Source organism: Microcoleus sp. Pol1C5 (genome assembly GCF_036701115.1).
Taxonomy (GTDB): Bacteria; Cyanobacteriota; Cyanobacteriia; order Cyanobacteriales; family Microcoleaceae; genus Microcoleus.
In genome coordinates, this window is the sequence record NZ_JAUBQE010000004.1 from 149,785 (window position 1) to 207,455 (window position 57,671).

Sequence of the window (57,671 nt, forward strand, 5' to 3'; positions counted from 1 at the left end):
ATTAACGTTACTCGCACCGGTGGCACGGCGGCTGCATCGATTAACTACCAGACTCTTGACGGTTCGGCAAGTTCAGCAGGCACTGCTGCAGATTACACTTCGGTGACGGGGGTGTTGAATTTTGCTGCGGGGCAAACTACCGCTAGTTTCACCGTGCCGGCTTTGACTGATGCGATTTCGGAATCGGCGGAAACGGTGAATTTGGTGCTCTTCGGTGGCAATGTCAGTAGTCCGTCAATTTTGACGATTAATGATGTGGCGACAACTCCGGGGACAACTCCGACGCCGGCTCCAACTCCAGCAACATCAACAGCAACCCAGTTTGTTTTTAGTGCGGCTACTTTCACCACTCCGGAATCATCTGGCTTTGCTACGGTGACAGTCAATCGCATCGGCCCCAGTACGGCTGCCGGAACCATTAGCTACAGTACTCTTGACGGCAGCGCCCTATCAACTGGAGGAACTGCGGCTGATTATGCGTCTACTGCTGGTGTACTCACCTTTGGCCCTGGGGTAACTTCCACGACGTTCAACATCTTTGTCAATGCTGATACTGTGCCTGAAATGACTGAGAGTGTTAACCTATATCTCAATAACGGCCCCGTCGGCACTCCGTCAACAGCAAGACTAGACATTATTGACGGTAGCAGCAGTGCATCTGGCAATATCTTCCAGTATAGTGCGTCTAATTACGGCTCGATCGGCGCTCAGGGGGGCGGCACAACGGTTACAGTTACCCGCTCAAGCGGCTTAGGTGCAGCATCAATTGATTATATTCTTCTGGCGGGTACTCCAGGCGCCGGCCCTGCACCTGTATATGGTACCGACTACCTGCTTAACCCGGGCGGCCCCACTGGCGGCACGTTGTCCTTCGCCGACGGCCAACTCAGCCAAACCTTTACTATTCAAGACAACCCATTTAGTACCAATAATGGCATTGTGCGCTTAGGTCTTGCTAACCCCACTGCGGGCTACAGTTTCGGCAGTACAGCGGCAACAAGTATCACTCTCATCTAAGGCTGTTAGTAGGGCGAGGAATCCTTGCTCTACTAATATGTCCCGCAAGTAGTTAAATGCTTTTTATCAGTCTGATTCCTCACTACAGCTTTTTTCAAGAAAGTGAGGTAGGCGGGTAAAATCTTCGCTAGCTTAACAGCAGCGAGCATTGTCACCGATCCAATTACTGACTTTCGTTCCGCTAGTGCGCGAGACAGCAACAAAGTTAGCAATGTCAGGCAAGATGCGATTCCTTGCAAGGTGGCCCTACCGATATTGAGAATAACAATATCACCAACGCTAATATCGTATTGCTGGGGTAGGTGCTAGTTTCGTCGTTTTCAACCCATTTGCTTTTTAGGTCTTATACAACCCTTTCAAGGTGGTACTCTTAGATGCTACGCGCGTTATTCGAGTACAACCTTGAACCCTTGTATAGGGAAAGAATTAGATTGCGATTTGCCATTGGGTGGGGGTTTTTGAGATTGTTGGTTTGTGGTAATTATTGTTTGTAAAACCGTCGCTAAATTTATCGATTGGATATTATGGTTTTTTTGCGTTTACCTACTTAATCCTTAATTTGTTTATAAGCTTGCTGACACTGTTGAAAGGTTGAGACGGAAGCTTCCCTATTCCAGAAATATAGTTGCTTATGTATTTTTATCAAAGTTTCGTAAGGCGCTGGCTGGGGTAATTGCTCGATTAATTCAAATATTCGCCATCAGTGGGGCTGGGTTGGTGAATCGCGGTTCCCGCATCATTTAACGGCTGCAACGCCGCCAGGTAAAGACAGCGACAAGCTTGGCGGTATTTCCCTTGCTGCTGCAACTTTTGCGATCGCAACAACCACTTTGCTACTGACAAATCTTTAATTGTGTTTTTCGCGCTTCCATCAGTTGTTTGATTGTTCTTTTTGAAATTATGAATATAAAAACGTAACAGTTGCTAAATCTGCCAACTCGCCCAGACTGCGAGCAATGCTAAGATTAACCAAAAGGTGGCTTTAGCGATCGCACCCAATATCGGGGAATCAAACCAAGATGGCAATTTGACATTCGGTATATTTTGGGCAGTTTTTAGTTCCCACCACTCCTGCAATCGCTGTTGCGACTGTCCTAATTTCCAACCCAAATTAGTTTTATCAAAGGAACTTTCAGACATAGATTTACATCTATGAGTAGATTTTTGATTGCGGATTAGAAATTTTTTTCTTCTATCATTATCCCCAAATCCCCGACTTCTTAAAGAAATCTGGGATAAGAGAGCGCGATCGCATTTGACGTTTGATAAGGTTGACTTAAATGCCAAGTTATTGTCCCTCATCCAAATTGCCGTGCGATCGAGAATCGCATTTGACTGATAGTCTTCTAAGGAGGCGATCGCCCAACCACTTGAACTCAGTTTTATTACCACAGAGATAAGTTTATTGTCAACTGTTTATAGACCCAAAATTGATTTTATTGAATTTTCCTTCTTCCTCAAATCCGTTACATCCCGTACAGTGCTTTGTTGCCGAACTGCCTTACGCCATAAATTTTGGGATACTTAACAGCCTCATAAGAAATTTTATAAAGATTTACAAAAGAAACGTGTCAGAATGAAAAGAATAAGGTAATGGGTAAAAGACAAGGAGGCACTGATGGTAGCGCTGACTGAACGAGTCCAACGCAGATTGACGGTGGAAAAAGTCGAAATTGCCCCTGACACAACGGCAATTCGATGCCTGGACTGGGATAGAGACCGCTTTGACATCGAATTCGGACTCAAAAACGGTACAACTTACAACTCATTCATCATTCGCGGTGAAAAAACCGCCCTCGTCGATACCTCGCACGAGAAGTTTCGCCAGCAATACATGGAAACTCTGACGGGCGAAATTGACCCCAAAGAGATTGACTATCTAATTATCAGCCACACCGAACCAGACCACAGCGGTTTAGTCAAAGATGTGCTTGCCTTGGCACCCCAAGCGATTGTCGTGGGGGCGAAAGTAGCAATTCAATTTTTAGAAAACCTTGTACACCAACCATTTGAGCGATTGGTAGTAAAAAACGGGGACAAACTAGATTTAGGAAACGGCCACATTATCGAATTTGTATCGGCGCCGAACTTGCACTGGCCCGATACTATTTTCAGCTACGACAGCAAAACTCAAGTGCTGTTCACCTGCGACGCTTTCGGGATGCACTACTGTTCCGACAGCACCTTCGATGACGATTTAGCAGCAGTTGAGGAAGATTACCACTTTTATTATGAGTGTTTGATGGCTCCCAATGCTCGATCGGTACTCGCTGCGATGAAGCGGATGGCAGAGTTGGGAGAAATTGGTACAATTGCCACCGGTCACGGGCCGCTGCTGCGGCACAATGTGGTGGAACTTACCGGACGCTACAAAAAGTGGAGCCAAGCGCAAGCTAAGGCAGAAACCACTGTAGCGGTATTTTACACCTCCGACTACGGATTTAGCGATCGACTCAGCCAAGCGATCGCCCACGGTATCACCAAAACCGGTGTCGCTGTGGAAATGATGGATTTGAGAATCGCCGACTTACAAGAAGTTGCGGAACTTGTCGGTAATGCTGCCGGTATCGTAATTTGTTCGCCGCCGAGTAGTGGTACTGCTGCTGCGAATGCCGAAGCTGCTATCAACACAATTTTAGTTGCAGCTAACAACAAACAATCTTTCGGTTTGTGCGAATCTGGTGGCGGCGATGACGTATCTATTTACCCGCTGAGAAACAAGTTCAAAGAGTTGGGTTTAAAAGAAGCATTTCCCAACATTTTAATTAAAGAATCACCGACTGAAGCGAGTTATCAACTTTGCGACGAAGCCGGCACCGACTTGGGACAGTGGCTGACGCGGGACAAGGCTGTCAAACAGATGAAATCCCTCGACAGCGACCTCGATAAAGCTTTGGGACGAATCAGCGGCGGACTCTACATCATCACCGCTCAAAAAGGTGATGTTAGCGGTGCGATGCTAGCTTCTTGGGTAACCCAAGCAAGCTTTAAACCCCTGGGTTTAACAATAGCAGTAGCGAAGGATAGGGCGATCGAATCGATGATGCACGCGGGAGATAAATTTGTTCTCAACGTGCTGGAAGAAGGCAATTATCAAACCTTGATGAGGCACTTTTTAAAGCGTTTTGCTCCTGGTGCCGATCGATTTGCCGGAGTTAAAACTCAACCTGCAACCAACGGTTCTCCGATTTTGACAGATGCTTTGGCATACATGGAGTGCGAAGTAGTCAGCCGGATGGAACTTTCGGATCATCATATCGTATATGCGATCGTCGATAGCGGCCGCGTATCCAATCCCGATGCACTGCCTGCCGTTCACCACCGCAAAGTCGGAAATCACTATTAGTAAGCAAGTTCGGCAACGCGCAGTGTACAGGGGGTTGAACGGATTTAACGGACTCTTTGTCAGGGGAGAAACGTGATTTCTTTTACGCAGCGACTCTCAAAGTAAGGTGCAACCTAAGCACCTTACCAGGCTCTCAAAGTAGGGTGCAATCTAAGCACCTTACCGGGCAAACCGTTGTCATTTTGACTCCATTTTAACTAGGGGAATTGCCAATGCCTGCCAATCTTTTAGAAGACCGAGATTACACAATTATTATTGCCAGAAGCGATGCCAGCCGAGACGCCCAACATCCTTGGTACGAGGAATGGGTAGAAGCACAGGCATCTCTGATCGACTTAGCAAAAAAATGTCAGGAATTTGACACCGACGGCATCACTCTTTACGAAGCTTCTACTCCTATGTGGAAGTATAAAAATTCCAATGTGGCGCGGTTAGCTGAAATTTTGCAGCGACAAAATACGGAACCGGATTCAGCAAACCCCACTGCAATTAATTTGGAAGAAGCTCTTAAAGCAAGTTTTAGCGATTATTTCGCCAACAAAACAGATGGCAAAGGGAAGAAAGGAGCAATAATTGTTGCAGTCCTAGATCAAAAACCAGAAAATACCGCTGCTGTCGCTGAAATTATTGTAAGTGCGGCAAATAAAATAGAGAAAGATGAAGAAATTGGAGTTAGCTTTATCCAAATTGGAGATGATTTGACAACCAGGGAATTTCTGACTGACCTGGATACCAATTTACAGGGTAGAGGTGCAAGGTTTGACATTGTAGATACCAAGTTTTGGCACGAAATCAAAAGAAGTTCTGTAGTTCAGTTTCTCATAGGTGCAATTAATGACTAACACTTTGACTCCAAGACTGGCTTCTGATACCAAACCCCGCGACGTGCAGTTTATCCCGATCGCACTCGATACTTTTATTGTGCGATCGCGCACTTGGGACAGACTCAAATTTGAAGTCGAGTATTCGCTGCAAAAGGGTACGACAGCAAATAGCTATATTATTCAAGCTGACAAAACTGCTTTGTTCGACCCGCCGGGGGAATCTTTTACTCAAAATTACCTGGAATTTTTGCAGCAACGGGTGGACTTGACAAAGCTGGATTACATAATTTTGGGGCATTTCAATGCTAACAGAGCAACCACGATTAAAGCTCTGTTAGAATTAGCTCCTGAAGTAGCTTTGGTTTGCACGAATCCAGCGGCAATTAGTTTGCGAGCCGCTTTCCCCGACCAAGAATTAAACATTATGATCGTTCGGGGAGAAGAAACTCTCAACTTAGGAAAAGGTCACGCCTTAAAATTCATTGCGACTCCGACTCCCCGCTGGCCAGATCAACTTTGCACCTACGATCCGCAAACTCGAATCGTGTTCACGGACAAACTATTTGGAGCACACGTTTGCGGCGATCAAGTATTTGATGAAGGGTGGAGCGTTTACAGCGAAGATCGGCGCTATTATTACGATTCCCTGCACGCATCTCAGGCAAAACAAGTGCTGGCGGCAATGGATAAATTTGCCGATTTACCCACAGCATTTTATGCTCCCGGTCACGGTCCGATCGTCCGTTACGGCCTTAATGAACTGAGCAATTTGTATCGGGAATGGAGCCAGCAACAAAATTCAAAAGACTTGACAGTTGCTTTGATTTATGCTTCGGCTTACGGAAATACGGCGACTTTAGCGCAGGCGATCGCCAAAGGAATTACGAAAGCCGGCGTTGCTGTAGAAAGTATCAACTGCGAATTTGCTGAACCGGGAGAAATTAAAGAGGCGATCGAAAAATGCGCGGGATTTATCATCGGAACTCCCACGCTAGCAGGACACGCTCCGACGCAAATTCAAACTGCTTTGGGAATTGTTTTATCCACCGCAACTAAGAGCAAATTAGCGGGAGTTTTCGGTTCTTTTGGCTGGAGTGGAGAGGCGATCGACTTAGTGGAAAGCAAGCTGAAAGATGCCGGCTATCGAATTGGATTTGAGCCGATTCGAGCCAAATTTAAGCCGACGGCAGCGACGATTCACGAGTGCACAGATGTGGGAACGGATTTTGCTCAAGCTTTGATTCGATCGCAAAAATTGCGGGCACCGAAACCGCAGTTAGCAGCAGGGAGCGATCGCACTGAACAAGCAGTAGGTAGACTCGTTGGTTCGCTGTGCGTAGTCTCGGCGAAGCGGGAGGATGTCACCAGTGCAATGCTGGCTTCCTGGGTGTCGCAAGCAACGTTTAATCCGCCCGGTGTGACAATTGCGGTGGCGAAAGATCGATCGATCGAATCTTTGATGTACGCCGGAGATAAATTTGTGCTCAACATTTTAGCAGAAGGGGGACAGTTGCGGAAGTATTTCATGAAAAACTTTGCTCCGGGAGAAGACAGATTTGCCGGAGTCGAAACAATGGAAGCTAGCAACGGCTGTCTCGTTTTGACTGATGCTCTAGCTTATCTGGAATGCGAAGTGATAACTCGGATGGAATGCGGCGATCACTGGGTAGTTTATGCGGCGGTTGAAAACGGTCATTTGCTGAAAAATGACGGGGTGACAGCGGTACACTACCGGAAATCTGGGAGTCATTATTAAATCGAAACAATTTCGCAGAAACCTGTTGTTGTAGGGCGGTACCCTCGTACCCCCTCTTATTGTTGTAGGTTTCTTTTTACCCTGCCCTTCGACTTCGCTCAGGAACCGAGACTTGACCGCTCGCGTAGCCGAAGGGCATTATTCCTGATGCTAAGATAGCTTTTTAAGTTCTTCTGCGGTTTCGTTGAGGAGTTGCGTACTGAGTTTAACTTGAGCAAGACTACTCCCAGTTTCTGTTGCTCCTAAGTTAACATTGTTCATGGCCTCAAGCACTTGTTGAATTGCGACCGCCTGTTGGTTAGCATTCAGAGAAATCTGTTTGTTGTTCAAAAATACTTTGTCGATCGCATCTGCTACACCCGCAAAAATTTCTGTTGTCCCTTGAGCTTGTTTAATACCTTGCTCCGCTGTTTTTGCTCCTTCATTCGTTACTATCACCGTATGGTCGATCGCCACTTGAATTTCTGTCACCAGAGTATTAATTTTCTCGGCTGATTTTTTGCTTTCCTCAGCTAGTCGGCGAATTTCTGTCGCAACTACAGCAAAACCCTTACCATTTTCGCCAGCACGGACTGCTTCGACTGTGGCATTGAGAGCCAGCATATTGGTTTGGTTAGCGATATCGGCTACTAGGTCAGAAATTCCACCAATTTTAACAGCATTGTCGCTCAAATAGGTAATCTGTTTAGTAATCGCTCCTACTTTTTCTTGAATAGTTACTATCCCCTTCATGGTATTTTCTACGGATTTATTACCGGAATCAGCTAGTGTTAGCGCTTGATGAGCCGATACTGCTGATGCTTCTGCTTGCTTGGCTGAAAGTCCCGAAGCAACACCTAACTCATTCATCGTCGCAGTCGTTTGATTCACAGCATTAGCTTGTTGAGACACAGTGTGTTCCTGCTGAGCCACGGCGGCTGTGATTTGCGTTGAAGAAGAGGCAATCTTCCTCACAGATTGTACTATTGGGTTAACAATCTCACGGCTGACGATCGCAGTCAGGGATGCTGCAGACAACAAAGCGAACATGAGAGTAAGCAGTAGCAGGACGGTCAAATGCCCAATCTTCGCTTCAATTTGATCGTGTTTTGTTGCGCCGACTTCTCGCTGAAGGTCGATTAGTGCTGAAAAGTCATTAACTGTTTCGGCACCAAAGGGAGTTGTCGTAGCTGCGCGATACTCTGCTGCTTCCTTAACTTTGCCTGCTTGCTGCAACTCAAACCACTTAGGTCTGGCTGCAACATACCTTTGATAAATATCTTGCACTTTTTTGAAAGCTGCTTGCTCTTCCGCTGTGAGTTCACCTTTAGCATATTCTCGCAGGCTATCGTCAATTATTTTGTATAACTGTGGCTCTTGCGCCAAAATTTCCGCTCGCTTTTCAGGTTGAACTATAAACTGGGGGAAGCCGTAACGCAGCTTCCACAAAGCCGACTCGGCGTTGGCTAGAGCAACTGTCCCCTTAACTTGATATGTGTACAATTTCTCCGCATCTTCGGCTAGTTCAACTGTGTTTCGCCAACCAACAAACCCCACACCTGCGAGTAAGGCTATCAAAGCTCCAAAGCTAGCCAATAATTTAGCCCGAATCCCTAAGTTCATTGGATTTTAGATTTTATATTAAACAGAATAAGGAATAACTAGGCTTTGTCAAGCTCAGCATTCTTTTCCGGCCACAGATAAATAGCGCCAGAAATCAAAGTTAAAGCCACAGAAACCCAAAAAGCAATTACTGCGGGAAAATTCCACGCTTCAGACAGAGGAGCAATTAAAAGTGCGATCGCCACAATCTGACTCACCGTCTTCAACTTCCCCCAAATATTAGCTCCAGAAATCGTAGTTTTATTAACACGCCACCCCGCAATTGTCAACTCCCTTCCCAAAATCAAAAACACTCCCCAAGCCGGGACTCTACCCAACTCAATCAACACTAAAAGCGGCGCGAGAACCAACAATTTATCCACCAAAGGATCGAGAAACTTACCCAAATCGGTAATTTGATTCAGCTTCCTAGCCAAATAGCCGTCCAGCCAATCTGTAGCCGCAGCTACCACAAAAATCGCGGTGCAAATCCAGCGGCTTTGAGCGCTTGGGTCGTACAAACCGTAGAGCAGGAAAGGTACTCCCAGCAAGCGAGAAAAAGTAATCAAATTAGGCAAATTCATAATAGATAGGACTAAGGTCAACTGGAAAATTAAACAAAGGTATGTAGTTGGGCTTTAGCGCTCTTAGCTTAGGAAAGAGCCCTCAAGCGCAACTACCTACATAAAATTTAACCCTATTTGTGACAGTTGGTCTTAATCTTCATATAAAGAAGTTAGCGAACGAAACAGTGTAAGGTATTTAACGAATGTAACCTATCTCAGGAAGAAGTCAGAAGTCGATCGCGCAATTCATTAACTGTCGATCCAGTTCTATGATATAATCTCTGCCGTAAGATTGATTTTCTAATCCTTGTACCAAATTTTTTGGCAGGTCTTGGGCAATTTCACTGCTACAGGAACCAGCAGCTAAAGCAATAGTTGCTACTGTATCGACATCTCCCGAAAAAGCAATGCAATCTTGGAGCAGTTTGCTCATACTATCATTTCGCATAACCGCAGTAATAGCTGCTCTAACACAGTCCAAAGCTTTAACGCTGACTTCTCCTTGCCAAGGTATCGACCATTCACCAGCTACGTGCTTTTCTAGAAAATTTCCCAAATTCTTCTTTAAACCTAGCTGATAAATAAAGTAATGGGACATCAAAGCGGCCGCTATAGCTGCTTTAATGCCATCAGGAGTGTTGTGAGTAATGGCAGCTTGAACGGTAGCATTTTCCATGACTTTTTCAATAGTAGGAAAAAGGCCAATGGGCCCGGCTCGCATCGCCGATCCGCTTTTATCGCTAGCGGAGTGAATTTTTTCTAAGAATTCTTTTCCGTCTTGAACTTGTAGCAAAAAATTGTAAAATTTGCCAGCATAACCAAATCGCCGATCGCGGTGAAAAGCTGCAACAAATTTGCTGGCTAAAAGTTCCGGTGTCCAAGGTTCTCGGCTGACGATAGCTTCTGCGACGGCTAAACTCATCTGCGTATCGTCCGTGTAACATCCAGGCTGGATATCGTGACGGGGATGCTTGATGTAGCCGTTGAGATTGTTGTACATTTCGATCGTCTGCGGTTCAACAAATTCAAAACCGGCACCGTAAGCATCACCAATCGCTAATTCTATTAACATATATTTAATCCGTTTCCTACTATTTCATCGCCTTTTTTTTCCTAAAATTTAAAATCCAAAAACACCCCAAAACAGTAAGTCTATTAACACGCACCGTTTTTACTGAAGACAACCCAAATTGTTTGGCAAATCAGAGTGATGTCGTAGACAACAGACCACTTGCGCTGATAGTCGAGATCCATGAGTACAATCTCGTCAAAGTCTTTAACTCCAGACCGTCCGTTGACTTGCCACTCCCCAGTCATACCGGGTTTGACATTTAAACGTTGCCAGTGAAAATCGTCATAGGCAGCAACTTCATCAGGAATTGGTGGCCTAGTTCCCACCAAACTCATGTCGCCGACTAACACGTTCCAAAATTGAGGCAACTCGTCCAAACTCGTGCACCGCAAGAAGCGGCCGACGCGGGTAATTCGCGGGTCATTTTCATTCTTAAAAATGTGACCATTGGCTTGGTTCCTAACTAAATGTTTGAGGTTTTCTGCACCGACAACCATCGATCGAAATTTCCACATTCTGAAAAGCCGCCCTTTGAAGCCGCAGCGGACTTGACTGTAAAGCAGCGGACCCGGATTGTCAAATAGCATCGCCACTGCCACCGGCACCGCCACCGCAGCAGCAATTGCCAGTCCCAGCAGCGAGCCCAAAATATCGATTAACCGTTTTACCTTGCTAGTTACGGATCGGTGATGCTGTTTTTTTGATACGCCGACTCTGTAAGTAAATTCTTGAAAAAATAAGGACAGCATTTCTGATAATGATGATTTCCACGAGGCACCCATCGGAAATTTCATATGATTGCTCTCAACTTTAACGATACTCTTACGTCCATCTTATTAGCCATCCCAAATCTGCAGAGCCTGAAATGCTGAGCTTTGCACAATCTTTAAAAATGTATAAACTTTCTATGTGTTTTTTATAAGAACGTATAAAGTTTATGTAAAGTTACGTAAATTTACAGAAAAAAGTTACTCCTGGACCCAAAAAAACCTGGTTTCGACTAGGACTCTTCCCAAAAGACAGGGAGGATTCTACTGAGAAACCGGGTTTGTTGCCATTTAGCGATAAATATCGGTGCGAACATCCCAAGCAAGTGTTAGCGGCTCTAACAATTTTTGCTGGCTGCTAGAGGCGAGTTTGCCTAAATATTCGCGGACAACAGAGGCGTGTTCGAGATTCAAACGATAACCCCGTGAGACATCTTCAAAGAACAGCGGCTCAGCCAAAATTGCTTCCCAATCAGGATTTTGTCTCGACTCCTCGGCCAACAGCATGAAATCTTCCTCCGCAGGCACAAGTCCCGCCGGCAAATTTCCTTCCAAAATCCGCAAAATCCGGGGTTCGCAGGTGCGGGTATTCACGCCCTGACGTTCCAACAACTGCAAAATTTCCTGAAAGCTCAAAGTTTCCTCACCCAAAACCTGCATTAATTCCCACAGCAGAAAAAAGTCGCTGTACTGCTGCTGCGACACATCCAAAATGTGAGGATAGAGACCCAAACTCGCCAACCCGCAGGCAACTCGACCAAATTTTTGGGAAAAATTGGTACTTTGAGATACAGAATTTAATGCAGAATTGTGAATCTCAAAAATATCTCGATCGACCTGCAATTCGTGGTCTTGAACTACGATCGCATTCGGCAACTTCTGCCGCAACCAGCGGGCGATCGCAGGCCAAGCACCCATACCACCTGCACAAATCGCCTGATTAATCCCCGCAGGCGACATTCCCGCGCGGCTGAGCAAAGCATTCAATTCGCGGTTTAACTGCTGCACAAAAGGCACTAAAACCAGACTTTCCAAATCTTTGCGCTTCACATCCCAATGCTGCTGGTCAATATCCAAACCAAAACTTTTTTGATGTTGCAAAATAACTTTTATTTGCCTTGCTGCTTCTAACAATTGCAGGCCAAAAGCAGAACCTTGTAACCGCTGCTGCAATTGATAGCGACTCGGCAAATCTGGGTGGCCAGGACGTGGCAAATCGATCGACATTCCCCAAGTTTCATTTTTAGCCAACAACTGACAGATAATATCCTGATCGAAAGCATCGCCAGCAAAACTAAAACTCTGGCAAGTAAAATCAGCACGAGTTAAATCTTGAAGATTGGACGGCAACTCAACTAAAGCTAATTCCACCGTCGCCGCCCCCGCATTCAAAATCAAAGTTCCCCCGCTAAAAGATGAAGCATTCACACTCAGGGGTGCAGCTTCTTCAGGGTCCTTAGCAGAATCCACGGCTGACGACTCGACTTCCATGCCATTTCTCACAGGAGTTACAGCAGCCAGCAAAGTGGCGATCGCATCTTCCACCACAAAAATTTGCGAATCAGAAGCCACCAGAGACGCGCCCAAAACCGCCTCCCGCAGATTAAACATATAAACATCCGACCAGCCGGCTGGAGTCCCCAAAATGACACCCTGCAAGTCTAAAAGCGCCGCATCGAGAGTTTCTGGCGTCAGTCCCGAAGCCCTACAGATTAAATTGGAAACTGGCAATCCTGCAAAAATATCCCTTGGTGCAGAATCCAAAACTTCCCGCGATCCGTCAAATTTTTGTCCCCGCAAACTCGGATTCAAAGTAGCCAGCAGCGCCCGCACACCTTGCAGCGGCAAGGCGATTGAAAAAGCCTGCAAGGGCGACCACTGCAACAGCGGTTCGTACATCCCAGCAGCCTCCGGCTGATAAGGAATGCCCACCTTTAAAGGCAATTTAAAATTTTCCAGTAAAAATTCTCCTGCAGCCAAAGGCTGAGGTCGGAATCCCACCGACTTGACTGTCACCTCTGACCCTGGGCTTCCTGGGGCTGTTTCCGCCAGCACTGCAGCCGAGGGAATCCGAAAGCTGGCGTCTGCTGGGGAACCCTCAGCCTGCGATGCTTCCCAGTAAATCGGGTGCAACTGGCCGCTGGTGCGATCGAGCAAAGCCGCAGACAGGCCGCTGGAACCGAAATCAATGCCCAAATACCAGCTAGAATTCCGGCGTTCTGGGGATGGGGCGATCGCACCTGCTGCAGAATGCCCAGCCGATTCTTGCTGCTGTGTTCCGGCAAACTCGCTAAAATCGGTTTCCCCCTCAACAACTCCTGCTTTACTCTCTATCGAAATTAGTTTTTTTTTTGACTTTCTGGAGGACTCGATCGCAGTTCGTTAGTTTCGGCAGTTTCTGGAGGGGAAGAATCAGTCAAAGGGCGATCGGTCTCGGTCAAACTAGCCAAAATCTCGTCTAGCGTCAAATTCGAGCCGTCTTCCTCCGCAAACAAATCATCCTCAAGTTCGTTTTCCAAAACAAAGGGTTCATCATCAGAGGAGAGTTCCAACACATCGGAGAACAAATCCTCCAGCGTGCCGAGTTCTTCCTCTGCCGCCTCCGCAAAGGGATTGTTTGCAATACCTTCGGGGGAACTCTCCGATAAATCCAAGCTGTTAGCGGCTGAGAAATTCGATCGCCCGAAGCTAGTATTTTCTAATCCCTCCAGATTGTAGAGGTCTGCCTCCAAAAGTTCCAGAGTATTGTTGTCCAAATTTAGAGCTCGATCGAGGTCATCTTCTAATGCCTCGACCGGCAGCAAATCCTCGTCCGGCGAAGCTTGGATGTACCCATCATCGAGCCGCTGCGAGGATGAGTCGAACTCGCCAGTTTGCAAGTCACCGACACTGGGTACAGCGGGCGTGGCACTGGGGCGGTTCGCGCTAATTTCGGCAGGCGTTCTCAACGGCAAAGCTGCTGATGGAGGCTCAGTAGCACTGAACTGCTCGCTGAGGTTTTGAGGCGTTTCTAGATTTTCTCGATCGTCCGCGTCAATTTGCACCTCAGCAGTTGAGGGTGATGCTTCTGAAATTTGAGGTACTGTTGCCACTTGCGGTTGAAATAAATCTGCACTATCTAAAGTTAGACTCTCTACAGAATTCCGCATTACAAATTCTGAATTTTCCTCTACTAAAATCTCTTCCAGAGATTCGCCTTCATCCAGTAGATTTGCAAACAAATCTTCAGTCAATTTTAGCGATTCTGCATTTTCATTATCCGTCGCTGCTTGATATTCTACACCTTCTCTTTTTGTCTCAATTACAGTATTTTCTACCGGAAAATTTTCTATTTGTAATTCTACTTCAGGAACCGCTTCTCCCGCGAACAAGCTTGCATACAAGTCATCAATTTCTTCGTCTGTTTCTGTTACCCTGTTCTCCAATTCACCGCCAGTCAACCGAGTTGCATTTCGAGATATTTCGGGTGTATCACCCAACACATTATCTTCCCCATCCGGGAGCAAACTTGGGGCTTGAATGCGGTCGCGGTCGCGCCTCAACTTTCTGAATTGCGGAGAAATTTCTGTACCGGCATAGGGAAATCTGTCTGGGTCTCCGAATTCGCCGGTGCGAATTTCCTGTACCGAGTCTCCCGTCAGAGTCTCTGGAGTATTTGAAAGGGCGGGAGCGATAGGAGATTGATCGGCTGCTGTTGGGGTGACGGTTTCGAGATTATTTGCTAAATCGATCGGCTGTTGAACGTAGGAAGAGGCTTCTCGCCCCAACTGTGAAGCCAAGTGGTTGACCAAAGCCGCGAACATCGCCTCGCTCTGCTGGCTCAAACCGTACATATTTTCGAGTTCTTGTCTCAAGGAAGCTTGATAGCTTTGCAGATTTGCTTGCAAAGCCTCGAACACGATAGCCATCCTAGAATCGAGACTCATCAGCAGACTGTCAGCACGAGATTGGAACAGTTGCATTTGCTCCAACCTCTGAGCCGGCGTCAGCAGCGGGTGTTCTTCTGAGGTTTGTCGGTTCAGTGTGACATCAATAGCCGACTGTTCATCAGGCGCACGGCCCAAAGAGTATGGTGCTGCGCTGCTTTGCAATAACTGATTTTCTAGCGAACTTAGAATTTGGGAGAAATCGCTCGTCAAGGTTTCTTCCAAGCGGGCAGTCAGTACCTGCAAGAATTCAGCAATGATTTGCTGTTGGTTGGCTTGTTGTTGAGCTAGGGATTGTTGCTGCTGCCGTTTTGCTTCTAGCTGTTTGATTTCTTGAATTAGAGCTTGCTGCTCTTGTCGCAAAGCTTCTATGTCTTCTTGGAGCGGCCCTGTCAGGCTTGAACGCAGATGGCTGATTTCTCCGGTTACGGCAAGCATGATTTGCTCTGCGGCTGAGGGGCGAGGGGCGGGCAGAGGCACTTTGGGCACTGGAACTGGTTGCGGGGGCACATTTGGGCGGGCGGGGGCCTTTGGGACTGTTAGCTTTGAGTCTGAGGAAACCAGATAAGCGCGCACTCGCTCTAAAAGTTGGCGCTGGTGGACAGTATCTATCGAACCCGTCCAAGGCAAGCGGGGTGCGGGCTTGCTGAGTACCTCGTCTATCTCAGCAATCAGTGCTTGAATTTTGTACTTCTGAGAATTCAAGGGCGGAACCTCTGGGAATGCGGCTTGGGAGAAACTTTACCGACAAAAGACTGAAGTCAGGCGGCAGCGATGCCAATAGATAGAATAATCTGAATGCGAGTCCGTCAATAATTTACTAATATTTTCTGACAACTGTTAATTAACCTTTTGCCTTCGGAGCGCTTCTATTGCCTATGATAGGTTAGTCGGTACTTCCGCACCAAATGCCCGCTTCTATCAATTCCAAGTGCTTTCAAATTCTGGGACTCAGGGGCGAGTTTCCCTGCCCGGAGGCTGATTCCTGCTCGGAATAGCTGCGAGCCCGACGAACTTTTGCCTTCACCTGCTTGAACGGCGGGCCGCACACTGTCACCGCGAGTTTCATTAGCATGGTGGCGCGCCAGTGTCTGTTCATTTTTCACCGACTTGGAAAAAACCTCAAACAATTTGCGATTTGGGATACCGAGATTCGGGATTGTCCCCGTATACTGGATTTGAGTAACCCTTAATTATAGCCTATTATCTGTATTCATGGCTAGATACTAATGGTACAATAATCTTGGGTAGCAGAAAATTTTGCTGGGAGGTCGGTGGGTTTGGCTCGCCAAGAGCGCCTGTCTTTAGGCTCGCAATGGCTGTGGATTTTGCCGATCGTGCTGACATTTGCCAGGTTCTAGGTAGTTGCTCGGATTTGGTCGCTGTCTACCTTGCTTGCAGGCTTGTACTCGTGGATTTTACCTTCTCGACAGCAGGGCCTAGTGACAACAAATCTCTCAGCAGTGTTAAGCTTGTCTTCGCGAAGTGCTTTCAAAGGTAATTCGATCGGCTCAGTGGTTTGCCACATTGCTAAAATTTTGTTAATAAAATTTGCTCAGTGGTATATATCTAAAAAATTATGGTATATTTTTTAGTTTCTAGCTCCCAATCAGAGCTTGAGGTTATTAATTCCCATATTGAGCCTTTGACCGCAAAACTTTAGAGGTAAAATTTCCGATTTTAGATCCTTGATTTTAGATCCTTGTTTCTCAAATCTTGAATCTCAAATCCAATGACTCGGCTGCAAGCTATTTGTAACTGCCCAGCGCAGCTCAAGCGCATAAATTAAAATGATGGCCTCATGGAAGACCGCTTTAACACCCGAGATCCGAACTCTAATATAAATCAATTGATAGTTTCTACTCCTTTTTTTGCAGGATTACCCGATCCTGTAATCGAGAGAGCAACTGTCCACATCGTTACCCGCAGTCATCCGTCAAATCAAGTGATTTTACTCGAAAATGACTGGGGAACATCAGTGTATTTTATATTGGATGGTTGGGTGAAAATTCGCACCTACAACCTAGACGGAAAAGAAGTAACACTGAATATTTTAGGGAAAGGAGAATTATTCGGGGAAATGGCCGCGATCGAAGAAGCACCGCGATCGACAGATGTGATCACCCTAGCCCCGACACTGATCGGTAATATGCCATCTCAGGATTTTGTGCAGCTCATTCATACCGAGCCGCTAGCAGGTATTCGCCTAGCTCAACTGATGGCGCGTCGCCTGCGACAAGTCAACCGCCGCCTGCGTTTGCGAGAGTCTGACAGTACCTCGCGAGTAGCAGATATTCTATTATTTTTGGCAGAGGGGCAAGGCAAAAAAATCCTGGAAACAGGAGGTACAGAAATACCGAACCTGCCACACAGAGAACTGAGCAGCCTCAGCGGGCTGGCTCGCGAAACAGTAACGCGAGTGCTGAGCAAGCTGGAAAAAAAAGGAACTATTCAGCGCGAACGTGACGTTTTGTGCATTCCCGACCTCCACGCCTTAGAGCGTCTGTTAGTCTAGAATTATCAGAGTTTGCTTTTATTGCATCTAATTCAAAAGCACTCTCTGTTAACTAACTGATATTAATGATTTCCCGGAGGAGGTAAAGCTGTGAGTTTTAAGAAAATTTTCGCCGCCTTAGATGATTCTGAACTGGGCCACCGCGTGTTCACTCAAGCTTTAGAATTAGCTCTGAGCGATAGCGCCCAGGTAATGCTATTTAACTGCGTTACTGTGAGCACGGTGGGTCAGACGGCAGTGCCAATTCCAGTAGATTTGGGAATGAATGTCGAGTTAATGGATCAAGCTTATCAAGCTCAACGTTTGCGGCTGGAAAAGGAGGTAAAACACGCTTCGGGTTTGCTGAAAAATTACTGCGACGCCGCAGCAAACAAAGGATTGCAGGTGGAATTTGACTGCAAAATGGACGGAGATCCGGGGCATTGTATCTGTGAATCCGCCGAAAATTGGGGCGCAGATTTAATAGTGTTGGGGAGGCGCGGCCGCACGGGGTTCGCAGAAGCTTTCCTCGGCAGCGTCAGTAATTATGTCGTTCACCACGCATCTTGTTCGGTTTTGGTAATCCAGGAAGTCAAAATCGAAAAATAAATAATGCTGCTGAAAATTTTGGCTGAGAAAATCCATCTAACATAAGACTTGCGTTCCTACCTAAACCCGGTTTCTGCGAGCAATATTAAATTTGGTGGCGAGGCATCCAAACACTGAAACCGGGAATCAGCCGTATCGGGCGCAAGTCCCCTAAAATCTAAAATCTAAAATCTAAAATCTAAAATCGGGAATCAGCCGTATCGAGCGCAAGTCCCGTAAAATCTAAAATCTAAAATCTAAAATCTAAAATCTAAAATCGGATGAGTGATTTTTTGTCAGCAGATGCTGCCTCTAATTCGGGTAGTTCACCCAATACAAATAACGAGCCACCAACCGCGGATATTTCAGCAATGGCTGGCGATCGCCCAAATCCCGATCAGGGGAAGCGCGCCTCTGGGGAAGCGCCTTTAAGGCTGGTAGAAACGGCTTTTTTGGCAAGTACCGCTAGCTTAATTTGGCTGGTAAATTATTACTTTCCGCTGGGCCCTTTGCTGCGGGTTTTTTTCCCGATACCCATCGCCCTGGTTTACTTGCGCTGGGGCAACCGAGCAGCTTGGATGGCAGCTTTGGTATCGGGTTTGCTGCTGTCGGTACTGATGGGCCCGACGCGGAGCATTTTATACGTGATCCCTTTTGGAGTTATGGGAGTTGCGCTGGGAGGACTTTGGAGGCGCAAAGCGAGTTGGTCACTCTCTATTAGTGTGGGCGCTCTCATTGGTACTGTAGGCTTCTTTTTTCGGTTTTGGCTGCTGTCAGCGTTGGTGGGTCAGGATCTATGGGTTTACGTAACCGCCCAGGTAACAGAGATGGTGGAATGGGTGTTCGTGAAGCTGGGCTGGCTTAATGTACCGAGTTTGAACACAATTGGGGCGATCGCCGCCGGGATGATTTTGGTTAACAATATTGTCTATTTATTTGTAGTGCATTTAGTAGCTTTGCTGCTGTTAGATCGTTTGGGAAATCCGATTCCGCGGCCGCCAAGCTGGGTGCAACTTTTGATTGATTATGAAGAGTAGTTATTGGGCATCGGGCATCGGGCATCGGGCATCGGGCATTGGGCATGGGGCATTGCTAATTGCTAATTGCTACTAAATAACTAATGACTAATAACTAATAGATCTCTCCTGCAAAACAAGTCTTGAACAGGCAAGATGCCTGTTCCACAATAATTATTGCAGAGGTCTAATGACTAATGACTACTGACTACTGACTAATGACTAATTTATGATTGGTATTTATACAGAAATTGAACAGGGGCAGCGGTGGCTCGATCGCTATCGGGGACGAAAACCGATATTTGCCTGCGTGTTAGGATTTACCGCTACAGGCTTAATTCCGGGGATTTCAGCAGCAGGAGCAACACCGCACGATCGACAATTTACTTGTTTAGCCGATGCAGAATTTTTGTATAACGGCCCCCAACCGTCGCCCCAATATCCTTTGCCGCCCCTAGAAGCGGGTGCCTCGCCGGTACTGATATCTCGCGCTGTAGTCGAAGCTTTGGAACTTCCCCTTTACCTATTTAATGCTGGTTTGCCCCTCCCACCTCCCGTACCTGCAATTGATTTGGGTGGCACTCCGGCAAAGTGTCTGATTTCTGGGAATGCTTTAGAACTCGAAACAGTCAAACATTTGCTCGAACAAGGATTAATTTGGGGAGCTAAATTAGCCGATCAAACTAATGGCAGCTATTTAATTTTAGGAGAGTGCGTAGTTGGGGGAACGACTACTGCTTTGGGCGTGTTAATGGGTTTGGGTATTGCAGCGGCGGGCAAAGTTAATAGTTCTCATCCTCGCTGCAATCACGCTCAAAAATTGGCTGCGGTGACAGCGGGACTCAATAATGCTGAGTGGGAAATTAACGGACAAAACAGCACTCCCCTGGAATTAATAGCGGCGGTGGGCGATCCGATGCAAATAGCGGTGGCGGGAATGGCGATCGCCGCGAGTCGGACTTGCGGGGTGCTTCTGGCCGGGGGTACGCAAATGCTGGCAGTGTACGCTTTGATGCAAGCCTTAGCCCGTGAATATGCTCTAGTATGGCGTCCCGAACAAGTTGCGGTGGGGACTACGCGCTGGGTGGCCGAAGACCCTACAGGAGACACGATAGGACTCGCTAAAGATATCGGCGGTGTGTCTCTGTTGGCCGCGCAGCTAAGTTTTGCTGGATCTCGCTACGGACAACTGCAAGCTTACGATCGCGGCTATGTTAAGGAAGGTGTCGGTGCGGGAGCCTGTGCGATCGCCAGTGGTCTGACTGCAAATTGGACTCCTCCTCAACTCCTCCAAGCTGTTGAAGCTTTAGCCTCGCGGTGTGAAATTAAACATTAGAGAGTCCTGGAGGCAAAAAACCTGGTTTTTACTGAAAATATTGGGGTTTTGCAGCGACGAATACACTCGCAAACCGGATTTTTAGTTTTCTGGGCGTCCACGAATCTTAGGAATTAAACATTAAAAATTCAGATGCGCCGATCGAGCTGCGAACATGGTTGTGCTGCTCACCCAGCTTCCTTTTGGCTGAATAATTATATCACTTTCTGTAGCATTTATGCTCTCAGATTTACATAGTTTTCTACACAATATCTGGCTTTGATGCAGTATCCCCCCTGCTACTTGCAGGAAATAAAAAACTCTATGCAATGAATCTCTAAGTAGACGAGCATAAATCAACGCAACTTGTATTTTTTTTGATTAGTACCCGATCCCCGCTAGCAATATTTAATTAGGCCCGCCTAGATGTTGCGAGTGCATTCTTTTGGAGAGCAACTGTTCTTCCAAGGCTGCAATTCGATTGTAAGCTGCTGTTAGCTGAGCTGTTAAGCGCTGGATTTGAATCTCGGCGCTCAGCTCTTTTTCCAGGCTTTGAGAATTCTTGTCGAAGTAGCTGTCATCTAACAGTATGTCCTTGTGTTCGAGGAGGCCGTCGAGACTGCTGTAGCTTTGATAGGGCGAGGTTTTGTCATTTCCTACCGTTCCAGAGCGATCGTTTCTCTGTTGCTGGGTCAGCTTCGTCTCCGTGGCAGACGCCAAGAGCTTTTCATTGAGGTTTTCTATGAGTTTGTAGAGGGCCTCGATTTGTTGGCTCAATACTGTAACTTGCTGGCGGAGCGCTTCCATACAATCATCCTTTGGCTCGTAACTTAATATCTTTACATTTTAGGTAAATCTTTACATAACTTGGATTTATCACTAAATTATTTAATTTTTGACGTAATTGTTGTGTTCCGAATCCTCACGGTAGATTTAGGGAGCCAGCTTGAAGATAATCGATCGCCATTCGTGAGTCGATTGTAGATTGTAGATTTTAGGTTTTACATAGTCTTGGACACAGGAACCGGGTCGGTTAACCCCTATACTTCGTTCAAACCTTCAATCCTTCAATCAGAGTTAAAACGTCGGGTTTCTGAGAGTGGGATTGCAGAGCGTCCTATTAGATTGACTTCGCTCTCGCCAGTGCTTTCAGGATTCAGATGAATGAATTTTTAGTTTTTTTAGTTATTAAGCTGTCGCCGATTTAAAAAGGATTTTTCACTTCGGTTGTGTAAAAAGCGTCATCCAACGGCAGATGGCAGCGCTCTCGTTATTTCGTTATATTAAAAAATGTAACACAGATGCAGTCGATCGACCCGGCTGGCGAACACAACTGGCTCAAAGGAACTTGGAACAGAGAAATTAGCCGTTAAGTTGACGGAGTTTTCGGCATCGGAAAGCTCGATCGACAAGCTAGAAGGTAAAATCAGGGCAAGAGCAAAACAGACTCTTTTGGCAGCAGAACCGAGTACAATGGCTCTGTGTTTGAGGAAGAAATAAGACAAATCGGCGCCAACTACCGGACTCGACAAACAATTATTTCCCGGGCTGTAGAACACAAAACGATCGGTCAATATTTAGAAAAGCGGATTCACAGGTGAAACGAAGGTCTTTGCTATTGGGGGCCGCCACCCTAACTTTAAGTCAATTGGCGGCAGGGTGCGACTCGAAGCCCATTCTCAAAATTCGATCGCTCAAAAACGGTATTCCGGCCCAACTGGTAAGCAAATTTAGCCGCGATGTACAACCGTCTCCGCTTTTGCAGGTAACGCAAGAAGGACAATTAAAAGAATTATTCGCCCTGTTGCAGGAGTGGAAACAGGTTCCCCAATCAAAAAATCAAGCTAACTTGGTGATGTTGGGAGATTACTGGCTGACTTTGGCAATTAGGCAAAAATTGATTAAGCCGATCGATCCTGCTAAGTTTGCTAATTGGCCACAATTGCCCGAAAGATGGCAAAAACTCGTCAGGCGCAACGATGAGGGTAAATTAGATCCTCAAGGTAAAGTGTGGGCTGCACCTTACCGCTGGGGAAGTACGGTAATTGCCTATCGAACCGACAAATTTAAGGCTTTGGGGTGGACTCCGACAGATTGGAAAGACTTGTGGCGAGTCGAATTGCGCGATCGAATTTCTCTGCCAGATAGTGCCAGAGAAGTTATCGGTTTAACATTAAAAAAACTAGGAAAATCTTACAATACGCAGCAATTAGAGCGAGTCCCAAATCTTAAAAAAGAAATCGCAAATCTGCACCAACAAGTTAAACTTTATAGTTCTGACTCTTACCTACAACCATTAATTTTAGGCGATACTTGGTTGGCAGTAGGTTCCTCTGGGGACTTGCTGCCGCTGCTGCAAACTCAAAAGGATATTGCTTTAGTAATTCCTGTTTCGGGAACGGCACTTTGGACAGATTTGTGGGTAGAACCAGCATCAGGGAATCCAGTTTCTTTAGTTGATAAATGGATTGATTTTTGCTTGCAGCCTCGGGTTGCTCCTCAATTATCTTTGCTGGCTAAGGCTAGTTCGCCGATAATTGTCGGCATGAAACCCGAGGATTTGCCGGAAGCTGTTCGCACTAATTCTGTGTTGTTGCCAGAAGCGAAGATTCTTGCTGCTAGCGACTTTCTCCTGCCGTTTGGGGATGGGGGGATTGCCCAATATCGATCGCTCTGGCAAGAAACTAGGCAAGTAGTGAGAAGTTAAAATGCACGGTGCGTCAGCTCTTGATTTATCCATTATTCATCAAATTACTCGCTGCTGGTGCACCCTACTAAAATCCTTTCACCCTTCCTCGAATACCTGGATTTGAGAGAGATTCTAAATCAATCCGACAGAAGCGCCGATCGCCCTTGCACGAATAAACTGCCAAAGCCGTGCCTTGACGATTGCAAACTCGCACATTGTAACCGTATTCGCTGGCGACAGTCCCAAAGCGGTTGACAAACTGATAGCGTTCCATATAATCGAGCAAACTCCAAAGTTGGCGGTTAACTATGATAATTACCCAAGTATTGCCGGGATCTACAAACCAGCGATCGAGCAATTTCCCGCCATAGAGTTTTTGAGCTAACCACAGACTCGGCACACTTTTTTCGGTTTGCGACAGCGGAGGCGACGGCAAATTAGCAGCGTTGCCAGTCGGGCAGCTCGGCTGCTGGGAATATGCGGCAGATTGTCCCCACAGCAAGGCTCCGAAGCACGCAGAACCCGCAATAAGGAACAAAAATAAACTTTTTGTCAAAATGCAATTATTGCGGGTATCAACATCGTATTTCATAATTATTTTTGGCTTTGTTATATATTTTCTATAGGTGCGGGTTTTACCAATTATTCATGTCGGAAAATTGCCATCTAGAAAACCCGTCCCCGCATAGGATAGAACCTACATCAACCTTACATTTTATTATATGCAAAAGATGTACATGCCAATTTTGTTTTGTGTGGTGGCGAGTTTATGAGATTGTTTGTTTTTGGCTTTTATTATTAGCCCGCCCCTGAAGTCATGTTAAAATTCCGATCGCCTAAACAATGAAGCAGGCAGACAAACAGTAAAAGTAGAACCGCAATCTATATCGCTAGTAACTTCAATATCGCCGCCCATCATCTGACAAAAACGCTGACTGATAGTCAGTCCCAAACCAGTACCGCCGTACTTGCGAGTAGTTGAATTGTCGGCTTGAGTAAAAGGTTGAAAAAGTCGCTCTTGCTGCTCTTTTGTCATGCCGATGCCCGTGTCCGTCACTCGGAAAATTAAAAATTCTGCATCCAAAATTAACAGTTGAGCAACTCTCGGTTGATATTTATTTTTTAATTCTTCACTGGTAATTCTTTCGACAGTAAGCACGATCGTCCCATTAGCAGAAAATTTAGCAGCATTGCTGAGCAAATTCAGCATTACCTGCCGCACTTTCATCAAATCGCCGTGCATCGCGCCGATATTCTCAGAACTCAATACTTGCAAAGTATTGCCGTTTTTATCCATTAGCGGTTTGATAGTTGTTACCACCTCCTCGATTAAGCCTCCAACATCGAAGCTTTCGAGGTAAATCTCCATCTTGTCAGCTTCAATTTTGGAGATGTCGAGAATGTCCTCTATCAGCCGCAGCAAGTGTTTGCCAGCAGTGCGAATTTTGTCTAAATCCGAGACAACCTGTAAGTTGCCTAACTCTTCGGCATCTTCCACCAGCATATCGCTGTAGCCGATAATCGCATTCAGGGGAGTTCGCAACTCGTGGCTCATGTTTGCCAGAAAAGCACTCTTGGCACGGTTGGCGAGTTCTGCGGCTTCTTTGGCCAACTGCCACGCTTCCTCAGCGTCTTTGCGTTCGGTGATATCTCGCAGTGTCGCCACCACCGCTTCGACGCTGCCGTCTGTCGCACAAACCGGGCTGAGAATGTACTCGTAGTCGCGGGTTCCCCAGCTTGCCGTGGGGACAATTACTTCGCCTTTCACGGGCTCGGCTGTGGCAAATATGCCGTGGCATTCTTGGTGAACTCGCTGCATAATTGTTGGCGACCAGCCTAATTCCTGCCAGGTTTTGCCAATCATTTCTCTGGGGTTCATGCCGGCAGCTTGAGCGGCGGTGCGGCTGACATAGGTGTATTTTCCCGATCGATCTACCAGAAAAATTAGGTCAAGGGAAGCGCCGAGAATGCCGTCAACTGTTCTGGCGTGTCGGGCTACCTGAGCGGTCATTTGTCTAACGGTGATGGCGCCGCGGACTCTGGCGGCGAGCTCAAACCGCAAGAGTTCGTTGGCTTGTTTGAGGAATAGGGTGCGCTGTTCGACTTCTATTTCTAGTTCTGCTTTGGCTTTTTCTAGGGTGAGTTCGGCAAGTTTGCGATCGCTCACATCTGTAGAAATTGTACCGACTGCATAAGCTTTACCTTCGGAGTTGCAGAGGGGAAATTTCAGAGAAATATAAGTGTGCGGGCCGTCGTCTTGAGGGATGATTTCTTCGAGGGTTAGGGGCGAGGAGGATTCAAGAACTTTTAGGTCATTTTCTCGCAAGGCTGCTGCTTTGTCTTGGGGAAAAATATCGCCATCGGTTTTTCCTGTTATTTGCTCTTTTGCGATGTCGAACAAATTGTCAAAATGGCGGTTGGTGAGCAGGTATTTTCCCTCAACATCTTTTATGTAAATTACTGCTGTTGAGTTGTCTAAAATCGCTTGCAGCAGTGCTTCGCTCTTTCGCAGGGCTTTTTGAGTGTTTTGGCGATCGAGTATTTCTGGCTGCAATTCCCAGTTGAGGCGATTTAAGTCTTGCCAAGCTTCCTGGACTAGATTTAAGGCGATCGCACTTTTTTCTAGTTCTGTATTTACCTGCCGCGACTGATTTGAGACGGAGTTTTCGGCCAATTCTAGGGGTTGGAAAGCGAGCGGGATGTGGGGATTTGCGATCGGGAGATCGCCCGGATTTTTTTTATATCGAAAATCGACCGCTAATTTACCGTTTAAACTCGATTTTTTAGGGAATAAATCTGGAAATTCGCCTAAATTTAAATTGTCATAAATTAAATCCAAATTCCGGGATCGCTGCTGCGGTTGGGCAGTGGGGTTAAATGCCCAATTCCCCTCTGCTGTTGATAAATTTGAGTTACCGGGTTTGGCAATCCGGCGGGTGACAGCAACTGCCAAGGCGAAGGGGACAACGGCAGCAGCAGACAGTGCCAGCAGCCAGTTGTTGCCCCACCAGGTTTCGATCGAGGTTTTGGGGATAAATCGCACTAAAATTGCTGCGGGTTTTCCGGCTAAATTGCCGAGGGATTTGGCAGCTACTGCATGAGTTTGACTGCCTATGTGTACGTTTCCGGCGACTAATTTGCCGTCGGCGGCGAGTGCAGATTTTAGGAGAGATTTGTCTATTGAATTTAAGTCTGGCAACTGTTGGTTTTTTGTAACTGCTTGCGAACCTGCCAAGACAAATTTGCCCTCAGCCAGCGGTACGTAGATAGCGTGATATCCGCCGCCCTGTAAATTGAGGGTTTCGCTGTTAGCGACTGCCGACGTTTGGCTGATAATTTTTCTTAAGACTAAAGCAGCAATCACTGTCTGATTTTTGGGATCTTTTACGGGAATTGCTGCGTAGCGGACGAGCACAGGTCGATCGACCTTTCCGGGCAACAAAGATCCCAATTGTTCCTGAACTTCTGATTTGGCAATGATTTCGGTAGCTGTAATGGGGTTTTTTGCACCCAATACTCGATCGACTATTTTTGGCAGGTTAAAACTTTTTCCCTTCTGGTTGGGGTTGACGCTAACAACTATCTGTCTGTTTTTTCCAACTAAGGCCGCGCTGTCTATTTCCCCTGTCTTGACTTGATTTTCTAGAATTTGCTTGACAGATTTTTGCAAATCTGATATTTTTTTCCCGCTGTTGTAAGCTAAGGCTGTTTGGGCGATCGTTTTGCTGTCAGAAGAGTTTTGCAAACGGTCTGCGGCGCGATCTAGTTTGAAATTGTAGTTAATTTTACTAAGGCTCAGTTCTGATTTAGCTTGATTTTGCAGTTCGTTGTTTCCAACTGCCGATGTTAGCCAAAGTGCTGCTCCCGTTAGTCCGACTGGCAAGATTGTTTGTAACGCCAGCAGTCCAATTAGCTGTTTTCTGGTAACAGATAAGTTATAGGTGCACGGCGTGAAAGCTGCTTTCACTCTTCTTTCGGAAGTTGCAACTTTAGTTTGTTGCAGACAATTTTGCTGGCTGTCGTTTAACTGAGTATGAGCCATAGTAGTAAATGCGGGATCGGTTGTAGATGACAGGGCATCAATTAATCGGGAAGGCAATCAATTTTAGATTTTAGATTTTAGACTTCGGCGTGAGCGCTCAGGTGAACGATTGTAGATTTTATATCGAATTCGGTTAATAAATGGTCATAAATTTATTCGGTATCGCCGACCAACCAAACAAGAAAATGACTGGGGTCTTCTCAAAAAAATCAGTTTCTAGGTGTCAATCAGATTGTGTTATTTATTTGTTTTTACATATAAGAGTCTCGGCTCCATTTAAAGTGTGTTGGGAGCATCCAAATGAGTGCTTTCACAGGAGTGTTTGCGCTTAGATGTAGGCTTGGCTGTGCAAGATATTCACACTCCTCAAAAACGCTTTTTGCCAAATCGGGATGCTCCCGCATACAGTCGTAAAACGAAGTAGTTTATCGATCGACAGTATGGTAAATTTACTTAAACCAAAGTTTAGCGTAATTTTTGCAAAACTTTAGATAAGCTCGATCGCCTTTTCCCTTCATCACCTTTTTTTCAATCCCACAACCGCCTGCCTGCTTTGCCCCCGAGTCGCTGGTGAGTATCTTTGAGCAAAGTTGGGATGTCTAACTCTTCGGGACACCGGGGCAAACATTCGCCACAATCGGTGCAGCGGTTGCCTTTGCTGCCAGGAAACCAGTGTCCGGCATTTTCAAACATGGCGTAGCGGTATTTGCCAAAGTCAGTCATGTCGCACCCGACGGCGAGATTGCGGAGTCGCAATACTTCGGGAATGTTGATGTTTTCCGGACAAGGCAAACAGGCATAGCACTGGCTGCATTTGTCGGTTTTCAAAGTGTCTGCAATAGCCGATTCTAGCCGATCGAACGCAGCGATTTCGGCGTGGGTGAGGGGAAAGTCGCGATCGCAATATTGCAGGGGTTGCTCTAATTCTGTCGCATTTGCCGCCCCCACACTCAAAGTCCCAATCCTAGTATCGCTAAGTAAAAACCGATAATTTAACTCTAAGGGCGAGAAAGGCGAGCACAATTGTGCGAGACTTTCCGGGGGCGTGTAGAGTTGCCCTCCTTTATCGGCTGGGGAAATGATGAAAACGCCCATATCTTTGTGCTTGGCGAGTTCAATTGCCGGGGCGTTGCGCTGAAAAAAATAGTAATAATGCAGGTTGACAAATTCAAACAAATCTGTGTTTATTGCAGCCAAAATCAGATCCAGAGGCCCGTGAGTCGAAAAGCCGACGTGCCGAATGCGACCATCGGCCAGGGCTTTGCGTACAGCTTCCATGCAGCCTGTGGCCGATCGCACAATCGCCAAATGTTCCCAAGTATTCAAACCGTGAATTGCCAGACAATCGATATAGTCTAAATTCAGGCGTTTGAGGGATGCCTCGATGCAGCGTTCCATTGCTGCTGCATCCTCCGTTGGGGAAATTTTTGTAGTGACGTGAAGGCGCGATCGATCGACCGACAAACCAGCCGAAAGGGCCGCGCCAAGATATTCCTCGCTGCAACCGTAACCAGCAGCCGTTTCCAGGTGATTGATTCCCTGAGACACCGCCTGTTGTACAGTCTGACAGGCAGTTTCCTCAGAAGCCAAATAGCGCATGGTTCCCAAGGAAAATACCGACAGGTGCAACTTTGTTTTGCCAAACCGTCGATAGCGCATAAAGGTTAGGAAGTTTCGCCCGGGCTGAAGCCGCTTCTCTTGATCAAATCCTCTGGACGGAGGTTTGAGATAAATTCCCGGAAGGCCCGGCGTTCGGCCTCATCAGCATCTCGATCGACAGGTATCGAAGCATCGGCGACGACTTCTTCCATCACCCAGATGGGGCAGTTCGTTCGCAGAGCTAGGGCGATCGCGTCGCTAGGTCGGGCATCGATCTCTTTTTTAACTTCTCCCTGACGGACGATCAGGACGGCATAGAACGTGTTATCTTGCAGCGAGTGAATAACTATGCGCTCCAAGGTAAGACTCCATGCCTCTAAAAAATTGACCATCAGATCGTGAGTTAAGGGCCGAGGAGGCTTGTGGCCTTCGATCGCGCTAATAATAGCCTTTGCTTGCTCCTGACCGATATAAATAGGCAAAGCCCGTCGCTCAGTAGCGTCTCTCAATAGGACAATAGGACTGCGCGTGGCTGCATCTAAGGCAATTCCAGCGACTTTCATTTCAATCATTCGATCGGCCTCATAGAATTAAGAAACTGTAAGGCAGTAGAGAACTTGGACATAAAGATCACCTAAATCCAGTATGACTCGATCTTCGCCGGAATCTGCAACTGATCTGGGACTGTCGATTTTAGATTTTAGATTGACTCCAGGGGACAGGGGGACGGCAAAACCTCCTGTCTCTGGTTTGTGCCTGTGGTTTCATGTAAATAAGCGATCGACTACGGAAAAATACTTATGTTTACAGGACTAATTCAATCTCTCGGAAAGCTGAAGTCGCTAGGCAACGATTATTTCCAAATTTCCTGCACATCAAACAACTCCTACCAGATTTTACAAGATTTAGCCATTGGGGACAGCGTAGCCGTGGATGGAGTCTGTTTGACGGTAGTGGAAGTTCTGCCGCAAGGTTTTGTCGCCGTCGCTTCCCCGGAAACCCTGCGCCGTACTACTTTGGGAGCATTCCCCGATGCTTGGGTCAACTTAGAAACCTCTCTGCGCGCAGGTAGCAAATTGGGGGGACATTTCGTGACGGGGCACGTAGATGCGATCGGCACTTTAGCAACCTCAACCCAAACCGCCAACGCTTGGGAGATGCGGTTTACTGCCCCACCGGCAGCAAATTCGGGATGGCAACGTCAAGTCGCACCTTACATCGTTTCCAAGGGCAGTATCGCCGTCAACGGCATCAGCTTAACCGTGGCAGATTGCGATGCTGACGGCAATTGGTTTGAAGTTGCTGTCATTCCCCACAGTTTTGGTGAGACAAACCTCAGCTATTTGCAACCAGGAAGTTTAGTAAACTTAGAAGCAGATATTCTGGGTAAATATGTCGCCAAATTTCTCCGCAGCGGCTCAAAATTCCATCCCGAACCGTGGGAAGAAACCCCCCCAATCAACAGTTTGGGAACAATTACACCAGAATTCTTAGCAGAACACGGATTTATTTAATCTGTGGGTACGTACCGCGCACCTTGCTAATATCTGAGATATTACACCATCCTCAATAAGCCTTTTACGCGCGGGTTATCCTGCCCAGCCCCACAATAAAACTCACTCTTTGTGGAACAGGCAGGTGAGCCTGTTTTTGAGTTGTAGAAGGCATCAGGAGCGAATGAATTATATCAATAATTGACTGTTCAAAGCTGACGCACTCCACTAACTCTTAATTCTCTCTCTGCGCTCTCTGCGCTCTCTGCGGTTCATTAATAAAAATCTATTCCTCAACAAAATTGTTTTTCTCCCAAAACAATCCCGCAGCAATTCCTGCCTGAGAAACTAAAAACAATGCAGCAATTAATAGCTTTTGAAAGCCCGGTGCGTGGAAAAATGGATAAGTTAGCAAATTCAGATAAAATGACGGATGTTGTAGTTTCCCATTAGCCCCGCGTTTCGAGATAATTTGCTGAAACAAAAAAGCACCTCTACCATAATTGAATTGTTGTTTCCAAAATTTGCGAAGAGTTAGTGCATGGAAGTGATAGACTATAACTTCGGGAGCGTAAATTGCGGCTTTGCCAGAATGCAACCAGCGATCGCAAAATTCCCGGTCTTCTCCAGCCGCTAGAGAAAAAGTCGTGTCAAAGCCGCCGATTTTTTGGAAAGCCTCAGCGGGAAGGGCAAAATTGTTAGAAGTGAAAAATTGCGCGCGCTCGCCAATAGCATTATAGTAACTGTAAAGGTAATCGATCAGTTGCTGGCTGGCAGTAGAATAAATGTTATCCGGCAGCGCGTTTACAGTTCGACCTCCGATTAAGCAATCTGGTGTTTCCACAAATCGCTTCTCCAGATTTTGCAGCCAATCTACCCCCACCGTACAGTCATCGTCTGTAAACACTAAAAATTTGCCTTCTGCGGCAAAAGAGCCAGTATTTCGGGCCGTTGCAGGGCCGGAGTTTGGTTGTGTCAGAAGTGTGATATTGAGCAGATTTTTAAAAGGCGAAATTGTATTTTCTACAGAAATTTCGGTGCTGTCATTGACCACGATAACTTGAAATTTATCGCGCGGATATTCAATTTCAACAAAAGACTGAAGACACGCCGCTAATTTATCGGGGCGATTGTAGGTCGGAACAATAATTGAAAATAGAGTTTTAGCTTGGTTCATGGTAACTAATAACTTTTAATTTTTCAAGCGATATAGCACCGACTCAGTATTAAAATCTTTCCCAAAAACTGGTTGCAGCGGTCCCTGGGGACTTGTCAGCCAAGATAAAGCTTTTCTGGTAGCTGCGTTTGTCTCAGTCAGGGGTCCGAATCCCACAGTCCTAATTTTATGTTGTCGCAGGTTGTCAATCCATGCCGAAAGTCGATCTGGTCTAAACGGCACATATAAAACTTTTCTGTCCAAATTTTTCCCGTAAAATAGGTAGCTGCGCGAACTTAAAAAGAAGCCTATTCTTTCATCGGGTAGTGTATTTTTATCAATATATTCGTAAATACCGCGATACAGTTCTGTGCGTGCAAAATCTCGCTTTTCCCTCCAATGACCAATTACTATCAATCCTATGCACACACCAATTATTACTATATAAATTGATTTTTGGCGAGTTGGAAATAGATGATTCAGCCATCCGAAGCCTGGATTTATTTTCAACAAGATCGCAGCCAGAGTCAGTGACACAATATAAAATATCGGATATGGTAATATATATTGCCAACTCGGAGCTAATATTTTCCAGATAGTATTAATAGCTTCTCCTGGATTAGACTTAAAATTGTCAATCAATAAACTCCCCCAAACAATACTATCTCCGGTGAAAGAAGCATTTTTAATATAATCAAAAATTGTGTTGCTAGTAATTCCTAAAAAACCACTAATCACAACCACTGCCAGAACAACTTGATTTTGAGTTTTCAAGAGAGTTGCTGTAGCTGCTGCGGCGACGGCGAGTACGCTTAAAAAGGGAAATCCGTATCTGAGGTTAAAACCGAGTATAGGGCTGAGTTTACCGATCGACTCTCCGATAGTACCGGAGGTGTAAGGTGTAATTAGGTAGAGAATTCCTGTACTGGCGAGAAGTACAATTAAAATAATATTATTTTGATTAATTCTTCTGGTTTTACTTTGGATAAAAGCCAGAGGCGCTGCCAATACCTGAAGTGCGATCGCCAGAAAGGGCAGTTGCAATCTAATGATAATTTGTAAGCCGACAGTTTGCCAGTGGGAAAAATTGCTGGGATTAAATTGAGCTGCTAAAGTGCTTTGCCAAATCTTTAGAAGTGACGAAGCTGGTGGCTGCTGTACCGGAGGTGTTTGCCCAGGTACGGGAGACGGTAAGGAAACAGGCTCTAAGGGAATTTTAATATCGCCGACTTCGCTGACAGGGTAATTAATTTGCAGCAAGTTTCTCGCATACCAAAAACCTCCTAAAAGCAAGCAACAAGCTACGCCGCATAGCAAGACTGGTTTGAGAAAGTGGCGAATTCTAAATTTAGCTGATGTAGATTTTTTATTAACCGCGAATCTTTTAAGTTCTAATATTGCTAATCCTCCTAAAAGTGAGGCAGCATAGACTATCCCAGTGATTTTTATTCCGGCTAGCATTCCTGCAGCAGCCAAAAATAGGGAGAGTTCGGATTGCGATCGGCTGCTGTGATAGGATAAACCAAGATACAAACCTACTGTAAATATTGCAGCGAGCGGTAAGTCTGGGTGAATCGTGTTAACTTGGTTGAGCATCATCGGTATTGTCAATACTAAAGATGCTGCTGCCATACCGTGAATTCGCGTTGCTCCAAATTTTACGCTTAATAGATAAACGGCAATTCCCTCAAGTACCCACGCAATTAAGAGGGGAAAAGCTGCGAGAAAATCTTCTCGGAATGGCAGTACACACAAAACCGATAAAACGTGCCAATTGTAGGGATATACTCTGGCTTGTTCTTGTTCAAAAATCCAATTTCCCGCTGCATCTAATAATGTCAATGAATGGGTTTGATACCATCGGGCGATCGCAGGTAGGTGAAACCACAATGAATCATAATTGGTTGTGGGTTTGGTTGCGACAATTTGTAACAGCAAAAATCCTGCAATAGCGGTGGCAAAAATAATTAGGCGTTCGGATTTGCCCAGAGGTTGCTTGAGTTGGGGAATCGGCCACTCGGAGAAGGTAAAAGTTTTGTGGTTTTTTGTATAAATCAGGATGAAGCCGATCGCACCAATCAGAATTTCTGCTATAATCACCGCAGCAATATTTAGGCGATCGGCACTTCCTAAAATCAAGCCGATACAAACTTGTGCAATACTCCATCCCGTCAGGAGTACAAGGAGAAAATGGGGAAATGAATAGTTATTGTTTTCTTTCTGATTCTCAAAGGCAAGAGACAAGCTTAAGGGAATCGGCCCGACTAGAATAATCAGAAATAAAATTAATTCCCACAAATGCTGCGCTATTAGCATAAGCTCCAAGTTACCATTTTTTATCAGTTTTTCCTCGTTACCCGAAAAAGCCTGGTAACGAGGAAAAGCAACGAGTTCGGCTGTTCGTTGCACAAAACATAAATTTTCTTGTGGGGTGGGCTTTTCGACCGTTCCACAAGAAAATTAATTTAGCCAATTCCCAATTTTTACCTGTTAGCTTGCTTCTGAGTTTTGGGTTTGACGGCTTCAGTATCTTTGAGCTTAGAAGTGTCAGCTTTTAACAGTTCCGGGAATGGCGGCTGGAGGTTGTGAACTTCGATGTCCATTCCCAGCGGCAGAGGTGGAAGCTGAGGCAGATCGTTTTCCAAATCCTTGAGTGAGTTAGCGGTTTGTATTTCCACCATTTTCGGCATTTGCGGTACTTTGGCGGTTTCCAAACTGCCGATCATTTTTGCCAGAGCGAATTCTAGCTGAGATCCCGGGTCGATCGCCACCCAACCCTGGTCAGTCATTTGGCGAACCTCAAAGTGGAGGTGAGGCCCTGTAGACATTCCCGTACTGCCGACGCGGCCGATAGTCTCTCCCTGTTTCACCCACTCTCCCGGTTTCACAAACAGTTCCGAAAGGTGGGCGTACAGAGTTTCCTGAGACTTTTTGCTGTGGTTGAGAACCACCGTCAAACCGTAGCCGCCCAACCAATCGGCGATCGCCACTTGACCGGCATAGGCCGCCAGTACGGGCGTTCCCATCGGGGCTCCCAAGTCAGTTCCGGTGTGAAACCTGCCGTAGCCCATAACCGGATGAGTCCGCCACCCAAACGGCGAAGTAATTGCCGAAGCAATAGATAGCGGAAACAGCAAGCTGGTGTTGCCATTTCCGGGCAGGCCTGCGGGACGCGGCGTGAGATTGTAGTAAGCAAAACCGGTATTGCTGCCGCTGCTGACACTAACCGCACCAACTTGAACCGGCCCGAGTCCCATGCTGGGCGCGGGAGCGCCGCCGCCGTAAGATGCAGATCCGGCATAATACCCAGCGTCTGCGGAGTATCCAGTGTCTGCGGAGTAGCCGATGTTTGCCGAGTAGCCGGTGTCTGCCGAGTATCCTGCGTCTGCCGAGTATCCTGCGCCTGCCGAGTAGCGCGGGGGTGCGTAAGCAGATTCCGGCGGGTTGGAACTCCCCCAAACCTGGCTGCCTATTTGTTGAACGGCTTGACCGATTTTACTGACAGGATTTCCGCTACTATTTCCTGCCACAGTTTCCCGAACATCGCCCCGAAGGCTTTCTGGCAGATTTCGAGGAGGAGGGGCTGCAATATAGCCGTCGCCTGCGATCGGAGTTTCCGGGCTGTAGCTGGGTTCTCCTGCATCTGCCGTCACCGGCTCGGAAACAGGAGGAGGCGCGCACAAATCGCCACCTCCTTCGCAGCCGGTCGATCGTTCTGCAAACTCTATTCTGGTTGGCGCTTCGTACTCGCTGGTAGCACCAACACTGTAGTCTGTTTGGTCGATTTCAGCGTGGGCTGGGTTAACTGGCGCTTCAAAAGGCGGCTCTTGGGCCGTCGCTTCTGGCAGGGGAATCAGCGCGGGTTCCGGCAGATAATATTCGGTGGGAGGTGGTTCGCTGGCGTACTCAGGCTCTGACGGCGGTGCGGCATCGAAAGGCTCGGAGGGCGGAACTTCTGCCTGCGGTTCAGGGTAGGGTTCTGGCGATCCTTGGCTGAATTCTGGTTCCGGGGGCGGGAGAGGAGCTTCAAATAATGGCTGGAGGTCTGCTGCGCCGGGGACGGCTTGTTCTGCTGGCGGAGTTTCGGCTTGGGCCCAAACTAAGCCTTTGCTGAGCAGTCCCAGACTGGCAAGGCAACCCAGTCCCACCAGCAGTGAGCGATCGGACAAAAGGCGCGATCGAGTCCGGGCGCCTGTAGGGTTCTTTTTTTGCTGTTTGGTGTTCAAAGGGGCTGTTATTTGCTTGTCTGGAACTGGTTTCACGATTTTTTTTCCCAACTCAACAGGGGGCACAAGGATCTCGAAGTCAGGATCGAATGTATGGCAATCCTTGTCTTTATATACAGGCCTAACTGATTTTACCGGGCTTGAGGCAATTTTTTTTGCACATAGAACAAGCTCGAATGCCTTGCACATTCAGTCGCGATCGATATCCGGTTTTTTTGATCCCGATGGCACTTGCATAGAAGTCTGTGACGGCCACACTGATGATAGCGCTTTGGCGTTCGTCTATGTTAATTAGTTGCCTATATTTCTGGGGCTGTGCAAAATTTTTGCGCTGTCGGTCGTCCTCAAACCGCCGACCGATCGCAATTTTTTCCTGAAACCTGGTCCTGCCTTTAAACTTCGCGGACAAAATTTTTGATTGTTTAGAATACAAGCTAAATGATTCGCTTGGGTAAGGATACGTTTCATGACTGTAGCTGGCGATCGCTTGACAAATTTTCCTGACTATGAGTGCGTCGGAAGGTCTGACGGTATCAGTTGGGACTGGCAGAGTTCTGAAGGCTTGCCCTATCTGACTTGCAGCTTGCTTTCTCGCTGGTCTCACGGCTTTTTTACGCGGGATTTCTCGCCCCAGGGGCCGATCGATCTGACGGCAGTTCTCGAACCGGGAGCTAAGGTTTACCGACTCCAACAGGTACACGGCAATGCGGTACTCAAAACGAGTGATTTGTCCCCGGTTGTGGCTCCGACCCCGGAAACTGCTGCCTCAAGCTATGCTGAGGCTGATGGCTTGGTTGCCGATCGAGAATTGGAGGCGCTGTGGGTTTGCTCGGCCGACTGCGTGCCGGTGCTGATTGCTGACGATCGCACAGGACTCGTTGCAGCAGTTCACGCGGGTTGGCGCGGGACTGCTGCTAAGATATTACCAGAGGCGATCGCTCAACTTGTGGCACAAGGCAGTCAACTAGAAAATCTGAAGATTGCTATGGGGCCGGCGATCGCTGGAGAGGTTTACCAGGTATCTGTGGAAGTAGCAGCGGAACTGGGAGCCACCATTGCTCCTAAGAGTGGCGTTAGTGCGACAGCCGACGGCATTCTAGAGTTTTTGCACCAACTGCCGGAAACGCCTGTCTTAGCCGATCCCGAACCGGGAAAAGTACGCTTGGATGTTCGCCTCTGCAATGCTCTGCAATTGCAGCAGTTGGGAATCGATGTTTCTCAAGTGGCGATCGCTCCTTTCTGTACTTATTCTGACTCGGCTCGCTTTTTTTCCTACCGCCGCGATCGACTTAAAAAAGTCCAGTGGTCGGGAATTGTGAGTGCCTGCGGGACAAGTCCCTTCTGAGGGCATTTGGCAGAAGGTAAAATTTTAGACGGCCAAGATAAAAATAAAAATCTTTGGATTCATTATTTTTTATTTACGAATGCCAAATGCCTTCTAGTTTCTATTTTCGTAAGGTTTGCTGGTTCCTGTTTTAAAGCACCAAAAACTAGCAGCAAAACTTTTGGGAAAGCGGCAGAGCCCCCGCCCCGCTTTCCTCTCTTGTTAAGATTGCTCTATAACGAGAGTCTTCAGCGGGTTATTACCATGAGTGAGCCAACTCCCTATCAACTGCTTGAAGTCGATGAAGATGCTTCCTTTGATGAAGTGCAAGAGGCCCGCACGCGCCTAGCTGAGCAGTACAGCGGTGACAAGAAACGTTTGGAATTGATCGAAGCAGCTTACGACGCGATCCTTATGGATCGCCTACGGCAGCGACAGGAGGGTAAAATTAAAGTACCCGAACGCATCCGCTTTCCCGAACGGCTGACTCCGCCACCCCCAAGCTTTACTCCCTCTCCTCCTAGTGGCAGCCCTGCTTGGTTGCAGCGTCTAATCGATACTCCTAGTCGATCGGACATTTTGTGGCCGGCTGGGGTGTATGTGGGGTTGGGCGGACTGAGTATTTATCCGGCGGCTAATGATGGTTTACTACAGTTGACTCTGGCTCTTGGGGTCGGCTCTTGTCTTTATTTTGTTAATCGCAAGGAACAAAAATTTGGTCGGGCTGTGCTGCTGACTGTGGCTGGCTTGGTTATAGGCTTGTTGCTGGGAGGATTTTTGGGTTCTTTGGTCAGTCCGGCATTTATAACAACAGAGAAATTTATCGCTTTGTTTACGTTTTTAATTCTGTGGCTGGTCAGCGGTTTTCTGCGATAGTCAGCAGTCATTAGTCAGCAGTTATTAGTCAGCAGTTATTAGTCAGCAGCCAACCACTAATAACTGTGGAATCAAGACCTCCGACCAATAACATCAGCTAACAATTAATAACTAATGACTAATGACTAATAACTAATGACCAATGACTAATTTTTGTGACCTAAAATAATCTCAACTGCTTCGCTCAAATTGTTGGCAATTAAATCAGGTTGGTGCATTTCTAGTTGGGTACGATCGCGAATTCCGCACAAAACACCAATTACCTTGACACCGTGCGTTTTTGCTGCTACAATGTCCGCCTCCGTATCGCCAACCATCCAAGTGTCAGAAGTCGGCGGCAGTTCGGCGAGAGCTCTTGCCATCAACAGCGGCTTATCTTTGACATCCCCGGTTTTAACGTAATCGTTGGGGAGGCAATAGCGGCGGTTTTCTGGGAAAAATTGCCCTAAATTGCAGCGGTTGAAGGCTTCATCTAGTTCCCTAACGCGGCGCATGGTCATCACCGCTAAGTCTACTCCAGCGCGCTGCACCTTTTCGAGAGTTTCCAGAACGCTGGGCACTGGTCGATCGTAAATCATGTAGGGTAGCGTGTGAACGGTTTGACGGCGTTTCTGGGCAAAATCGCGGGCTTGATCTGCGTCTAATCCTGAGAGAATGCCAATTTCGGTTTCGGGAACCCGCGCGCGCTTCAGATCCCAAAACTCGGCTTTGGGGAGTTCTCGCACTGGTTGGCCCGAACGCTTAGTCTCGGCGAGACAATACTGGTAAACTCGGTAGTAGCGATCGGACACGTCCATGATCGGGCCGTCAAAGTCGGTAATAAGTCTCAGCATTTAGCAGAGTGTTTTTAAGCTTTTATACAAATTCTTCGATACTATATCACTTAAAGTAACACTTTCTTTACGAAAATTGACACAAATACGCAGGGGAGGTAAGGTCTATAGGAATGGTGCTAATTAAAGGAAACATTTGAATTAAACTGTGCTACTTCTTAACTTTAGCGGTTGTCAGCAATATCGCGGAATTTAAAATTAAAATATGCCGCACAAATAGTGCAAACCGCTACGCATTGTTCATAAATCTAAACCTCAATAGAGGATGATTGTGACTGCGCTTTCTCAAAAAAAAGTTGGTAAAATTAATATTTTGCCTCATTTTTAAAATAAGCAAAAAACTGCTTGGAGAATCCAAAGTGTACTGTTTGCATAAATTAGCCAGCGGTACCAGATGGTGACATCTGCCAGTATAAAAATTTATATGAGAAATAGCAGCCAAAAAACAACTAACTTTACCTGCTAATTTTTGAGATTGATGCTCTACAATAACGAGATGCTCCCAATATTAACTGTAGAGAGCAGCCCAAGAAGTATTAATATTCTTCTTTATAAGCTGTTATCCTTACGCAGGATTGAATACCTCACAGTCGATCGAGAACTTAAGATTCAAGAAATATCTTTGAAAGTGCAAGAGTTTGCCGGCATTCATGAGGAAGTAGGCGAAGGAAAAGACGTGCGCGATAGTTTTCCCGAACTGATTGGAATTGAAGAAATCCTTGAAGGTATTATTGAACAACGAGAGCAAGACTTTCAGTTAAAATCAATTACCAGAGTTCTCAAAGACGGCTCTTATTTGTATCTAGATTTGTACATCTTTGGTTATCATGGAGAAGCCAATGCTGACAGATTGATTATTTTATGCGAAGATGTGACCGATAGCATTGCAGCTCAGCAAAGAATGGTTCAGGCTGCCAACGAAAATAGTATTAAAGTTGATTACTTAGCTGCGGCTGGCGATTATATTGACAAAATTATTAATTCCCTAGGCGATGTTTTGTTAGTAACAGCAAAATCGGGAAAAATCAAAAAAGTGAATCAAGCTGCACAGCAATTATTTGGATATACCGAATCGGAATTAATCGGCCAATCGATATCCATGATTACCGCTGAGGAGGAACTGTTACGCAAAGTCAGCCAGCTACCTCCTGCACTTAAAAGCGAATATTGGCCTCAAGTAAAAGTAGCTTGCCAAACGAAAATAGGTTTAAAGCTGATTGTGGCGTTTTCATGCTCTACTTTCGAGACAAACACAGGAAGCAAGTATGCAGATAGCGAGGTTATACAAAATTTTGTTTATATCGGCAAAGATATTACCAAGCAACAGCGCATAAAAAATTGTCAAGAAGCACAGTATGCTGTTACTCATATTCTGTCAGAATCAACTTCTCTAGATAGCGCAACTCCGAGAATTTTGCAAGCTATTTGCCAAAGTTTTGGCTGGGATATTGGCGAACTTTGGACGCCCGTAGAGGGGGAGAAAGAAACTAGATTTGGTGCGGAAATAAAACGCGAAAAACAGCCGCTTTTGTGCCTGCCACTTTGCTGTCCGATCGAGGAAACTCCTGGTTTGCGGCGTGTGGCTGTTTGGCAAGCGGCGGAGGAAGTTAGGGAGTTTGCCCAAAACGGCCAGCAGATTACTTTTGCTGCGGGTGAGGGTTTACCCGGAGCGGTTTCCAGTAGCGGTTCTCCGCAGTGGATTACTGATATTGTGGGCGATCGCAATTTCGTGCGATCGCGCTTGGCTCAGGAAGTGGGACTGCGATCGGGATTCGGTTTCCCCATTCACGCTAGAGGCCAAGTTGTAGGAGTAATGACTTTTTTTTGCCGGGAAGAACTGCAACCGGATCAAGATTTACTTCAGATCATAGCTGTGGTAAGTTCTCAATTAGGAGAATTTATCAAGCGCAAATATGCAGAGCAAGAATTGCAAGAAGCTGAAGTTTCAATCCGATTTTTGTACGAACAAGAAAAACGGCAAAGTGAAGAATTAGCGCGGCAAAATTTAGCTTTAGAACAAGCAAAATTAGAATTACAAGCAGCTAACATGGAATTGCAGCGGCTCGCTTCGGTGGACGGATTGACTCAAATTCCCAACCGCCGCTGTTTTGACAAAAAATTAGAGTTAGAATGGCAGTGGATGGAGCGAGAACAAGAGTCGCTGTCTTTAATTTTGTGCGATATCGATTTTTTCAAACTTTACAACGATCATTACGGGCATCAAGGAGGCGACGAATGTTTAAAACAAGTAGCCGAGATTTTAGCTAGCAACGCTCAACGGACAGGAGATTTAGCCGCCCGCTACGGCGGCGAAGAATTTGCGGTAATTTTGTCGCGAACTGATATGCAAGGAGCAATGCGGGTAGCTGAATCAATTCGCAGCGATTTGAAAGCTGCTGCAATTTTTCATGCTGCTTCCCAGGTAAGTAAGTTTATAACTCTTAGTATGGGTATCGCTACTACGGTACCTGCTGCTGGTTTATCGATTGAGGAGTTAATTGGACAGGCCGATCGAGCTCTGTATCGAGCTAAACTAGAAGGGCGCGATCGTATAGTTTGCCTAGAGTTGAAAAGAAAATTTCAGGGCCAGAAAGGAGTATTTTCTGATGATTGTGAGAGAAGCTAAAATCGCTGATGCACCTGCAATCGCACGGGTGAATCTAGATACTTGGCGGACAGCTTACCGAAAAATTGTACCCACAGATTACCTCGCGCAACTGTCCTATGAAAAAGCAGAAAGTCGCTGGCAAGAAATCCTGGCCAACGTCAAAAATACTGGGGTTTTTGTCTGCGTTGCTGAGAATGACTCGGGACAAATTGTGGGTTTTGCGGCAGGTGGTGACGAGCGCACGGGCAAATATGTATATAAAGGAGAATTATTTGCCATCTATATTTTGGAGGAATATCAGCGTCAAGGAATTGGACGGCAACTCGTGAGAACAGTTGCAACAAAATTGGCAAAATTAAGTTTGAACTCGATGCTGGTTTGGGTACTAGGAGACAATTCAGCCTATAAATTTTATGAAGTGTTAGGAGGTGAAAAAGTAGACGAACAGCAAACAAGTAGAGCCGGAGTTGCACTCAAAGAAATTGCCTACGGGTGGAAAGATATCGCAGTGCTGATTAACAAGTCTGTATGACTTAAAAACTGGAAGTTTTGTCAATCATCGATCAAACTTCCCCTCTTCATTTGTTCGCGTTCAATTGCCTCAAACAAAGCTCGAAAATTCCCCGCCCCAAAACCTCCAGCTTGCACCTGTTTGCCGTTCACTAAACTAACTCGGCGTTCAATAATCTCGAAAAAGAAAGTCGGTTCTGCAAAAATTGGCTGGGTAAAGATTTGCAGCAGCATCGCTGCGGGAGTATCTTCTTGCCAATCGGCTAAAACTTGACAAGCTGCAATTTCTTGCCAATCAGCAGGCAAATAGTTTTGCCGCTCCTGCAATTCGGAGTAGTATGTTGGAGGAACCGGCAGAAAAGGCAAACCGCACGCTCGCAAATCGGCAACAACACCCACAATATTATTAGTTTGTAAAGCCATATGCTGAATTCCCGGCCCCCGATTTGCGCTCAAAAACTCTTGAATTTGAGAATTAGCTGATGCCGGTTCATTAATCGGGAATTGCACCCCACCTTCAGCGTGTACCATAACTTGGCTCCGCAAAGCCGATTTCTCAGTCTGAATATCAAAATTTTGTTGCGGTTGAAAACCTAATATTTTTTGATACCAATTAACAGCACTTGATAAATCCCCAGATTCAACATTTAACACTACGTGATCAATCCGGGTAAACAACTGCAGCTTATCCGAAGCCGATAGCAGTGAATGGCTGCCAATTCGCTCCACGAGCGTATGGCTTAAATCTCCCCAACCCGCGATTTTTGCTCGCTTAAAATACCCTCCTGCGTTTAGGTCTTCTTGAATCGGTTCCAGGATTTTAGCGCCTTCAGCAGCCGCTATAGCTACCGCTAATTCAATATTTTTTACCCGAAAACCAACATCGGCAATCCCTGGAGGATGAAACTTCAACCAACTAGCAGCGGGACTAGCGGGTGTCAGGGGTGAAGATAAAACAAAACATACATTGCCACTGCTGACAACTTCAGTGTGAGTGTGGCTGTTGGCATAACCTGCTATTGATTGAAAGCCTAACTGGCTAACAAACCAGTCGCGGGATACTTTAGCGTTTTCAACGTAAAATTGAATGCGATCGAACTCCATAATCAATAATTGAAAATGGAAACTGAAAAATGGAAAATCTGCTGATTTTCAAGGCGAAATTGCAAGGGAGAGACTGAGTAGTGGATATTTTTCATAGTTTTTATTGCGCGCCCACTTAATAATAACCTAAAGATTGAATATCCTAGCTCCCTCTGAAGGTAGAAATAAGTCAGCACTTAAAAGAAACCCCGTGTCTGCGATAACTTAGGTTTGACCGCTAGGCTTTCACAAATAGGACTAAGGCAAAAAAATGGTTTGATATGCTATTTATAGGGTAAGGTGCGCGAGTCCATGCACCATACATAATTAACTGCTGTACAAGTTCTCAAACCTAAAAATATCATAATTTTTCTTGCCTTCAGATTCCGCTGGGTTCTGCCTTCAAATCACTCCTCAATAGCTAAAAGAACAAATGACTTTCCGGCTGAATATTAATCTCCATCGGCACAGCTTGCGGGTCAGCCGAAAGAGCAAACATAATCGCATTGGCTGCAGTGTCGGTAGTCAGCATTTTTGACCTGTCTACCTTCAAACTCACATTATCCCAAAACGGAGAATCCACCCCCCCAAAATAGAATAGGGTAAACTTAATACCGTAGCGCCGCAGTTCATCGGCCATGCACTTGCTGAAACCAACTACCCCAAACTTTGAAGCGCAATAAGCCGTTCCCATCGCCATCGAATGCTTGCCCAAAATCCCGATGACATTGCAAATGTGGCCGGATTTGCGCTCTTTCATCACATTCGCCGCTGCTTGAGACGTGTAAAAACTGCCTTTCAAGTTCAAGTCAAGCATTGCATCTAAATCAGCGGGTTCTAACTTGTTCCACTGCTTGAGAATTCCGGCACCGGCGGCGTTTACGAGGGCATCAATTTGTCCGAAATGCCCCCCAGCTTTGTGCATCAGCGTCTCGACTTGGGGCAAATCGGTGATATCTGTGGGTACGCACAGTACCTCTGTTGCCGAAAGTTCGCTCGCTAAAGCGTCTAATTTACTGCTGTCTCTGGCGGCGAGCACTAGCCTCGCACCCGCATCAGCGAGTTTGCGGGCCACCGCTGAACCGATGCCGCCAGTTGCACCCACCACAACCACAACTTTGTCCTGCATATCCCTTTACATTTCTTTACGTCCCGATTGTATGATAACTCAAGTTGCTAGTAATGGGGAGGTTGATATATTTTAATTTTTAATTAATGGAGGGAAACTTGCCAGCCTTTTTCGGCTTTTTTTAGCTGGAGAGAAGCGCAGGATTGCAAAAACTTAGTAAATTTTCTACCGAGATTAAAATCTTTAATTATTTGGGTAATTTGTTTGCCGTATTGTCTGTGAAATTCGCTGCCTACATTGGAGAGAAATACAGAATTTTCTGGAGAGTTGTCTGTTAAATCGCCAACGATTTTGACAAGAGCTCTTTCCAAGTCTTCCAGAGAATTAATATCTGTCAAAGTCGCAGGTGCTGTCTGGTGGTTATTGAGAATTTCTTGGGTAAGTATTGGCGGTGGGGGAGATAATCTTACTTCAAAAAGAGTGACATAAGTTTGAGAAGTTTCTGATGGTTTGTGGAGGACAAAATCGGTGGGATATTTGAGAAAGATATCCCTGGTTTTAGTACCGAGCAAATGATGAGCAACAACTTGATTGAGGACTAAGCCGTAATTTTCCCTAAATAAAGCTGAAACAGTAGAAACTTTGATCCACTGAGTTGAGGTGCGTTTTTGCTCTTTTTTGATTAATTCTTTTAGTTGAATAACTAATTGTTCTAAAGGTGTAATTTCCGGTATGGTTACAAGCGAATGGGTTTCCATTTGTCCGGTTTTGCTGTTTAAAACTATGATTTTATCTATTTGTTTGCGGACTTGAAATACGGTTAGTCCGTGGGCTTGCAGTGTATTGCTGAGGTGAGTGAGGGCGCGATCGGACGAACAGACAAAAATCTCTTTGGCTGTGGGATAATGTACGAAAATCGAGGCGCCGACTGTAGCCATTTTTAAGTCGGCGCTGTCTTTGCCGGGGGGGACGTGAATCAGTTGATAGCCGCGCTGGTGAAATTCGGCATCTTTTTTGCCCATGCTGCGCCAGTTGGCAAAGGCAACTTTGATTTGGATTGGATAGTGGCAAATTCCCTCTAGGAATTTTTCGGTTTCGATGGTGAGTTGCAAGTTTTCGACATCTAGCAGCAAGATAGCAATGCCGATTGGAAGCGAATTTGTTTGATGGGTGGTGGGAGTGGGAGGCTTTGACGAAACTGAGTTTTGTGATTTAGGCGGTGCTGTTTGAGATTGGGCTAGCTGCTGAATTTTGGCACATAATTTGCTGAATTGAGGTGAATTAACGAATTCTGGAACCAGCAGAATTTGTAGGTATTTTTTCGCAGTCAGCAGCAGGGAATCTGTATCGGTGGCTACTGTGAAACTTTTTGTCAATTTTCCAATCAAAACTGACTGAAAATCAGGTTTGGCCCAGGGGGTTTTCCTGTATTTTTCAGTTATCCATTCGGGATGCTGTTCCTGAATGGTAATTAGGGTTTGAGCTATATAGCGACTGATGGCGCTGAATGCGAGAGATTCTTGAGTCGCCAGCAAGGGGGTTCGATCGGGCATGGCCCTCTACAATGCGGAATGCTGTTTCAATTTATCACAATTCTAGTTTTTCGCCGGGAGTCGGACGATCGCCCGCCAAATTAAACCGGCGGCAATTAATGCCAATCCTGTCAGCCAAATTTCCCTCTCCACCCAGAAAGCCAGAAACAGACAATTCCCCAAACCCACCCAAGCCAACCACTGCGGATAAAGCCTTTCGGCGGGGGAAAGTTGCAGCGCGGCGAGGTTGGTGATAGCGTAATATATCAAAACGCTAAAAGCGCTAAATGACCAAGTGGTTTTGACATCGCCGACGAGAATTAAAAGTGCGATCGTAACTTCGACAACCACCACAGCCACGTAGGGAGTTGTCCCCGAAGGATTCAGCCGCGCCAAGACTCTCGGCATATCCAAGCGCCGCCCCATCGCCAGCCAGATGCGCGAGAGTCCTAAAATTAAGTTCAGCAAGACTCCCAACATAGCGGTAATTGCGCCGACGGCTAGCAGTTGAGAAACTCCTGGAATTGGGAAACTGCGGGCGATGACTTCTAGGGGTGCAACCGTACCGCCTGGTTGTAAAGACAATTTATCGGCTCCCCCCGCGCCCGCGACAACTACTGCTACCCCCGCGTAAAGCAGCATTGTCAGCACCAAAGTGAAAATTATGGCTTTGGGAATGGTTTCCCTCGGTTCCCGCACTTCTTCGCTCATTGTGGCGATGCGGGCGTAACCGCTATAAGCGACAAACATCAGGGCGGTGGCTTGGAGGATGGAGCCGATCGAGCTATGATTCTGTAGTGCGGGCATTTCCCACCTTACCTCTGGCAAACCGACAGCAACAAACACCGCTAAGGATAGAAGTGTAACTGAGACTATGGCAGTATTGGCAATATTCGATCGCCTAATTCCCGTCAATACAATTAAAGTGAGGGTGACGAGGGCGACTAAAGCTGTTAGGATCAGGTAAGTGCGATCGGCTACACCAACTGCATTTAAAAAATACCCCGCAAAACCCAAAGCCGCAGTAGCTGCAGAAGCCGTTTTCGCCAACAGAAACATCCAGCCGGCAGTGAAACCCAGCCAAGGATTGAGATATTTGTAGCCATATTCATAAGTACCGCCGCTAACAGGATGATTTGCCGCTAATTGAGCGCTGCTAAGGCCATTGCAAACAGCCACTAAAGCCGCAATACCCACAGCAAAAATCACTCCCGGCCCAGCAACTTCTGCAGCAATGCCGATACTCACAAATACTCCCGTACCGAGGATTGAGCCCAGGCCCATGAGAGTTGCGCCGAAAACACCTAACTCTCGCTTAAGAAGCGGTGAAGACATAAATATAGCCGTTTTCTGTTCATTGCCATACTGATATTAGGTTACATCGAGTAATATTTGCAATAATTCCGCTCGGGGCTTAAACCCCCGCCTCAAAAATCAAGTCCCCAGCTAGGAGGACTGAAATACTTATTGAGAATGTTGCCCAATCTGAGTCAACACTAATATCAATTCCGCTTGCATTGGAATGATTAAACCACAGAGTACGCAGAGGAAGAGAACAGAGAGATGAATAATTCTGATGCTAACGGATTTGATATAACTCAAATACTATTACTATTTCATAGTGTTCTTAAGAAGACTTTAACTGCGAGACAGGGACTTAAGCCCCTGTCGGAATATAGCGACAGAGAGAAAGGAAAGAACCCTAGTATTAACCGAAACGGCCTTGAATGTAATCTCTCGTACTCGAATTGCCCGCAGAAGTAAAAATCTTACTTGTCGGCCCAAATTCCACCAGCCGGCCGATGCGACTTTCATCAGTATTAAAAAATGCCGTGTAATCAGAAACACGAGCCGCCTGCTGCATATTGTGCGTCACAATCACAACAGTTAACTGCTGCCGCAGAGTCTGAAATAACTCCTCAATCTTCATCGTTGAAATCGGATCTAGAGCAGAACAAGGTTCATCCATCAGCAAAATTTTTGGCTTTACCGCCAAAGCGCGAGCAATACAAAGCCGCTGCTGTTGTCCGCCCGAAATCCCCTGAGCCGATTTCTTCAAATCGTCTTTGACTTCATTCCAAAGCGCTGCACTTTTAAGTGCAGATTCCACAATTTCATCTAATTCTGCTTTGCTTTTGCGACCAAAAATCCTCACCCCGTAAGCAATATTATCGTAGATGCTCAGTGGAAAAGGATTCGGTCTTTGAAACACCATCCCAATTTGCCGACGCAAACTATTAATATTTACTTTCGGGCTGTAAATATCCTGTCCAAAAAACTCTACTCTTCCTTTAATTTTAACTTTTCCCTCCAATTCACCAATCCGATTGAGAGCTTTGAGAAACGTAGATTTGCCACAACCTGAAGGACCAATAATAGCCGTAATTTGCGGGTGAGGGATATTCATTGATAAATTTTCTAATACTTTGTGAGTTCCGTAATAAAAACTCAAGTCCTGAATTCGCAGTGCTGGCATTGTATTGGGGTCTATTTCCGGGGTGGCATAGTCTAGGAATTGAGTTGTATATTTTTCGGAGTTCAAGTTAGTTTTAGGTTTCATTATTTGCCTGGTTATATTGTTAATACTTGACTGAGAGATGCACTTTTCTTATTGATTTATCGGTTTGGCAAGCGTTTCCGAGTTACTGTACGGGATGCGACGCTAGCAATCAAAACCATCCCCAAAAGGACAGAGGCAGCAGTCCACGCCAATTCGTTCTGCTCCTTGTAAGGAGAGCTGGCGTAGCTATATATTAATACCGACATAGAAGGAGTCGGAGTCAGCAGTGTTTCGGGAATTTCTTTTAGTTTTGAGATAGTTTCTGCACCTATCGGGGACTGCATTATCTCGCGCAATTTATCAACTAAAGGAGGCCAAAATTGACTCGACAAAGCCGTTACAATCAACGGGGCGGTTTCGCCGGCGGCCCGGGAAGCAGCGAGTAAAATACCTGTGGTAATAGTTGGGAGGGCTGAGGGAATAATAATCCGAAAAATAGTTTGAAAACGTCCGCCTCCCAAACCTGCCGAAGCGAGACGGTAAGAAGTAGGCACTAATTTTAATGCTTGTTCTGTTGTCAGAGCAACAACTGGAAGCATGATGATGCCGAGGGCAAAACCGCCTGCTAATGATGAAAATGCTTTGGTGGTAACGACAATTAGGGCGTAGGAAAAGACGCCAACTACGATCGAAGGAACGCTGCTGAGAATGACGGTGATAAAGCGAATACTATTGGTAATCGCTTTGTTTTCTCTACCAAACTCCGACAAAAATATTCCCGTCATTACGCCTATGGGTACGCTAATTAATGTAGCAATTCCCACCATTAAAGCCGTGCCGAGAATCGCATTTGCAAAGCCGTTGGGCTGGTCTTCTACTCCTACGGGTGCTGGTAGAGACACTAGCACTTCCCAGCTCAAATGTGTCAGTCCTTCCCCCAGGATTTTGTATAAAATAGCAAACAAAGGGAGCAGGGCCAGAGCTGTCAGAGCGAAAGCGATAACTGTCATTCCCCGGCTGAAAAAAGTTCGGCTTAGCGACAGGGGGTTGTTGATTTCTGCATCCAGAATACTGTTTGAATTTTGTGCTTGAGTCATGGGATTTTAGATTTTAGATTGAACCTGCGGATAAATCCGGCGGCGCGGCTTGTGACCAAATTGCTTTCGATGATGTTAAGTTTTAGCTTCCTTGACCCCAATTAGCTGAACTAACAATACTGCGATCGCATTTACCAACAAAGTGATCACAAATAAAATTAAAGCTAAATACATCAAAGCGCCGGTGTGCAGCGGTTCGACAGCTTCCCGAAATTGACTTGCCAAAACAGCAGGAATTGAGTAGCTGGGAGCTAGCAAAGATTTGTTAATTTGAATCGAGTTGCCAATCACCATTGTGACGGCCATTGTTTCGCCTAAAGCGCGTCCCAAGGCCAAGATTGTAGCGCCTATAATTCCTGAACTAGCTGCTGGTAGTAACAGCTTAAATATTGTTTCCCAGCGGGTGGCACCGAGGGACATAGAAGCACTTCGCAAATCGACTGGAACTGACATCAATACATCGCGGCTGATGGCGGCTACGGTGGGCAGGATCATAATCGATAAAAGGATTCCAGCGGGCAGCATTCCGGGGCCTAAAGGTTCGCTGCTGAACAGGGGAAACCAACTGAAATTATCGAACAATGACTGCTGCAAAGGCAACAAAAAGGGAATCAAAACAAATATTCCCCAAAGGCCAACTATTACGCTGGGAATAGCCGAGATTAATTCAACCATGAATCCCAAGGGCGATCGCACCCAAACGGGTAAGAAGTTCTCGCTAGTAACTATAGCTACTGACAACCCTAAAGGAAGTGCGATGATTATGCCGATCGCAGAACTAATTACAGTACCGTAAATAAACGGCAAAGCCCCAAACTGCAACTCGCCGATATCCCACTTAGGATTCCACAAGAAGGAAAGCCCAAAATGGTTAATAGCTGGCCAAGCATCTTTAAAAATTACCGCACTCATCCAAAACAGCGTACCTGCTGTCGCTAGGGTAAAACTCCATACCAATAGTGTAAATCCTGACTCCATCCATAAACCTTCACCAGTAGTATCTGTCAAATCTACTTCTGTGTTTATTTCTGCCGGTTGCCGAGTCTGTTTTTTCAGTTTTTTTGAAATATTGGTCATACCGGAATTATTGCGTAAAAAGTGAAATATTTGCTGAAAAAACAAGTAATTATAAGGGCTGCGCACCGGGTTCGTAGGGTGCGCACAGCGCACCTTACACAGTAAATTTAGCGCACATTAACCTGATAATTTATGAGTTTTGAGTCCTACATTTAACTCATCAACTCATAACCCCGTGCGATCGCCGGAATTAACCTCTGGCAATCACAGTCTGATTAACCGCTTGAACCACCTTTTGAGCTGTAGCTGAAGGAATCCGAGTAAACTCTAGCTGTTTGTTGATACCTTGACCTGTAGTCATCACCCAATTAACCATCTTTTTAATAGCCTCTGCTTTCGCAGCAGGATACTGTTTGTAGATTAACAGCCAAGTCAAACCAACAATCGGATAACCGTCGTTGGGATTGCCTTCTACTAAGCGGAAGTCTGCGGGGAATGTTTCCCCTGCTAAAGCTTTCTCTGCTTCAGCCAAGCTAGGATCTACAAACCGACCAGCTTTATTTTGAATAAATGCTGTTTGAAGATTGTTTTGCCGAGCAAAAGTATCTTGAACATAGCCGATCGCACCCGCTGTATTTTTCACCAAAGCAGCTACGCCGGGGTTTCCTTGACCCCTAACAGCGGTGTCTGGCCACTTCGGCTGAGCGGCAGCTTTGATGCTGCTGCCAGTTGCCTGCAAATGATTAGCAAAAATAAAGCTAGTACCGCTGCTGTCTGCCCGTACAGCTACTCGAATCGCAGTATTTGGCAAGTTTTTAGCTTGTCCAGAAATTCCGGCTATTTTCGCATCATTCCAGCGAGTAATGTTGCCTTCAAAGATGCCGTTCATGGCATCCTTATTTAGCCTCAGATTGGTCACTCCGGGCAAGTTGTAAACAACTGCAACAGCGCCGCCAGCCGTGGGAACAGCTATTACACCCCGCTTTACCTCAGCGATTTGTGCAGCAGTCATCAGCGCATCGCTGCCTGCGAAATCAACATTGCCTGAAATTAATGCTTTGATGCCAGCACCGCTACCAGTTCCTTCGTAGTTTACAGTAATTTGATTTGCACTTCTCATTTGAGAGAAGTAGCGATCGTAAAGAGGTTTAGGGAAAGTTGCTCCCGTACCGTTTAGTGTGACGGCTGCTACAGCAGAACTAATCAAAGTCAGCGAGAATGCTGCTGCTGCAAGTGTCACTATAAAACTACGTCGCCAACGTCCTGTGAAAAAATTCATATTCCTCCTCTCCCTTAATAGCAGACTTTGCAAATCTCCTCCATAGGATAGACTGAAACCCCCAAGGAAAGGGATATAAAAGAATAAGTTTGTTTTAAATCTTGGTTAATAAAAGATTAAATAATAATAGAATAAGCTTTGTTTAAATTATGGTTAACATTATTGCAAATAAAAATTAGTTAAAGTCAATGTTTGATGAGCCAGAGAAATACCAAGTCCTAGCGTAACGATAATAAGAGAAATTTATTTAGCGATCGCCCGATCGCCCGATCGCCCCCACCCCGCACTCCATCCCCCGATCGCCGCATAATAGTAGGGACACTTAACAATTCTTTAACAACAATGGCAAGAGACTTGCGGGGATTCCTAAAACTACTCGAAGAACGGGGACAACTGCGCCGGATTAGCGCCTTAGTCGATTCCGATCTCGAAATTGCCGAAATTTCCAACCAAATGCTGCAAAAAGGCGGCCCTGGACTGCTGTTTGAAAACGTCAAAGGGTCAGATTTCCCCGTCGCAATCAACCTGTTGGGCACGGAACAGCGGGTTTGTTGGGCGATGAACATGGAAAAGCCAGCAGAACTAGAAGAGCTCGGCAAAAAACTGGGAATGCTGCAACAGCCAAAACCCCCAAAAAAGATTTCGCAAGCGATAGAATTCGGCAAAGTCCTGTTCGACGTAGTGAAAGCCAAACCGGGCCGCGACTTTTTCCCAGCTTGTCAGCAAGTGGTAATTGAGGGAGAAGGGCTGGATTTGAACAAAATCCCGATGATTCGCCCTTATCCGGGAGATGCAGGCAAAATTATCACCCTGGGTTTGGTAATTACCAAAGATTGCGAAACCGGTACGCCGAATGTGGGGGTTTATCGGTTGCAGTTGCAGTCAAAAAACACGATGACTGTACACTGGTTATCTGTCCGGGGCGGCGCGCGGCACTTGCGGAAAGCGGCGCAGGCTGGTAAAAAGTTGGAAGTTGCGATCGCCCTTGGAGTCGATCCCCTGATTATTCTCGCTGCAGCAACCCCAATTCCTGTAGATTTATCGGAATGGTTATTTGCCGGACTTTACGGCGGTTCCGGCGTGCAATTGGCGAAGTGCAAAACCGTAGATTTGGAAGTACCGGCGGACTCGGAAATCGTGTTAGAAGGAACGATTACGCCGGGGGAAGTTCTGCCCGACGGGCCCTTCGGCGATCACATGGGTTATTACGGCGGCGTGGAAGATTCGCCGTTGGTGCGGTTCCACTGCATGACGCACCGCAAAGACCCGATTTATCTGACCACATTTAGCGGGCGGCCGCCGAAAGAAGAAGCAATGATGGCGATCGCGCTTAACCGTATTTATACCCCTATTTTGCGGCAGCAAGTATCGGAAATTGTCGATTTCTTCTTACCGATGGAAGCGCTGAGTTATAAAGCCGCAATTATCTCGATTGATAAAGCATATCCCGGTCAAGCGCGCAGGGCTGCTTTAGCATTTTGGAGTGCATTACCGCAGTTTACTTACACTAAGTTTGTGATTGTTGTGGATAAAAGTATCAACATTCGCGACCCGCGTCAAGTTGTGTGGGCAATTAGTTCTAAAGTCGATCCAGTTCGGGATGTATTTATTCTGCCGAATACGCCCTTTGATACGTTAGATTTTGCCAGTGAAAAGATTGGTTTGGGAGGCAGGATGGGGATTGATGCTACTACGAAGATGCCGCCGGAAAGCGATCACGAGTGGGGGGAAGTTTTGGAGTCAGATCCGGATGTGGCGGCGATGGTAGAAAGGCGTTGGGCTGAGTACGGTTTGGCTGATTTGAATTTGGGAGAAGTCGATCCGAATTTGTTTGGATATGAGATGAAGTAGGGGGGAAACCGTAAAAGCTGAGATATCGCACATCCTCGATCGACCTGTGGGGGCGGGTTTTTCCAACCCTTTATGACACAGATAGACAATCTCAAAAACCCGCCCCCACCAAACGAAAAATCGCAACTTATCTCTTTTTAATGCGATCGGGACTTATGCGCTTCGTCAGAGAAACCGGGTTTTTTGCATTATCTGCAGGCTGTAACGAAGTATTCTGGAAAAAACCCGGTTTCTGGGCCCCATGCGTAAGTCCTGTAGGAAATTGGCAACAATCGCTCTAGCAGTAACAGCTACTCCGTCTCCCGAAGTCGCTGAAGCAGTGCTTGCATTCCTGGATGCTGCGAAAGTTGCGAGTCTTGACCCGTTGACATCGCCTGCTGGAGAAAATAAATGAAATTGCTCCTAACGGTTTGCGTGTTGGGATGATTTTCTCCCAATCTGTTAAACAAGATTTCTAATGCTCGCGCTAACAAAGGTTCCGCCTCCGGGTAGCGTCCCATTTCCTTGTACAGCCAGGCCAGATTGTTCAAACTCTTTGCCGTATCGGGATGGTCGGCTCCGAGCTGTTGCTCCCTGATAGAGAGCGATCGCACATACAAGGGTTCCGCCTCCTGGTAATGTCCCATTGCACTGTATAGTTGTGCCAGATTGTTCAAACTCGTTGCCGTATAGGGATGTTCTGCTCCAAGCTTTTGCTCTCTGATCGCGAGCGATCGCACATACAAGGGTTCCGCCTCCGGGTAGCGACCCATTGCATGGTACAGCAATGCCTGATTGTTCAAACTCAGAGCTGTATCGGGATGTTCCGCTCCGAGCTGCTGCTCCCTGATGGCGAGCGAGCGTACATACAAGGGTTCCGCTTCGGGGTAGCGTCCCATCGCACGGTATAGCTCTGCCTGATTGCTCAAAGTCGTAGCCGTATTGGGATGGTCGGCTCCTAGCTGCTGCTCGTAAATCGAGAGCGATCGCACGTACAAAGGTTCCGCTTCCGCGTAGCGACCCATTGCATCGTACAGGGCTGCCAGATTGTTCAAACTCAGAGCTGTATCGGGATAGTCGGCTCCGAGCTGCTGCTCGTAAATAGAGAGCGATCGCACATACAAGGGTTCCGCCTCTGGGTAGCGTCCCATTGCATCGTACAGCAATGCCAGATTGTTCACACTCTTTGCCGTAAGGGAATGTTCGGCTCCGCAACGTTTCTCTGTCATCTGGAGGCAAGCTTTGAACCACTTTTCTGCCTCTGCCCACAAACTCTGTCCCTTAGCAATCAGCCCCAAAACCGTGAAAGACCACACAGCATCACTATCTTCCAGCAGATGTGACCATTGCTCCGCCACCACCTCCAAATGAGGCAACGCCTCCTTCACCCGTTCCTGCACCTCCAGCGTCACAGTCTGCGGAATCGTCTTCGCCACCGCTGTCAGCGCCGCCGCAAAACTTCTCCGCAAATTCTCAGCATCGGCGTGTCCCTGCAATTTGACCGCAAAAAACTCCCGAATCAAAGCATGAAGTTGATAGCGTGGCTGTAACAGCCCAGATTGACCCGAATCTGAGGTTTCATCCTCCACCAGCGACAGCAAACTCTGTTCCAGCAGTTCGTCATCCCGACAATCCTCCAACTTCTCCTCATCCCAATCTGGCAAACACTCGGCTACCAACTCCCAAGGAATCGCAGCCAGAGCAAACACGCTCAGCAGACAACCCAGCGTCCGCGCCGGAGGTTTCAACTCCGCCCAACTCAACTCAAAAGCTGCCGCCACTCCGCGCCTAGCCGTCATCCCAGCTTCCGCCTCCTGCAATGCCCGCGCCTCCAATCGCTGACTCTGCAACCGTTGCAGCACTGTTGCCAAGGACAGCGCCCGCTTGCGTCGCAGATAGCGCCCCACCAGTTCGATGCCCAAAGGCAAATAATCCAACCACTGACAAAGCGCTTGAGCATCTTCAAGCTGGGCATCAATCCGTCCCAGCCCGTTTCCCGGCAAATCCCCAGCCGTCAGCCGCAGCAAGTTTAGCGCCGCCTCTGGTTTCAAAACTTTTAACGGCAAACACCCCACAGGCGACGGCACAAATTGTCGCGCTGTCAGCAACACCTTAAAGCGGGGATTTCTCGGCAGCAACCGCTGGATCGCGCGGTAATCGCTGACATCATCCAATACCAGCAGAGCATTGCCAGAGGTTTGTTTTGCCCACTCTTCGTAGCAAAACTGCAACCGTTCCTCCAGATTGTCGAGAGTATCCGGCGGCTGAATTCCCATTCGCAGCGCTTTCTGCAACACCTGCGGCGCTAAATTGATTTCCCGCACAAACAGCCACCAAATCCCCGCTGAATACGTATTGTGTTCGCGGTGAAAATTTGCATACTGCCATGCCAATTCTGTCTTGCCGATGCCGCCCATTCCCGACGCAGCGGCAATGGCAACGCGGCTTCCATCCTGCAACAATCCGTGCAATTGCTGCATCTCCTCATCCCGTCCGACAAAGTTTTTTGAACCGAGTTCCGAGGGAATATCGTATAGTTGGTAAAAACTTGTGAAACCTGGATTAAGTGTTTTTCGCTCCAGGTCTAGGACTTTTTTGCTAATACCTTAGCCCACTCCTGAAACGTTGGAAAATGTCGCTGTAAAAACTTCTCTGTATCCAACTCCACTTCATACGCAATTCCCACAAACGGTGGAATTGGTGACATCACGCCTTTAAGTTTCGCGGCCGCTGTTGCTTCCGGTTGGTTTAGCTTGTCCCGAATCTCCTGCAAAATCTGAACTACGTCATCGGGATACTGCCGCTGCACTTCAATTTGCCCAACTTCTTCGACAATCTCGGCAACAATAATCTCAGCCTCATGTTCGGGAATTTCCCCTGTTGTCGTTTGCTGAGCGAGAACCTGCCAATACTCCTCTTCCTGCTCCCGAATCTCCTTGCGTAGCTCTCGGATTTGCTGTTTAATTCGGATCTTTTCTTCTTGCGGTGCTAAATTTAGAGCCTTCTGCTTGCCCACTAATTGGTCTTTCAGATCTTCCAAGTTCTCTTCCATGTCAGACAGACGATTAATTGGCATTAATATAACTCCGGCAGACTGAACAACTCCTGACTTTAGTCTACAGCCGCCAAATTCCAATATACGCAAGTATCGTGTAAAAAGTGCTAACGCAAGAGCCGTCGTTTACGCACAATCAGTTTACTGTTCCAAAATCTCGACTAAATCTTCGATCGCAATATCGAACGCACGAGCCATCTTGTCCAAAGCCGTGTAGTCAACAGTTGCCATACCTGGAGAACTGGCATAGGTGGCGATCGTAGTGTATGGAATACCCGTTCTGTTGGAGACTTCCCTAAGAGTCCAACCCTTCTCTTGAGCAAGTTCTCGAACTCGCAGTCTAATTCGTCCCATTCCGCCCTTGACAATTACGACTACTCGTAATTTAATGAATATACAATTAATAGCGATCGCCCTCGGACCTGAGAAATCTAGAGCGATCGCCTTTCATTCACCACCCACAAAAGTGGGAAGGATTTTCCTATGATACCAAAACAATCGACATATCGCGATCGACTTCAACCTTGGCATCTAATTCGCCACCTCCCCAAGTGTCAGCGGTTAACAGTCGCCCGTTTCGCCCGCCGTCCCGATGCCGAATCTTACTTGAACGCGCTGCGCCGCTTAATGCCGGCAGTCCCGCATACAATTGTGTTCGTAAATGCGGTGTCTGTGTTGGATGAAAACAGCGTTCCAATTCAAACACAATTGCCGATCGAAGTTTAATTGTTGAAAAGTGCGATCGCCCTTCCACAAATAGGAATTATTCTATTTGACCGGAAGTGCGATCGCCCTAATTTTCCCAAAACAACATTGCTAAACTGTAAATAGACTTAAGTCAAGGAGTCACATCAATGCCATCTCCCTTTCCTGGTATGGACCCGTATTTAGAGCATCCCGAACTCTGGCCTGCTCTACACCACTGGCTAATTATTGAAATTGCCAGATTATTATCTCCGCAACTACGTCCTAAGTATTTAGTGTCTGTAGAAGTGAGAATGTATGAAACCGCTGACGACAATTTATCAATTGGCATTCCTGATGTAAACATAATTCAGCCAAGAACCACAACCGAATTAATAACATCAAACGTAGCCGTTGCAGCGCCACCAACACAACCCTTGACAGTAAATATTCCCATGCCCTACCAGGTTCGGGAAGGCTATTTAGAAATTAGAGAAAGAGGAAACCAAGAATTAATCACCCTGATTGAAATCCTATCGCCTAGCAATAAGCGCCCAGGAAAAGGACGACAAATGTACGAAGAAAAGCGAGAAGAAATTTTAGGTAGCCGCACTCATTTAATTGAAATAGATTTATTGCGGCGCGGTCAAAAAATGCCAGTTATTGGCAATGACATTGAAAGCCACTATAGCGTTTTGGTGTGTCGGGGAAATCGCCGTCCCAGAGCAGATTTGTACGCTTTTAATGTGCAGAGCCCGCTGCCTGCCTTTCCTTTGCCACTGCGATCGGGCGATACCGAACCTATAATCAATTTGCAGGAATTATTCACTCAAATTTACGACATAGCAAGTTACGACCTGAAGATAGATTATCGCAACTGGGAAGTCATACCACCGCTGTC

Annotated in this window: 49 protein-coding genes (1 of these 49 running past the window's edge); 18 read left to right on the forward strand and 31 right to left on the reverse strand. The window is 46.5% G+C overall.

Features of this window, described 5'->3' with window-relative positions; translation table 11 throughout:
* Positions 1 to 1,017 (forward strand): Calx-beta domain-containing protein (locus QUA23_RS03765; RefSeq protein ID WP_333073316.1); only part of this gene is annotated, 1,017 nt, incomplete at its 5' end.
* Between the two features lie 681 nt (positions 1,018 to 1,698).
* Here QUA23_RS03765 and QUA23_RS03770 read toward each other — a convergent pair.
* The gene (locus tag QUA23_RS03770; protein WP_333073318.1) at positions 1,699 to 1,860 is read right to left on the reverse strand and encodes a hypothetical protein; all 162 of its coding nucleotides are present in this window, start codon (positions 1,858 to 1,860) and stop codon (positions 1,699 to 1,701) included.
* 81 nt (positions 1,861 to 1,941) lie between these two features.
* Positions 1,942 to 2,409, reverse strand: coding sequence for a hypothetical protein (locus QUA23_RS03775; RefSeq protein WP_333073319.1), 468 nt, complete (start codon positions 2,407 to 2,409; stop codon positions 1,942 to 1,944).
* A 226-nt stretch (positions 2,410 to 2,635) separates the two neighbouring features.
* Here QUA23_RS03775 and QUA23_RS03780 point away from each other — a divergent pair, with 226 nt between their 5' ends.
* The 3 genes from QUA23_RS03780 to QUA23_RS03790 all read left to right on the forward strand — a co-directional run bounded on the left by QUA23_RS03780 (position 2,636) and on the right by QUA23_RS03790 (position 6,943).
* A complete protein-coding gene (locus QUA23_RS03780; RefSeq protein WP_333073320.1) occupies positions 2,636 to 4,363 on the forward strand; it encodes a diflavin flavoprotein in 1,728 nt (575 codons plus the stop codon).
* Between the two features lie 212 nt (positions 4,364 to 4,575).
* Positions 4,576 to 5,205, forward strand: a complete 630-nt coding sequence (locus QUA23_RS03785) for a hypothetical protein (RefSeq protein WP_333073322.1) — start codon at positions 4,576 to 4,578, stop codon at positions 5,203 to 5,205.
* A complete protein-coding gene (locus QUA23_RS03790) occupies positions 5,198 to 6,943 on the forward strand; it encodes a diflavin flavoprotein (RefSeq protein WP_333073323.1) in 1,746 nt (581 codons plus the stop codon). The genes QUA23_RS03785 and QUA23_RS03790 overlap by 8 nt, the downstream gene beginning before the upstream one ends.
* 150 nt (positions 6,944 to 7,093) lie before the next feature.
* Here QUA23_RS03790 and QUA23_RS03795 read toward each other — a convergent pair whose 3' ends face one another.
* From QUA23_RS03795 to QUA23_RS03830, 8 genes are all read right to left on the reverse strand, one after another.
* On the reverse strand, positions 7,094 to 8,545 hold the full coding sequence (locus tag QUA23_RS03795) for a methyl-accepting chemotaxis protein (protein WP_333073324.1): 1,452 nt from the start codon (positions 8,543 to 8,545) through the stop codon (positions 7,094 to 7,096).
* A 38-nt stretch (positions 8,546 to 8,583) separates the two neighbouring features.
* Positions 8,584 to 9,108, reverse strand: a complete 525-nt coding sequence (gene pgsA / locus QUA23_RS03800; protein WP_333073325.1) for a CDP-diacylglycerol--glycerol-3-phosphate 3-phosphatidyltransferase — start codon at positions 9,106 to 9,108, stop codon at positions 8,584 to 8,586.
* 208 nt (positions 9,109 to 9,316) lie between these two features.
* Complete coding sequence (locus tag QUA23_RS03805) at positions 9,317 to 10,162, reverse strand: ADP-ribosylglycohydrolase family protein (protein ID WP_333073326.1); 846 nt, start codon at positions 10,160 to 10,162, stop codon at positions 9,317 to 9,319.
* Positions 10,163 to 10,245: 83 nt separating this feature from the next.
* Entirely contained in the window at positions 10,246 to 10,956 is a 711-nt protein-coding gene (locus QUA23_RS03810; protein WP_333093756.1) for a sugar transferase, read from the reverse strand.
* 264 nt (positions 10,957 to 11,220) lie between these two features.
* The gene (locus QUA23_RS03815) at positions 11,221 to 13,125 is read right to left on the reverse strand and encodes a hypothetical protein (protein WP_333073328.1); all 1,905 of its coding nucleotides are present in this window, start codon (positions 13,123 to 13,125) and stop codon (positions 11,221 to 11,223) included.
* A 143-nt stretch (positions 13,126 to 13,268) separates the two neighbouring features.
* Positions 13,269 to 15,560: a hypothetical protein gene (locus QUA23_RS03820; protein WP_333073330.1), complete on the reverse strand. Its 2,292-nt coding sequence runs from the start codon at positions 15,558 to 15,560 to the stop codon at positions 13,269 to 13,271.
* 232 nt (positions 15,561 to 15,792) lie between these two features.
* Complete coding sequence (locus tag QUA23_RS03825) at positions 15,793 to 15,954, reverse strand: hypothetical protein (protein ID WP_333073331.1); 162 nt, start codon at positions 15,952 to 15,954, stop codon at positions 15,793 to 15,795.
* Positions 15,955 to 16,212: 258 nt separating this feature from the next.
* Positions 16,213 to 16,383, reverse strand: coding sequence for a hypothetical protein (locus tag QUA23_RS03830; RefSeq protein WP_333073333.1), 171 nt, complete (start codon positions 16,381 to 16,383; stop codon positions 16,213 to 16,215).
* Between the two features lie 273 nt (positions 16,384 to 16,656).
* Here QUA23_RS03830 and QUA23_RS03835 point away from each other — a divergent pair, with 273 nt between their 5' ends.
* The 4 genes from QUA23_RS03835 (at position 16,657) to cobT (ending at position 20,289) form a co-directional block, all read left to right on the forward strand.
* Positions 16,657 to 17,370 carry a Crp/Fnr family transcriptional regulator gene (locus tag QUA23_RS03835; protein ID WP_190663937.1) on the forward strand — a complete coding sequence of 238 codons (714 nt, stop codon included), beginning with the start codon at positions 16,657 to 16,659 and terminating at the stop codon, positions 17,368 to 17,370.
* Between the two features lie 90 nt (positions 17,371 to 17,460).
* Positions 17,461 to 17,958 (forward strand): universal stress protein, encoded by a 498-nt coding sequence (locus QUA23_RS03840; protein ID WP_333073336.1) that lies wholly within the window; start codon positions 17,461 to 17,463, stop codon positions 17,956 to 17,958.
* Between the two features lie 260 nt (positions 17,959 to 18,218).
* Positions 18,219 to 18,974: a DUF2232 domain-containing protein gene (locus QUA23_RS03845; protein ID WP_333073337.1), complete on the forward strand. Its 756-nt coding sequence runs from the start codon at positions 18,219 to 18,221 to the stop codon at positions 18,972 to 18,974.
* A 208-nt stretch (positions 18,975 to 19,182) separates the two neighbouring features.
* Positions 19,183 to 20,289, forward strand: coding sequence for a nicotinate mononucleotide-dependent phosphoribosyltransferase CobT (gene cobT, locus QUA23_RS03850; protein WP_333073339.1), 1,107 nt, complete (start codon positions 19,183 to 19,185; stop codon positions 20,287 to 20,289).
* A gap of 387 nt (positions 20,290 to 20,676) precedes the next feature.
* Here cobT and QUA23_RS03855 read toward each other — a convergent pair whose 3' ends face one another.
* Both QUA23_RS03855 and QUA23_RS03860 read right to left on the reverse strand, forming a co-directional pair.
* Positions 20,677 to 21,075: a hypothetical protein gene (locus QUA23_RS03855; RefSeq protein ID WP_333073341.1), complete on the reverse strand. Its 399-nt coding sequence runs from the start codon at positions 21,073 to 21,075 to the stop codon at positions 20,677 to 20,679.
* A 476-nt stretch (positions 21,076 to 21,551) separates the two neighbouring features.
* Complete coding sequence (locus QUA23_RS03860; RefSeq protein ID WP_333093770.1) at positions 21,552 to 21,800, reverse strand: hypothetical protein; 249 nt, start codon at positions 21,798 to 21,800, stop codon at positions 21,552 to 21,554.
* Here QUA23_RS03860 and QUA23_RS03865 point away from each other — a divergent pair.
* Positions 21,750 to 21,869 carry a hypothetical protein gene (locus QUA23_RS03865; RefSeq protein WP_333067056.1) on the forward strand — a complete coding sequence of 40 codons (120 nt, stop codon included), beginning with the start codon at positions 21,750 to 21,752 and terminating at the stop codon, positions 21,867 to 21,869. The genes QUA23_RS03860 and QUA23_RS03865 overlap by 51 nt on opposite strands.
* Entirely contained in the window at positions 21,866 to 22,975 is a 1,110-nt protein-coding gene (locus QUA23_RS03870) for an extracellular solute-binding protein (protein ID WP_333073343.1), read from the forward strand. The genes QUA23_RS03865 and QUA23_RS03870 overlap by 4 nt, the downstream gene beginning before the upstream one ends.
* 67 nt (positions 22,976 to 23,042) lie before the next feature.
* Here the strand turns inward: QUA23_RS03870 and QUA23_RS03875 are convergent, their stop codons facing one another.
* The 4 genes from QUA23_RS03875 to QUA23_RS03890 form a co-directional block, all read right to left on the reverse strand.
* The gene (locus tag QUA23_RS03875; protein WP_333073345.1) at positions 23,043 to 23,549 is read right to left on the reverse strand and encodes a hypothetical protein; all 507 of its coding nucleotides are present in this window, start codon (positions 23,547 to 23,549) and stop codon (positions 23,043 to 23,045) included.
* A gap of 228 nt (positions 23,550 to 23,777) precedes the next feature.
* Positions 23,778 to 26,999 (reverse strand): PAS domain-containing protein, encoded by a 3,222-nt coding sequence (locus QUA23_RS03880; protein ID WP_333073347.1) that lies wholly within the window; start codon positions 26,997 to 26,999, stop codon positions 23,778 to 23,780.
* 528 nt (positions 27,000 to 27,527) lie between these two features.
* Positions 27,528 to 28,658 (reverse strand): aldo/keto reductase, encoded by a 1,131-nt coding sequence (locus QUA23_RS03885; protein WP_333073349.1) that lies wholly within the window; start codon positions 28,656 to 28,658, stop codon positions 27,528 to 27,530.
* A gap of 5 nt (positions 28,659 to 28,663) precedes the next feature.
* Positions 28,664 to 29,170 (reverse strand): bifunctional nuclease family protein, encoded by a 507-nt coding sequence (locus QUA23_RS03890; protein WP_006635481.1) that lies wholly within the window; start codon positions 29,168 to 29,170, stop codon positions 28,664 to 28,666.
* A 228-nt stretch (positions 29,171 to 29,398) separates the two neighbouring features.
* Between QUA23_RS03890 and ribE the strand changes: the two genes are divergently transcribed.
* The gene (gene ribE, locus QUA23_RS03895) at positions 29,399 to 30,112 is read left to right on the forward strand and encodes a riboflavin synthase (protein ID WP_333073351.1); all 714 of its coding nucleotides are present in this window, start codon (positions 29,399 to 29,401) and stop codon (positions 30,110 to 30,112) included.
* A 265-nt stretch (positions 30,113 to 30,377) separates the two neighbouring features.
* Here the strand turns inward: ribE and QUA23_RS03900 are convergent, their stop codons facing one another.
* The 3 genes from QUA23_RS03900 to QUA23_RS03910 form a co-directional block, all read right to left on the reverse strand.
* Complete coding sequence (locus tag QUA23_RS03900; protein WP_333073352.1) at positions 30,378 to 31,268, reverse strand: glycosyltransferase; 891 nt, start codon at positions 31,266 to 31,268, stop codon at positions 30,378 to 30,380.
* A 15-nt stretch (positions 31,269 to 31,283) separates the two neighbouring features.
* Positions 31,284 to 33,656: a hypothetical protein gene (locus QUA23_RS03905; protein WP_333073354.1), complete on the reverse strand. Its 2,373-nt coding sequence runs from the start codon at positions 33,654 to 33,656 to the stop codon at positions 31,284 to 31,286.
* A gap of 74 nt (positions 33,657 to 33,730) precedes the next feature.
* A complete protein-coding gene (locus QUA23_RS03910) occupies positions 33,731 to 35,509 on the reverse strand; it encodes a peptidoglycan DD-metalloendopeptidase family protein (protein ID WP_333073355.1) in 1,779 nt (592 codons plus the stop codon).
* Between the two features lie 430 nt (positions 35,510 to 35,939).
* Between QUA23_RS03910 and pgeF the strand changes: the two genes are divergently transcribed.
* Both pgeF and QUA23_RS03920 read left to right on the forward strand, forming a co-directional pair.
* On the forward strand, positions 35,940 to 36,818 hold the full coding sequence (gene pgeF, locus QUA23_RS03915) for a peptidoglycan editing factor PgeF (RefSeq protein ID WP_333073356.1): 879 nt from the start codon (positions 35,940 to 35,942) through the stop codon (positions 36,816 to 36,818).
* Between the two features lie 243 nt (positions 36,819 to 37,061).
* Entirely contained in the window at positions 37,062 to 37,673 is a 612-nt protein-coding gene (locus QUA23_RS03920) for a CPP1-like family protein (protein ID WP_333073358.1), read from the forward strand.
* Positions 37,674 to 37,819: 146 nt separating this feature from the next.
* On the opposite strand, the gene QUA23_RS03925 is transcribed toward QUA23_RS03920, so the two are convergent.
* Entirely contained in the window at positions 37,820 to 38,506 is a 687-nt protein-coding gene (locus QUA23_RS03925) for an HAD family hydrolase (RefSeq protein WP_333073359.1), read from the reverse strand.
* Between the two features lie 496 nt (positions 38,507 to 39,002).
* On the opposite strand from QUA23_RS03925, the gene QUA23_RS03930 reads away from it, so the two are divergent.
* Together QUA23_RS03930 and QUA23_RS03935 are read left to right on the forward strand one after the other, a co-directional pair.
* Positions 39,003 to 41,132, forward strand: coding sequence for a diguanylate cyclase domain-containing protein (locus QUA23_RS03930; RefSeq protein ID WP_333073360.1), 2,130 nt, complete (start codon positions 39,003 to 39,005; stop codon positions 41,130 to 41,132).
* On the forward strand, positions 41,113 to 41,646 hold the full coding sequence (locus QUA23_RS03935) for a GNAT family N-acetyltransferase (protein ID WP_333073361.1): 534 nt from the start codon (positions 41,113 to 41,115) through the stop codon (positions 41,644 to 41,646). The genes QUA23_RS03930 and QUA23_RS03935 overlap by 20 nt, the downstream gene beginning before the upstream one ends.
* A gap of 20 nt (positions 41,647 to 41,666) precedes the next feature.
* Here the strand turns inward: QUA23_RS03935 and hppD are convergent, their stop codons facing one another.
* From hppD to pstS, 8 genes are all read right to left on the reverse strand, one after another.
* The gene (gene hppD, locus QUA23_RS03940; RefSeq protein WP_333073362.1) at positions 41,667 to 42,728 is read right to left on the reverse strand and encodes a 4-hydroxyphenylpyruvate dioxygenase; all 1,062 of its coding nucleotides are present in this window, start codon (positions 42,726 to 42,728) and stop codon (positions 41,667 to 41,669) included.
* 400 nt (positions 42,729 to 43,128) lie between these two features.
* Positions 43,129 to 43,836, reverse strand: a complete 708-nt coding sequence (locus QUA23_RS03945) for an SDR family oxidoreductase (RefSeq protein WP_190663739.1) — start codon at positions 43,834 to 43,836, stop codon at positions 43,129 to 43,131.
* Between the two features lie 83 nt (positions 43,837 to 43,919).
* The gene (locus QUA23_RS03950) at positions 43,920 to 45,329 is read right to left on the reverse strand and encodes an NYN domain-containing protein (protein ID WP_333073365.1); all 1,410 of its coding nucleotides are present in this window, start codon (positions 45,327 to 45,329) and stop codon (positions 43,920 to 43,922) included.
* A gap of 42 nt (positions 45,330 to 45,371) precedes the next feature.
* Positions 45,372 to 46,643 (reverse strand): APC family permease, encoded by a 1,272-nt coding sequence (locus tag QUA23_RS03955; protein ID WP_333073367.1) that lies wholly within the window; start codon positions 46,641 to 46,643, stop codon positions 45,372 to 45,374.
* 373 nt (positions 46,644 to 47,016) lie between these two features.
* Positions 47,017 to 47,868, reverse strand: coding sequence for a phosphate ABC transporter ATP-binding protein PstB (pstB, locus tag QUA23_RS03960; RefSeq protein WP_333073369.1), 852 nt, complete (start codon positions 47,866 to 47,868; stop codon positions 47,017 to 47,019).
* A 56-nt stretch (positions 47,869 to 47,924) separates the two neighbouring features.
* Positions 47,925 to 48,905, reverse strand: a complete 981-nt coding sequence (gene pstA, locus QUA23_RS03965) for a phosphate ABC transporter permease PstA (RefSeq protein ID WP_333073370.1) — start codon at positions 48,903 to 48,905, stop codon at positions 47,925 to 47,927.
* 75 nt (positions 48,906 to 48,980) lie between these two features.
* The gene (gene pstC / locus QUA23_RS03970) at positions 48,981 to 49,982 is read right to left on the reverse strand and encodes a phosphate ABC transporter permease subunit PstC (RefSeq protein ID WP_333073371.1); all 1,002 of its coding nucleotides are present in this window, start codon (positions 49,980 to 49,982) and stop codon (positions 48,981 to 48,983) included.
* Between the two features lie 190 nt (positions 49,983 to 50,172).
* Positions 50,173 to 51,201, reverse strand: coding sequence for a phosphate ABC transporter substrate-binding protein PstS (gene pstS, locus QUA23_RS03975; RefSeq protein ID WP_333073373.1), 1,029 nt, complete (start codon positions 51,199 to 51,201; stop codon positions 50,173 to 50,175).
* Positions 51,202 to 51,543: 342 nt separating this feature from the next.
* On the opposite strand from pstS, the gene QUA23_RS03980 reads away from it, so the two are divergent.
* Complete coding sequence (locus QUA23_RS03980; protein WP_333073375.1) at positions 51,544 to 53,052, forward strand: UbiD family decarboxylase; 1,509 nt, start codon at positions 51,544 to 51,546, stop codon at positions 53,050 to 53,052.
* 290 nt (positions 53,053 to 53,342) lie between these two features.
* On the opposite strand, the gene QUA23_RS03985 is transcribed toward QUA23_RS03980, so the two are convergent.
* The 3 genes from QUA23_RS03985 to QUA23_RS03995 form a co-directional block, all read right to left on the reverse strand.
* Complete coding sequence (locus QUA23_RS03985) at positions 53,343 to 55,511, reverse strand: tetratricopeptide repeat protein (RefSeq protein WP_333073377.1); 2,169 nt, start codon at positions 55,509 to 55,511, stop codon at positions 53,343 to 53,345.
* Positions 55,512 to 55,615: 104 nt separating this feature from the next.
* Positions 55,616 to 56,107, reverse strand: a complete 492-nt coding sequence (locus QUA23_RS03990) for a hypothetical protein (protein ID WP_333073378.1) — start codon at positions 56,105 to 56,107, stop codon at positions 55,616 to 55,618.
* Between the two features lie 120 nt (positions 56,108 to 56,227).
* Entirely contained in the window at positions 56,228 to 56,440 is a 213-nt protein-coding gene (locus QUA23_RS03995; RefSeq protein ID WP_172192515.1) for a helix-turn-helix domain-containing protein, read from the reverse strand.
* A 129-nt stretch (positions 56,441 to 56,569) separates the two neighbouring features.
* On the opposite strand from QUA23_RS03995, the gene QUA23_RS04000 reads away from it, so the two are divergent.
* The gene (locus QUA23_RS04000) at positions 56,570 to 56,812 is read left to right on the forward strand and encodes a hypothetical protein (protein WP_333073380.1); all 243 of its coding nucleotides are present in this window, start codon (positions 56,570 to 56,572) and stop codon (positions 56,810 to 56,812) included.
* A 128-nt stretch (positions 56,813 to 56,940) separates the two neighbouring features.
* Positions 56,941 to 57,671: the 5' portion of a DUF4058 family protein gene (locus QUA23_RS04005; protein ID WP_333073381.1), read on the forward strand. Its footprint extends 58 nt past the window's final position; only the first 731 of its 789 coding nucleotides appear in the window; it begins with the start codon at positions 56,941 to 56,943; its stop codon lies beyond the right edge, outside the window.

What these genes read in the sequence shown, in the direction of transcription:
- QUA23_RS03780 (WP_333073320.1), top strand. Translation starts at nt 2,636, where the DNA reads ATGGTAGCGCTGACTGAACGAGTCCAACGCAGATTGACGGTGGAAAAA.
- QUA23_RS03785 (WP_333073322.1), top strand. Translation starts at nt 4,576, where the DNA reads ATGCCTGCCAATCTTTTAGAAGACCGAGATTACACAATTATTATTGCC.
- QUA23_RS03790 (WP_333073323.1), top strand. Translation starts at nt 5,198, where the DNA reads ATGACTAACACTTTGACTCCAAGACTGGCTTCTGATACCAAACCCCGC.
- QUA23_RS03795 (WP_333073324.1), bottom strand. Translation starts at nt 8,545, where the DNA reads ATGAACTTAGGGATTCGGGCTAAATTATTGGCTAGCTTTGGAGCTTTG.
- pgsA (WP_333073325.1), bottom strand. Translation starts at nt 9,108, where the DNA reads ATGAATTTGCCTAATTTGATTACTTTTTCTCGCTTGCTGGGAGTACCT.
- QUA23_RS03805 (WP_333073326.1), bottom strand. Translation starts at nt 10,162, where the DNA reads ATGTTAATAGAATTAGCGATTGGTGATGCTTACGGTGCCGGTTTTGAA.
- QUA23_RS03810 (WP_333093756.1), bottom strand. Translation starts at nt 10,956, where the DNA reads ATGAAATTTCCGATGGGTGCCTCGTGGAAATCATCATTATCAGAAATG.
- QUA23_RS03825 (WP_333073331.1), bottom strand. Translation starts at nt 15,954, where the DNA reads ATGAACAGACACTGGCGCGCCACCATGCTAATGAAACTCGCGGTGACA.
- QUA23_RS03830 (WP_333073333.1), bottom strand. Translation starts at nt 16,383, where the DNA reads ATGTGGCAAACCACTGAGCCGATCGAATTACCTTTGAAAGCACTTCGC.
- QUA23_RS03835 (WP_190663937.1), top strand. Translation starts at nt 16,657, where the DNA reads ATGGAAGACCGCTTTAACACCCGAGATCCGAACTCTAATATAAATCAA.
- QUA23_RS03845 (WP_333073337.1), top strand. Translation starts at nt 18,219, where the DNA reads ATGAGTGATTTTTTGTCAGCAGATGCTGCCTCTAATTCGGGTAGTTCA.
- cobT (WP_333073339.1), top strand. Translation starts at nt 19,183, where the DNA reads ATGATTGGTATTTATACAGAAATTGAACAGGGGCAGCGGTGGCTCGAT.
- QUA23_RS03855 (WP_333073341.1), bottom strand. Translation starts at nt 21,075, where the DNA reads ATGGAAGCGCTCCGCCAGCAAGTTACAGTATTGAGCCAACAAATCGAG.
- QUA23_RS03875 (WP_333073345.1), bottom strand. Translation starts at nt 23,549, where the DNA reads ATGAAATACGATGTTGATACCCGCAATAATTGCATTTTGACAAAAAGT.
- QUA23_RS03880 (WP_333073347.1), bottom strand. Translation starts at nt 26,999, where the DNA reads ATGGCTCATACTCAGTTAAACGACAGCCAGCAAAATTGTCTGCAACAA.
- QUA23_RS03885 (WP_333073349.1), bottom strand. Translation starts at nt 28,658, where the DNA reads ATGCGCTATCGACGGTTTGGCAAAACAAAGTTGCACCTGTCGGTATTT.
- QUA23_RS03890 (WP_006635481.1), bottom strand. Translation starts at nt 29,170, where the DNA reads ATGATTGAAATGAAAGTCGCTGGAATTGCCTTAGATGCAGCCACGCGC.
- ribE (WP_333073351.1), top strand. Translation starts at nt 29,399, where the DNA reads ATGTTTACAGGACTAATTCAATCTCTCGGAAAGCTGAAGTCGCTAGGC.
- QUA23_RS03900 (WP_333073352.1), bottom strand. Translation starts at nt 31,268, where the DNA reads ATGAACCAAGCTAAAACTCTATTTTCAATTATTGTTCCGACCTACAAT.
- pgeF (WP_333073356.1), top strand. Translation starts at nt 35,940, where the DNA reads ATGACTGTAGCTGGCGATCGCTTGACAAATTTTCCTGACTATGAGTGC.
- QUA23_RS03920 (WP_333073358.1), top strand. Translation starts at nt 37,062, where the DNA reads ATGAGTGAGCCAACTCCCTATCAACTGCTTGAAGTCGATGAAGATGCT.
- QUA23_RS03925 (WP_333073359.1), bottom strand. Translation starts at nt 38,506, where the DNA reads ATGCTGAGACTTATTACCGACTTTGACGGCCCGATCATGGACGTGTCC.
- QUA23_RS03930 (WP_333073360.1), top strand. Translation starts at nt 39,003, where the DNA reads ATGCTCCCAATATTAACTGTAGAGAGCAGCCCAAGAAGTATTAATATT.
- QUA23_RS03935 (WP_333073361.1), top strand. Translation starts at nt 41,113, where the DNA reads ATGATTGTGAGAGAAGCTAAAATCGCTGATGCACCTGCAATCGCACGG.
- hppD (WP_333073362.1), bottom strand. Translation starts at nt 42,728, where the DNA reads ATGGAGTTCGATCGCATTCAATTTTACGTTGAAAACGCTAAAGTATCC.
- QUA23_RS03945 (WP_190663739.1), bottom strand. Translation starts at nt 43,836, where the DNA reads ATGCAGGACAAAGTTGTGGTTGTGGTGGGTGCAACTGGCGGCATCGGT.
- QUA23_RS03950 (WP_333073365.1), bottom strand. Translation starts at nt 45,329, where the DNA reads ATGCCCGATCGAACCCCCTTGCTGGCGACTCAAGAATCTCTCGCATTC.
- QUA23_RS03955 (WP_333073367.1), bottom strand. Translation starts at nt 46,643, where the DNA reads ATGTCTTCACCGCTTCTTAAGCGAGAGTTAGGTGTTTTCGGCGCAACT.
- pstB (WP_333073369.1), bottom strand. Translation starts at nt 47,868, where the DNA reads ATGAAACCTAAAACTAACTTGAACTCCGAAAAATATACAACTCAATTC.
- pstA (WP_333073370.1), bottom strand. Translation starts at nt 48,905, where the DNA reads ATGACTCAAGCACAAAATTCAAACAGTATTCTGGATGCAGAAATCAAC.
- pstC (WP_333073371.1), bottom strand. Translation starts at nt 49,982, where the DNA reads ATGACCAATATTTCAAAAAAACTGAAAAAACAGACTCGGCAACCGGCA.
- pstS (WP_333073373.1), bottom strand. Translation starts at nt 51,201, where the DNA reads ATGAATTTTTTCACAGGACGTTGGCGACGTAGTTTTATAGTGACACTT.
- QUA23_RS03980 (WP_333073375.1), top strand. Translation starts at nt 51,544, where the DNA reads ATGGCAAGAGACTTGCGGGGATTCCTAAAACTACTCGAAGAACGGGGA.
- QUA23_RS03985 (WP_333073377.1), bottom strand. Translation starts at nt 55,511, where the DNA reads ATGCAGCAATTGCACGGATTGTTGCAGGATGGAAGCCGCGTTGCCATT.
- QUA23_RS03990 (WP_333073378.1), bottom strand. Translation starts at nt 56,107, where the DNA reads ATGCCAATTAATCGTCTGTCTGACATGGAAGAGAACTTGGAAGATCTG.
- QUA23_RS03995 (WP_172192515.1), bottom strand. Translation starts at nt 56,440, where the DNA reads ATGGGACGAATTAGACTGCGAGTTCGAGAACTTGCTCAAGAGAAGGGT.
- QUA23_RS04000 (WP_333073380.1), top strand. Translation starts at nt 56,570, where the DNA reads ATGATACCAAAACAATCGACATATCGCGATCGACTTCAACCTTGGCAT.